We start from the raw sequence: 52775 nt of genomic DNA, 5'->3' as shown, positions 1-52775 counted from the left end.
GAAGCCGAAGCCGAAGCCGAAGCCGAAGCCGAAGCCGAAGCCGAAGCCGAAGCCGAAGCCGAAGCCGAAGCCGAAGCCGAAGCCGAAGCCGAAGCCGAAGCCGAAGCCGAAATGGTTGCGGAATCAACCTATGAAGAACCCGCTGCGGAACAGGAAGAAAAGCGTGGCGGCTTCGTACCCGCCTTGATCGGTGGTGCGATCGCTGCTGCGATCGGTTTTGCCGCAGGTACCGCCGGACTGTTCAATTCAGGCCAGACTGACGCGATTGCCGAGTTAAGGGCGAAGATTCGCGAACAGACCGGCCAGATTGAGGAGTTAACGAAGTCTCTGTCCGACAGTTCGGATGTGGATGGGAAAATTGCAGCGTTGACTGATCAGGTCACACCGCTCAGCGCGGATATGGATGCGCTTAAATCCAGTGTCGCGGGGCTGGAGGGCAAGGTCGACCCACTGGCCAACCGCCTGAGTGAGTTGGAAAGTGGCGCATTGACCCAAGGCGCGTCGCCCGAAGTGTCCGCAGCGTTTGAAGCCGAGTTGAAAAAACTGCAGGATTCGCTTGCCGCTCAACGCACCGAGGTGGAAAAAATGGTCGCGGACGCTCAAGCGCTTGAGACCAAAGCCGCTGCCGATGCGCAAGCTGCAACCAATGCGGTCGTACTGTCGCAAGTCCAGGGTCAGTTGGACTCCGGTCAGCCCTATGCAGATTTGATTGCTGAACTGACGGCGGGCGGCGTCAGCGTGCCCGATGCACTGTCAGCACCGGCCGGCGAAGGCGTTGCAACGATTGCCGCGCTGCGCGACTCGTTCCCGCCCGCAGCCCGCACTGCATTGGCCGATGCGCGCGATGCGGACAAAGGCACGGGGCTGGTCGCCTTTCTGCAACGGCAGACCGGTGCCCGGTCGGTGACCCCGCAGGAGGGTGACGGCCCAGACGCGATCTTATCGCGCGCGCAGGCGGCTTTGTCCAAAGGCGATGTGTCAACAGCGCTGAGCGAACTCAAGTCATTGCCCGAGGCGGCACAGGCTGCTTTGGCCGATTGGGAACAGGCGGCGCAAACGCGGGTGGCTGCCGTGGACGCCGTGAATGCGCTGCAATCCAGCGTAAACTCGAACTGAAGGACCTGCCATGCTGTGGTCATTGTTAAAGATCCTTGTTTTTGTAGCGATTATCGGTCTGCTGGCCATGGGGGCTATCTTCCTGATGGATACCAGTGGTGGCGTGCAAATCACCGCCATGGGGACCGAGGTTACGCTGAGCCCGCTGCAATCGGTAATCGCGCTGGGCGTGTTCGTTGTTGTGATCTGGCTGTTCTTCAAACTGCTGACCCTGCTGATTGCGACGCTTCATTTCCTGAACGGCGACGAAACCGCCTTGTCGCGTTACTTCGACCGCAGCCGCGAGCAGCGCGGCTATCAGGCCTTGTCAGATGGCCTGATGGCTCTGGCCTCGGGCGAAGGGCGCGTGGCGATGAACAAGGCCCATAAGGCCGAAAAGCTGTTGAACAAGCCGGAATTGACCAACCTGTTGGTGGCGCAGGCTGCTGAGATGAATGGGGACACGAAAAAGGCGTCGGAGACCTATAAGAAACTGGTCACCAACAACGCCACCCGCTTTGTCGGCGTGCGTGGCATCATGAAACAGAAACTGGCCGAGGGCGACGACGATACCGCCCGTAAACTGGCTGAAAAGGCGCTGGCGATCAAACCGCGCCATGCCGAGACGCAGGACATTCTGCTGGGTCTGCAAACCAAATCGCAGGACTGGACCGGCGCGCGGTCGACCTTGACCGCTAAGCTGAAGGCCGGCCATCTGCCGCGCGACGTGTACAAACGACGCGATGCGGTGCTGGCCTTGTCCGAAGCCAAGGATATTCTGGATGAAAACGCCACGGTCGAACAGCGGGAACACGCGATTGAAGCGAACCGCTTGTCTCCTGATCTTGTGCCCGCCGCTGCTATGGCTGCCCGTGCCTATATTGAAAAAGGCAAACCGCGCGCTGCGACCAAGATTCTGAAAAAAGCGTGGGAGGTTCAGCCGCACCCCGATCTGGCCCATGCCTTTGCCGAGATTGCGCCGGATGAAACCCCTGCTCAACGGATCACCCGGTTCACGGCTCTGACCCGTATCCATCCGGAAAACCCGGAAACCCGCCTGATTCTGGCCGAGTTGAACATCGTTGCCGAGGATTTCCCCGAAGCCCGCCGCGCGCTGGGTGATGTGGTGGAAAAACAGGCTGATGCACGCGCCTATACTCTGATGGCTGCAATTGAACGCGGTGAGGGTGCCTCGGATGCGGTGGTGCAAGGTTGGCTGGCCAAGGCGCTCAATGCGCCGCGCGGCCCGCAATGGGTTTGTGACAATTGCCACGACATTCAGCCGGAATGGGGTCCGGTCTGTCAGAACTGCGGCAGCTTTGACACGCTCAGCTGGCAGACCCCGCAAACACCTGAGATTGCCACAGCAACCGGTGTGCATATGCTGCCGTTGATCGTTGGCGCGCTTGAGGACAAGGCAGAGCCTGAGCCCGAAGTGGAAGAACCTGAGGAAACGGTTGAACCCGAAGTCATCGAGATGGAGGCGGAGCCCGTCCGCCCTGACGTTGAACCCGTTCAGCCTGATGTTGAGCCGGTAGTGGAAAAACAGACCTAGCGGTTCCCAAGTTTGATTTACTTACCGCCACTGTCCTTATTCTACGAACTAGTTTTGCTTTGCGCCGAGGCGTCCAGGTAGGTCCAGCGATATTTGGGTGGTGTCGGGCCTTTGTTTCGCCCGCCTTGTTGGGTCTGCTCCCAAGCGTGCGCGAGAATACCTACCGATCGGGAAAGGCAAAACAAGCCGCGCGCAAGTGGGGCAGGGAAACCAAGCTCGGCGTATATCACCGCCGTTGCTCCGTCGATATTCATGGGAACCGGTTTACCTTTGCGATTTGCAAGCTCTGTCTCAATGTCTGTTGCGACAGCTTTAAACCGCCCTTCGCAGGCGCTTTGTTCGATCGCTTCGTCGACCAAGCTCATCAAACGCGGCGCGCGCGGGTCGGTTGGCGTGTGAAACCGGTGGCCAAATCCAGGGAGAATTTTTCCGTGCGAGGCGATCCATTCATCCATCGCAGCGCCAACCTCTGAAGGGTGCGAGTGGACAAATTGGTACAGCATCACGGCCTGTTCCCCGGCGCCGCCGTGGATATCACCCAGCATATTCACCGCGCTGGCCATGGCGTTATTCAGTGGCAACCCACAGGTCACGGCCATTCGGGCCGTTGCAATCGAAGGCGCCTGCGGTCCGTGATCCACAGCAGCAACCAACGCGGCCTCGAATAACCTTAGTTGAGAGGGTGAGGGCCGGTCGCCGCGTACCATGAACCAGATCATTTCCGCGAAGCTGAGATTGCCGATGAGGTCTTGAATAGGCTCTCCGCGTAGGTCGATGCGCCCGGGTTCCATGTCGATGATTGCGGTACTCCACCAGTCCGCGACGTCGCTCATATGACACCCTCCTTCTTCAATTCATCAATCTCGGCGCTTGAAAGACCAAGCTCCAACCAGATAGCTGCGTTATCCGCGCCAAGCGGTGGGGGCGAAGTTCGGGGCATCCTGCGTTGTCCATCCATAACGACTGGGCTGCCTGCCAATTTCATCTCTTCGCCGTGTACGGACAGGGATCCAATTAGACCACGGCCTGCAAGTTGTTCGTCCGACAGGGCTTCAGGCACAGTCAAAACCTGCCCGGTCGGAACGCCCAGTGCATTCAGTTCGTTGACCCATTCACTGGACGGACGTGTGCGCAGTGTTGCTTCCAGATCTTCTCGAAGAGAGTGGCGGTTCCTTTTGCGGTCTTCGCGCGTCGCATAATCCGAGTTTTGCAGCAAATCCTCTCGACCGAGATGTTGGACGAGTGCCTGCCATTGCTCGTCGCGATTTGCGGCGATGTTGATCGGGTTGTCTGCGGTGGCAAATGTCCCGGAGGGTGCGGATGTTGTGTTTTCGTTACCATGCGCTCCGGGCAAAACGCCGCCGACCAGATAGTTGGAAACCACCCAACCCATCGTCGAAATCACCGCTTCGGACATGGCAATATCCAAAAAAACGCCGCGCGGGTTGGCGTTCAAGGCCGCGCTGATGGCGAAAGCCGCCGTCAAACCTCCGACGGTATCGGCCAGCGGATAGCCAACGCGGTAGGGGGCTGTATCAGGCGAGCCGGTTATCGACATGACACCGCTGAGACCCTGAACGATCTGGTCATAGGCGGGGTCTTTTCGCCGAGGCCCGTCCTGACCAAAGCCGCTGATCGCGCAGTAGATCAGGTTGGCGTTTTCGGCGCGCAGAACCTCATAGCCCAACCCCAGACGGTCCATGACGCCGGGCCGGAAATTCTCAACCAGAACATCCGCCGTTTGCACCAACCGTTTCAGCAGCGCTTTGCCTTTCGCCGATTTCATATCCAGGGTGACAGACTTCTTGTCCGCGTTCTGGGCGAGAAAGCTGATACCCATACCCGCCTTGTTCCGGTCTGGATCAGCCCCCAGAACGCGAGCAAGGTCGCCGCCTTCTGGGCGCTCGACCTTGATCACTTCGGCCCCCATCAGCGCAAGCTGATAGCAGCAGTACGGGCCCGCCAGAACGTTTGTCAGGTCAAGAACCCGTATGCCTGACAGGGGCTCAGTCGCCATCTGCAACTCCGGCTGCGCGTGCCCGTGCCCGACGCGCGCGGTAGCTGGGCAGCAGTACCAGCAGTGCGGCAATCACCAGCAGTCCCAGCGTCATGGGGCGTTCCCAGATAAAGGCGATACCGTCATAAAGCTGCATGGAGCGGGCGAAGTTGTCCTCCATCATCCCGCCCAGGATGAACCCGATCAGTAGCGGGGCCAGCGGGTAGTCGGCAAACTTCAACGCCGTGGCACAGACGCCGAAACCAACAAGGATCAGCAGTTCGGTGGCATTGTTCTGCCCGATATAAGCTCCCATCAGGGTGAAGAACAAAATGAACGGGATCAGGTAGTTGCGCGGAACGGCCAGCACTTTGGCGATGTAGGGGATCAGCGGCAGGTTCAGGATCAGCAGAACCAGGTTTCCGATGAACATCGACATGATGACGGCCCAGAAGATCTGTGGCTCATCAATCATCAAACGCGGGCCGGGTGTCACGTTCAGGGCAATCAGAGCGCCCAGCAGGATGGCCGTCGTGCCCGATCCGGGAATGCCCAGTGTCAGCAACGGAACAAATGACCCTGTACAAGCCGCGTTATTCGCCGTTTCAGGGGCTGCCAACCCTTTGATCGACCCTTTGCCGAATTCTTCCTGCTCTTCCTTCGGCGCGATGTTACGTTCAACCGCGTAGCCCAGGAAGCTGGCGATTGTGGCACCTGCACCGGGCAGAACCCCGATGAAAAAGCCCTGAACGGATTGCCGTCCCACCACCGGTGCGATGGCTTTGGCCTCTGCCTTGGTGATGCGCAGGTCTTTAATTTTGCCATCGTCGCCTTTCAGGTCCTTTGGCTTCAGAACCAGAAACAAGGCTTCGGGCAGGGCGAACATGGCCATGGCCAGCGTTATGAACCCAAAGCCGGATTGCAGATCCATGATCCCCATGGTGAAGCGAGGCAGGTTGAATAGGGCGCCTTCGCCAACGGTTGCCATGATCAGCCCGAGGACTGTCATGATAACCGCCTTGGCGACCTGCCCGCTGCCCGCAAAGGCTGCAATGGCCGAAAGGCCCACGACCATTAGCGCGAAATATTCGGCCGAGTGGAACAGCAGCGCGACCGAGGACAAAGCAGGGGCGAATACCATCAGCAGCACGGCCCCAAGTGTTCCGCCTGCAAAGCTGGCGATTGCGGCGACTGTCAGCGCCTTACCGGCCTTGCCCTGCCGCGCCATTGGATAGCCGTCAAAGCTTGAGGCGACCGTGCCTGCGACCCCCGGCGCATTCAGCAGGATGGACGAGGTCGAGCCGCCAAAGATCGCGCCGTAATAGACCCCGGCCAACAGGATCAGCGCGGCGGATGGATCACCCATCGAGATAGCGACCGGGATCATGATGGCGATGATCGACATCGGCCCGAGGCCCGGCAGCATCCCGATGAATGTGCCGATCAGACAGCCCGCGATGACCATCAGAAGGTTTTGGATTGAGAATGCCGTTTGCAGGCCGATCAGAAGTCCTTCAAGCATGTCAGCCTCCGAAAATGCCCGGCAGAGGGCGCATGTAGATGCCAAGAACTTCCTGAACCAGATACCAGACGGCGCCAGTGGCGATGAACGCTACGGGCAGCATGATGTGCCACTTGCGCTCACCCAGAATGAAGGATCCGAGGATCAGGAAGGCCGAGGTCGAAATCAGGAAGCCCACGGGGCGCAGGCAGAGGGCGTAGATGACCATCAGCGCCAGCAGAATGAGAGCCTGAGCCAAGTGGTAATCACCCAGCCGCCGATAATCGATATCGGCCTCTTTCGGCTCGGATTTCTCAAAGCCCAGCAGGATGATTGTTGTTGTGACGATACCCAGAATGGACAGCACCTTCGGGAAGGTGCTCGGCCAGATAGGGTTGCGCTGCATGAAGGGGGGCAGGCTACTATCCATCGTGAACCAGGCGGCGTAGCCATACGTTAAACAAACACCCAGCAGAACGAGCGCGATCCAGCGATCCAGCGCCATAGTACCCCCTCCTTTTTTGTTGTCGTTGGGGATGGCAGAGCGGCGCACCGCTCTGCCAAATGTCCGATTAGAGGAAACCCAGCTTTTTCATCAGATCGCCAATCTGCTGTTCCTGCTGCTCAAGGAACGACTGGAAGTCATCGCCCGAGTTGTGGATGTTCACCCAACCGTTGCGGGCGCGAACGTCTTCCCACTCCGGGGTGTCATACATCTTGGCAATCGCGTCCTGATAGGCGGCCAACTTGTCTTCCGGCAGGCCAGGGGCTGCGAAGAAGCCGCGCCAGTTCACGAAGGATGTGTCGATGCCCTGTTCCTTCATGGTCATCGCGTCGGGTGCTGCGTCAACGCGTTCGTCAGCAGTTACACCGATAATCTTGACCTCGCCTGCATTCGCCAGATCGACGGCTTCCGAGAAACCGGTCGACAGGGCTGCGATTTCACCTGACAGCAAGGCTGCCATGGCTTTGCCACCCGCGTCATAAGGGATGTACTTCACAGCCAATGCATCCTTGCCCGCCGCTTCCATCACCATGGCTGCAACCAGATGGTCCATGCCGCCCGGTACCGAACCGCCACCGATGGCCGTTCCCGATGGATCAGCGTCAAAGGCAGCCAGAAGATCGTCCATCGAGTTGATCGGACTGTCCTTGCCTACAACAATCGCGGCGTAGTCGCCGATGGTGCCCGAAACCAGCGTCAGGTCGCGGAAGTTATGCGGGAACACACCGGTCAACGAGCGGATCACGATAGGTGTCGAGTTCACCATCAGCGTGCCGTGGTTGCTATCAGCGTTTTCGATCAGGAAGCCGATGGCCTTACCGCCGCCGCCACCTGACATGTTTTCGTAGGAAGCAGTACCTACGAGGCCCGCTTTGGTCAGCGCCTCGCCGGTGCCACGTGCCGTGCCGTCCCAGCCGCCGCCAGCACCACCGGGGATCAGAAAGTGGATGCTCTCCACGACCTGATCTTCGGCCAAAGCCGGGCCAGTCAGGCCAATTGCGGCCACAGCTGCGATTAGGGCGCGTCGGCCCAGTTTGAATGTCGTCATGTTTTCCTCCCGTTTGACAACCGGCCGCAGGGCGGCTCAGATTGGATGAAAGAAAAACACACCAACCTGACATCAACCTGTCACGCGGCAAAATACTGATTGGGCCCGATGAAATTTCTGCTTGTCGAAGATAATTTGGACCTCGCGAATGCGATCAGTTCTCGCATGCGCCTGGACGGTCATGTCATTGATCATGCAGCGAATTTGGAGGATGCGACCGCCTACGTCGAAACCGAGGAATATGACCTGATCCTGTTGGACATTATGCTGCCAGACGGGGACGGTCGTGACTTTCTGAAACGCCACCGGGCAAGCCGTCTGGACACGCCGGTGATCGTTTTGACCGCTCGAAGTCAGGTTTCAGATCGAATCGGTTCGCTCGATCTGGGGGCAGATGATTACGTGACCAAACCGTTCGACCATGCCGAGCTTGAAGCGCGCTGTCGCGCTGTTCTGCGTCGAAAGTCGGGAATTGCAAAATCCACAATCGAGATTGGTGGCGTGGTGTTTGATCCGGTGGCCGGTCATCTAACGGTCGGGGGTGAAACAGTCTCTCTAAGAAACCGTGAATTGCGCATGATGGAGCTATTCATAAACGCCCCGGGTCACGTGTTTTCGAAGCAGAAACTGGCAGACAGGTTGTTTTCGTATGATGACAACGTGTCGGACAACGCCATCGAGGTCTATGTCGGGCGCTTGCGCAGGCATCTTGAGCCATCGGATCTGAAAATAACCACTTTGCGCGGTTTGGGATACAGGTTGGATCATGACCGCTAATCCGACCGTTTCAGGGTCTTTGCGAAACAGGCTTGTGCTGACACTGATTGGTGGTGCAGCGGTTCTTGCGATCCTTCTGTTCTTCGCAGTTCGAAACTATGCAGCACAGGTGGCTCAGCAAGGTCAGGACAACATTCTAGAGGCGTCGGTTACGTCTATTTTGGACGCCGCTGCGCTGAGGGATGGAACGCTTGAAGTGGATATCCCATATGCTGCGTTCTCGATGTTGAGCACCCCGTCGGATGATCGGGTTTTTTACGCGATTTTTCAGGACGGTGAATTCCTGTCCGGGTATGAAGACCTTCGTCTTGCGAGCGGGCTTGAAGACAGCGATTGGTCGTTCAAATCAGGGGAACTCCGAGGTGAGCGTGTCCGACAAGTCAGCGCCAGTCGAACGCTTGTTGGGCTGGGGCGGCAGACAGAAATCGAAGTTGTTCTCGGTCAGACTCAGGACGCGCTATCGCAAACTCTGGACCAGATTTCACGCAATGCCGCGCTTTTGGGATTAGGCTTCTTTCTTCTTGCCGCGGCGCTTTCTTTTTGGGTTACTTCGACAACCATCGGTCAGCTCAACAAACTAACGACGTCGGTGACACGAAGGGGTCCACAGGATCTCAGCCCGTTCAAGAAACCTGTTCCCCGAGAAATGGCACCATTGGTCATGTCCTTGAATTCACTGATGGGGCGTTTGGATCAGTCACTCAGCCAGTCTGAGGATTTTATCGCCGAGGCGGCCCACCGCGTTCGAACGCCGCTCGCGACTGTCAGGTCTTATGCCGAGGCAACGCTTCACCGGGTAGAAAGAAAAGAAAATCGCGAGGCGCTGCGGGCTATGGTTCGTGCGATTGACGAAAGCTCTCGCGCTGCGGGCCAGTTATTGGATCATGCAATGATCACATCTCGGGCCGATCGCCTTGAACGTGAGGATGTCGATCTCGTTGAGTTGATCCGCGAGCTTGTTCAGCGATTAACGCCAATTGCAGAAATGAAGGAGCTGTCGCTTTCCTTGACGGGTGATCCAACGGTTCCCTATTCCGGTGATCCAATCCTGATCCAGAACGCGGTTCGAAACATGATCGATAACGCGCTGAAATATGCCCCTGCGGACAGCACTGTTGAGATAGAGGTCACAGCGAAACCTGAGGTCAGGGTCAGCGACTCGGGACCGGGATTTCTTCCGGAAGAAATTGATCAACTGACGCGACGGTTTGAGCGCGGAAAAAACGCCGTCGGGACGATTGGATCGGGGCTGGGATTAACCATCGCAGAGGATGTGGCGACCGCACACGGTGGCACACTGGTTCTTACAAACCGGCCAAAGGGGGGCGCATGCGTTATCTTATCGCTCTGACTCTGATTTTGCTGCCTGGCTTGGGGTGGACCGACGACTGGGAAGATCGCCTTATCTTTAACGAAGGCGCAGCGGGTCCTCGTCTGCGGGTTATCTCAAGCACGGACACGGTCTTGTTCGCGCCGTTGATTGAAGGCTTTGTCGCCCAAAATCCTTTAATTAGTGTCGAATACCTTGTATCCGGCACAGCTGATATCAACGAACGCGTCCGTGCCACGCCTGACGCTTTTGACGTTGTTGTCTCCAGCGCGATGGACCTGCAACTGAAACTGGCAAATGACGGCTATGCGCTGCCAATCGACGATATAGAAACGCCGACTTGGGCGCAGTGGCACCACAGCTTGTTCTCGTTCACGACTGAGCCTGCGGCAATTGTGATCAACCGTACAGCGTTCGAGGGTCAGCAACTTCCACAGACGCGCCAGCAATTAATCGAAGCCCTGCGCGAGCGACCGGAAGAATTTCGCGGCAAAGTAGGAACCTATGACGTCCGCGAGTCTGGCCTCGGTTATCTTTTCGCGACACAGGATGCACGTGCTTCGGAAACATATTGGCGCCTGATGGAGGTCATGGGCGGTCTGGATGTTCGATTGTATTGCTGTTCGGGCGAAATGATAAACGATCTCGCTGACGGGACGATCCTGGTCGCTTACAACGTCCTTGGCAGCTATGCCGCTGTCCGCACAGAGGGTAAGGACACGCTAGAGGTGATTTTGCCGACTGATTTTCAGACGATTATGATGCGGACAGCCTTGGTTTCACAGACAACACAAGAACCGGATGCGGCAGAGGCATTCGTCCGCTACCTGGTCACAGAGAAACCGGCCTCGCAGCGTATTCCATCTTCGCTTCCACCGCTCACGTCTCAGGATGGCGCAACGGATCGAGAGACGATTGGCCTGAATCCTGCTTTGCTGACATTTTTGGATGACCTGAAACGTAGGAAATTTCTGTCGGCTTGGGAAAACGCGGTCATCCAGTAGAGAAAGCGCCTGTCAAACCTTCTTAGGCCAGGTCTTCCACGGCTTGCCTGCGTAATGAGAAATGTCCTGGTTGGGCGCATCATTGCATTCAAGTCCGGTAGCCAATTGTCCCAATCAAATCCGTTTGCTAACGTCGCCCTCGCGTCGGGGAGGGCGTGCAAACCCAAATGTTGGACTATTCGCATAACGCCTGGCTTGTGGCGGCCTCATTGGCCGTGGCGCTGATGGCAGGATTTACTGGCCTCTATCTGACCCATGGTGCATCCAAGCTGGAGCCGCAGCGGCGCAAGTTCATCGTCGCCTTGGCCGCGATCATTTTAGGTGGCGGAATTTGGTCTATGCATTTCGTGGCTATGCTGGGCCTGCAGTTGCCGATCCTGTTCTACTATGACGCGTTGATCACGTTGGTCTCGGCGTTGGTGGCAATCCTGATGGTCGGGCTTGCTCTGCTGCTGCTGCATTTCCGGCCACGGACAATGCAGACCATTGTGACGGCGGGCGTCATCGTCGGCCTTGGCATCGTAGTGATGCACTATGTCGGCATGGCGGGGATGGAGTTGTGCCGTCCGGTCTACACCTTCTGGGATGTGGCGATTTCGACCGTGGCATCGGTGGTTCTGTCCGTTCTGGCGATTTGGGTGGCCTATGACAACCGCACACAGCGCAATATCCTGCTTGGAACAGTGTGTTTCGGTCTGGCCGTTTTCACGATGCATTTCGTGGCCGCGGGCCTGACCGATTTTGTCGCCAGCGAAAATGCTGGCGGGGCGGGGCCTGCGCTGAACAATCAGGTGCTGGCAATGGGGGTCACTGTTTCGGTCTTCCTGATCTGCGGAGCCTTTCTGCTGACCGGGATCACCTTCATCGGGCCGGAACCAGAAGCTGCGCCTGCCGAAGCGTCTGCTCCAGAGCCGACCGCCCTGCGCGCTGGCGTGCCGTTCGAACGCGAAGGGCAGACCTTTTTCGCAGAACCTGCGCAGATAGCCGCCATTCGGGCCGAAGGGCATTATACCGTCCTCTACATGGGCTCAGAAAAACTCTTCTGTCCCTGGTCGATTACCGAGGCCGAGACCCGCCTGAAACCCGATGGTTTCCTGCGCGCCCATCGCAGCTATCTGGTGAACCCTAAACATGTCTCTAGCTTTGAGAGGCACAAGGACAATGGCACCTGCTATTTCGACGGGGTTGATGCGTTGAGCAAGGTCCCGGTCAGCCGGTCCCGTCTGACGGACATTCGCGAGGCGCTGGGCCTTTGATCGCAACTCGTGCAGCCTATTCGCAATTCGTGAAACAAGCTGCGCGCTCCGTTTTACGTTACTGGAAGGTATAACGCCCGCACCGCTTTTCTATCCTCAGGTCCCCCAAGGCATACCGCTCGGACCCAGGGAGGAAAAACATGATACCAGCCGGTTTTGAGTATCACCGGCCAGGCGATATAGCCTCGGCCATCGGCATTTTGCAGGAACATGGAGACGAGGCGCGCGTTATTGCAGGCGGGCACAGCCTGATTCCAATGATGAAGCTGCGCATGGCCGAAATGGGCCATCTGGTCGATCTGCAGGCTATTGACGAATTGAAAGGCATTGAGATCGGGACTGACACTGTCTCGCTTGGTGCGATGGTTACGCAGCATGAGTTGATCACGCATGATGGTCTGGCAGCTGCCATTCCGCTGATCCGCGAGGCAGCGTTGCAGATTGCCGACCCTCAGGTGCGCTATATGGGCACCGTCGGCGGCAACGTCGCCAATGGTGATCCGGGCAACGACATGCCGGGGCTGATGCAGTGCCTGAACGCAAAGTTCGAACTGTCCGGCCCCGATGGCAATCGCAGTGTCGCCGCGCGTGGTTTTTACGAAGCGGCCTATTTCACCGCCCGCGAGGATGAGGAAATCCTGACCCGCATCTCGATCCCGGTGCCGGAGGCGGGTGTTGGTCAGGCCTATGAGAAACAAAAGCGCAAGATCGGTGACTATGCCACCGCCGCCGCCGCCGTGATGGTCGGCAATGGAACGGCCTCGGTCGCGATGACCAATCTGTCGGATACGCCCGTCTGGTCCGAAGACGCCAGTTCCGCTCTGGCGGGCGGGGACATCGACGGCTGCGTGGCGGCGATGCTCGATGCCATCGACCCGGTGGCCGACAATCGTGGCCCCGTCGAATTTAAGAAACATGTGGCCACCGTGATGCTGCGCCGTGCCATCGACCGCGTGCAAAGCCGTGCGGGTTGAGGAGGGGAACCAATGTCGAAAATGCACGTCAAACTCACCGTGAACGGCAAGCAGGTCGAAGGTCTGGCCGAACCGCGCACGTTGTTGATCCACTTCCTGCGGGAAGATCTGAAAATCACCGGTCCTCATATTGGATGCGAGACCAGCCATTGCGGGGCCTGCACTGTGGATATCGACGGTAAATCCGTCAAATCCTGCACCACCTTTGTGGCGCAGGTGAACGGAGCCGATATCACCACCGTCGAAGGGCTGACCAATGACGACGGCAGCCTCGGTGTACTGCAAGAGATGTTCCGTGAGCATCACGGGCTGCAGTGTGGCTTCTGTACGCCGGGAATGATCACACGCGCGCACCGCCTGCTGCAGGAGAACCCGAACCCAACCGAGGAAGAAATCCGCTTTGGAATGGCTGGCAATCTATGCCGCTGCACCGGGTATCAGAACATCGTCAAAGCAATCTCTGCCTCTGCCGACATGCTGAACGCTCAGAAGGAGGCCGCGGAATGAACGATCAAACTCTGACCCCCGAAGAACGCGCCGCCAACCTCAAAGGCATGGGCTGCGCCCGTAAACGCGTCGAGGATGTGCGCTTTACCCAAGGCAAGGGCAACTACGTCGACGATATCAAGCTGGACGGGATGTTGTTCGGCGCATTTGTCCGGTCGCCTTACGCCCATGCCCGCGTTGTCAGTGTGAACAAGGACGCCGCACTGGCCATGCCCGGCGTTGTTGCCGTGTTGACAGCCGAAGATCTGGCTCCGCTGGGTCTGCATTGGATGCCGACGCTGGCCGGTGACAAGCAAATGGTGCTGGCCGATGGCAAGGTTCTATTCCAGGGCCAAGAAGTTGCCTATGTCGTCGCTGAAAATCGCTACATAGCGGCAGATGCAGCTGAACTGGTCGAGGTTGAGTACGAAGAACTACCGGTTCTGACTGACCCTTTTGAAGCGCTGAAATCTGACGTTGTCCTACGTGAAGACCTTGAGGGTCAGACCGAGGGCGCGCATGGCCCGCGCAAGCATCATAACCACATCTTCACCTGGGAACAGGGCGACAAGGACGCGACCGAAGCTGTTCTGGGCGAGGCCGATGTCGTGGCCGAAGAGATGGTCTATTACCACAGGACCCACCCTTGTCCGTTGGAGACCTGCGGCTGTGTTGCCTCGATGGATAAGGTCACCGGTAAGCTGACGCTTTATGGTACCTTCCAAGCCCCTCACGCGATCCGCACTGTCGTGTCGCTGATATCTGGCCTCGCCGAGCACAATATCCGGGTGATCAGCCCCGATATCGGTGGCGGCTTTGGTAATAAAGTTGGTGCCTATGCGGGCTATGTCTGCTCGGTTGTCGCCTCGATTGTCACCGGCCAGCCAGTGAAATGGGTCGAGAACCGGATGGAAAACCTTATGTCCACCGCCTTTGCCCGCGATTATTGGATGCAGGGCAAGATCGCTGCGACCAAAGATGGAAAGATCACTGGTCTCTGGTGTCACACCACGGCAGATCATGGCGGGTTCGACGCCTGTGCCGATCCGACCAAATTCCCGGCCGGTTTCATGAACATCTGTACCGGGTCATATGACATCCCCACCGCTTATCTGGCCGTGGACGGAGTCTATACCAACAAGGCACCGGGTGGGGTGGCCTATCGTTGCTCGTTCCGGGTAACCGAAGCTGCCTATTTCATCGAACGGATGATCGAGGTTCTGGCCATCAAGCTGAACATGGACGCGGCCGAGCTGCGCCGGATCAACTTTATCCGCAAAGATCAGTTCCCGTATCAGTCGGCGCTGGGCTGGGAGTATGACTCGGGCGACTATCACACCGCTTGGGATAAGGCGCTGAAGGCTGTCGATTACGAAGGTCTGCGGGCGGAACAGGCGCAGCGGATCGAGGATTTCAAGGCTGGAAAAACTCGCAAACTGCTAGGCATCGGTCTGACGCATTTCACCGAAATCGTTGGCGCTGGCCCTGTGAAAAACTGCGATATCCTCGGGCTGGGCATGTTCGATAGCTGCGAAATCCGCATCCACCCGACCGGCTCCGCCATCGCGCGGCTGGGGACGATCAGTCAGGGTCAGGGCCATGCCACGACCTTTGCCCAGATCATTGCAAGCGAGATCGGCCTACCCGCCGATGATATCACGCTGGAGGAAGGAGACACCGACACTGCGCCCTACGGTCTGGGGACCTATGGGTCTCGGTCGACGCCCGTAGCGGGTGCAGCGACGGCAATGGCTGCACGCAAAATCCGTGCCAAAGCGCAGATGATCGCCGCCTACCTGCTGGAAGTCCATGACGACGACGTTGAATGGGACGTGGACAGGTTCGCCGTCAAAGGCGCGCCTGAACGGTTCAAGACCATGAAAGAAATCGCCTTCGCCGCCTATAATCAGGCGATCCCGGGGTTGGAACCGGGTCTGGAGGCTGTCAGCTACTATGATCCGCCGAACATGACCTATCCGTTCGGGGCTTATATCTGTGTCATGGAGATCGACGTGGATACCGGCGAATGGGACGTCCGGCAGTTCTATGCACTGGACGATTGCGGCACCCGGATCAACCCGATGATCATCGAAGGACAGGTCCATGGTGGCGTGACCGAGGCGCTGGCCATCGCGATGGGTCAGGAAATCGCCTATGATGAGATGGGTAACGTGAAGACCGGTACCTTGATGGACTTCTTCCTGCCCACAGCATGGGAGACCCCCAACTACACCACCGACCACACGGTGACGCCGTCCCCGCATCACCCGATCGGTGCCAAGGGCGTTGGTGAAAGCCCGAATGTCGGCGGTGTGCCTGCGTTCTCGAACGCGGTGCATGATGCCTTCCGCCCATTTGGTCTTGTCCAAAGCCACATGCCGCATGACCACTGGCGCATCTGGAAGATCGCCAACGGTCTGGGAATGCACGGTTAACAGGAAAGGCCGTCGCGCTGAAATACGGTGCGGCGGCAATCCGGGAGAATTGCATGAGTTTGCAGAAGATACAGCACGGCCTGGCCGAGGTGGGCTATGTTGCCGACGACCGTCTGGCGATGGCGCTGCATCTGGCGCAGACGCTTGGGCGTCCGCTGCTGTTGGAAGGCCCGGCTGGGGTTGGTAAAACCGAGGTTGCAAAGGCCTTGGCCGCCCAACGCGCTGCGCGGTTGATCCGGCTGCAATGCTACGAAGGGCTAGATGCCAGCCACGCGATTTATGAGTGGAACTACCAGCGCCAGTTGCTGGCCATCCGTGCAAGCGAGGCACAGGGCGGCACCAGCGAGGCGCAGCTGTTCACCGATGACTACTTGCTGAAGCGACCTTTGTTGGAAGCAATCAGCGAAGAAGAACCGCCTGTTCTGCTGATCGATGAAATCGACCGGGCTGACGAGGAGTTTGAAGCCTATCTTCTTGAGATTCTTTCTGACTTTCAGATTACCATCCCGGAACTCGGCACCATCAAGGCGCGTTCGCGGCCCATCGTGATCCTGACAGCGAATGGGACTCGGGACCTGTCGGACGCACTGCGGCGTCGGTGCCTTTACAGTTTCCTCGACTACCCCTCTCGTGAAACGGAAATGGCGATCCTGAAAGCCCGCATGCCCGCAGTCGAGAGGCTGTTGGCCCGCCAAATTGTTGGTGTCGTGCAGGCGCTACGCAAAGAGGAACTGGAAAAGACTCCCGGTATCGCCGAGATGCTGGACTGGGCGGCGGCCCTTTCAGGGCTGGGTGTCAACGACATGGCACAATCCCGCGAAGAGGTTCAGGCGACCCTTGTCTGCCTTCTGAAAACTGCAGCCGACTATGACGCGGCCCCACCCGAAGTTATGGATCGCCTGATCGGAAAGGTGGCGTGATGCAGGTCACCCGGTTCCCCTCTCGCGCGTCTGGTTTGTCGGACCGAATGTCCGGTTTCATCGCGCATTTGCGTATGAACGGACTGCGCGTCGGGCCGGCTGAGACGGGTGATGCGTTGGCTGCGCTGGCGGCGGTTGAGGCGACGGATGTCAGACAGGCCCATCAGGCGCTTTGTGTCTTGCTGGCAGGCGACGCTGACGATTGGCGACGGTTCGATGACCTGTTCGAGGCTTATTGGTTCAATACAGGGAAGCAACGCACGGGAACCGCTCAAACGTCGCATGTGCGGGTTCAATCCGCCAAGCCGATGATCTGGCAGCAGGAAAGCCAAGATACACAGGAAACAGAAACTGGAACGGATCAGGCCGCCGCACCTGATTCCGGCGATGGGGAGGCCTTGGGGAGAGACGGGAAGCTGATCGCAACCCGTACGGCCAACCTGTCGCGCCGGGATTTGCGCGAATTGATGGATGAAGACGTACTGAGGCAGGCCGAACAAGCCGCAACCACCATCGCGCGCGCTATTCGCGACCGCCGTTCGCGTCGAAGGAAACAATCTCTACGAGGATCGGCACTGGATATGCGCCGGATACAGCGCGCCAGTCTTGCCCGGGGCGGAGAGCCGATGGACCTTTATCGCCGCGCCCGTCCTCCTCGTCCAATGCGTATCGTGGCCCTATGTGACGTCAGCGGATCAATGACAGTTTATTCCCGCGTTTTTCTGGCCTTCCTAAAAGGTCTCGTTGGCAGTGGAACAGAAGCGGACGCTTATCTCTTCCACACCCGCCTGATGCGCGTCACCGATGCGCTGCGCGACCATGACTCGTTGCGCGCGGCAGGACGGCTGTCGCTGATGGCCGAAGGGTTTGGCGGCGGTACGGACATCTCGGGCAGTCTTGAGCACTTCCTGAACGGATACGGTGCGCGGGCTTTGAACGGACGAACCATCGTTCTGATCCTGTCCGACGGGTATTGCAGTTCCAATCCGCAGGCGCTGGGCGATGTGCTGGCGCGGATCCGGCGCAAGGCGCGGCGGATTGTGTGGCTGAACCCGCTGAAAGGCTGGCGCGACTACCAACCTATCGCGGCCGCGATGCAGGCGGCCGAACCTCATTTGGACGCGCACCTGCCCGCCAATACGCTTGAGGCGTTGGCGGCGCTTGAGCCGCAATTTCGTAAGCTGTGAAAGGAACTCTCATGGCCAGTTTCGACATATTCGACACAATTGAGCAGTTGCGCAAAACCGATGAAGCCTTTTGCGTTGCCACAGTATTGCGCACCGCAGATGCAACCTCGGCCAAGGCAGGGGGTAAGGCCGCGATCACAAAAGACGGACAGATCCTGGGCCACTTGGGCGGAGGCTGCGTTCAACGCGCGGTTCGATCCTCGGCCCAGCAGGCGCTGGTCAGTGGCGAACCGCAGATGATCCGGGTCAAACCTTCGGAAAAGGTGGTGAACATGACCGACCCTGACGGTGTTCAGACGTTCAAAAGCGGTTGCCCGTCTGGTGGTACGGTCGATCTGCTCGTGGAACCCTATCAGCATGCGCCGCGTCTGGTGATTTTTGGAGAATCACCGATCGCAACGGCTTTGGCGGCGCACGCGGCCTTGGCCGGGTTCCGTGTCTGTGTAAGCGAAGGTGCAGAGACAGACGGTAATCTCCAACGGTTCACATCTGAAACCATCGGAGATCTGGGGATCGAGGCCCGAGATTTCGTCGTTGTCGCTTCGCAGGGGCAGGGGGATGTCGCTGCTCTGGCTGCTGCTCTGCAAACGGACGCCGCCCGTGTGTCAATGGTTGCCAGTCGCCGCAAAGCGGAGACTCTGACCTCCAAACTGATAACGCAAGGCCTGGACCCGGTGCGGGCGGCACAGCTCAAATCGCCGGCGGGGTTGGATATCCATGCGATCGACCCGCATGAAATCGCTGTGTCGATCCTCGCCGAAGTTGTGCTTTGGCGAAACAGTGACAAATCGAAAAGGGAGTCCCATGATGAGAAACGTGCTTAACCGCCTGCGAGCCCTGTGGCCCGCGCGCCCCGAGCAAACTCCTGAAGAGGCGACAGAGACCGCGCTTCTTGTGTATCCAAGATGCTGTTGAACAAAGGGAAATTGAATGGAACTCAGTGACGAAATTCGCATCACCGCGCCGCGGGATGTGGTGTATCGAGCCCTGAACAACCCGGAAATTTTAAAGGAATGCATTCCGGGTTGCGAGGAGTTGACTCAGAACTCGCCGAATGAGCTCGAAGCTAAAGTGGTCCTGAAAATCGGCCCGGTCAAAGCGAAATTCGCCGGCGAGGTTACACTGGACAAGACCAATGCGCCTGGCGGGTTTTCCCTGTCTGGTGAGGGGAAAGGGGGGGCTGCCGGCTTCGCCAAGGGCGGCGCAGACGTGACGTTGGCCGAGGACGGAGATGAAACGGTTCTGACCTATACAGCCAAAGTCGATGTGGGTGGCAAGATCGCCCAACTCGGCAGCCGCTTGATCGCAGGCACGGCCAAGAAACTGTCTGGCAAGTTCTTCACCCGGTTCGGAGAGATCGTATCGGAACAGTCGGTGTCCTGACCCGGGCCTTTGCAAAGACCAAATGAACTGCGGTGCCTTGGAAGAGAAGCATCGCAGTTTTTTCATCCATGAGCACCGCTGAGTCTTTACGATAACCGGTTTGTGACAAGATACAGCGCAATGGTAATTATAGGTCTATGCGCGCATTTGAAATCCTCTGGATCGTACTTTTCCGGTTTCCGCCAGTGGCGCGGATTTGGGCGGTGTGTCTGATCCTTGTGAATCTTGGATCACTGTTCTTTTTCGACACGATCTACGCCCAGATGAATTTTGCTGCCATTGGTATCGGCGTCGCATTAATGATCTTCATCTATCAACGTCTGGGGTTCGTCAGGCTTCTGGGCATCGGGCATATTCTATGGGTGCCCATGATCGCCTATTTTCTAATGAATCTGCCCGACACTATGTCTCACCCGACGTTGTATACATGGGTTGTTGCGGTAATCGTCTTCAACACAGTTTCACTGGTTATCGATAGTATTGATGTTTTGCGATTTCTGAGAGGTGAGCGTGCTCCCCACTACACTTGGTGAGATCGCGGAAAGTTGGTCATTACGCGTTGAATGGATGGCCGAATTGGCTTGATCCGCCCCAAAGCGCCTGAAGTCATTGTCATATCGGGGGATATGGTGCCCAGGAGAGGACTCGAACCTCCACGTCCATACGGACACTAGCACCTGAAGCTAGCGCGTCTACCAATTCCGCCACCTGGGCAGGTGTCGTGGAGGGGCGTTTAAGCTTACTGGCGAGGGGCGTCAACCAGATTCGAAGAGTTTTTTGAAAGTTTTTTGACCCGCGTCTGAAACACTCTGGAAATTACTGGTTTTTTCCCGGATGCGCGGCGTTATTGCGCCTTGTTTGCGGGGGCTTTGGGCGGTAGATCGGATCAAGACCCATCAGCAGGAGCCCTCGCATGTCCAAACTGGTCACGATTTATGGCGGATCGGGATTTGTCGGTCGGTATATCGCCCGGCGTATGGCAAACGAAGGATGGCGCGTGCGGGTCGCAGTGCGGCGGCCGAATGAGGCTATGTTTGTCAAAACCTACGGTGTGGTTGGTCAGGTCGAACCAATTCTGTGCAACATCCGCGATGATGCCTCGGTCGCAGCCGTCATGCATGGCGCTGACGCTGTGGTAAACTGCGTGGGTGTTTTGAATGAATTGGGCAAAAACGCATTCGACAGTGTACAGGCTGAAGGGGCTGAGCGGGTTGCGCGTATCGCCGCTGAACAGGGCGTTGAGCGGATGGTGCATATCTCGGCCATCGGCGCTGATGTTGAATCGAACAGCGAGTATTCCTGCACCAAAGCCCAGGGTGAGGCCGGTGTGCTAAAGCACATGTCGAATGCGGTGATCCTGCGGCCGTCGGTCATATTCGGCACCGAGGACCAGTTCTTTAATCGTTTTGCCGGGATGACCCGCATGGGGCCGTTTCTGCCTCTGGTTGGTGCTGAAACGAAGTTCCAGCCGGTTTACGTGGATGACGTCGCTAAGGCTGCGGTTCAGGGTGTTCTCGGCCGGGCTGAGGCCGGTGTTTATGAGCTCGGCGGCCCCGAAGTGAAAACCTTCCGTGCACTGATGCAGCAAATGCTAGGAGTGATTCACCGCCGCCGGGTGATCATCGGTATGCCTTTCTGGGCAGCGCGGATCATGGCAGGCGTGCTGGACATTGTTAAGTTCGTCAGCTTTCAGCTATTCCCAAACCACATCCTGACCCGCGACCAGCTAAAGAATCTGCGCCGCGACAATGTTGTGTCCGAAGGGGCCAAGAGCTTTGATGATTTGGGCATCGAACCCGCCACGCTGGAATCCGTATTGCCGGACTATTTGTGGAAGTTCCGTCCCTCGGGTCAGTATGACGAGATTCAGAAGTCGGCCGACAATCTGCGCACCTGATCAGGTATAGGCGATCACCAAAAGGATCGCGCCCAAGATAACGCGATATATGACATAGGGTGTGAAGCTGACGCTGCGCAGCAGGCGCATCATCAAAGTCAGCGCCAGCAAGGCTGAGAGAAAGGCAAAGGCAGCGGCAATTGCGCCGTCTTTGGCCAGTTGCGCATCCGCCTCGCGGATCACTTCCGCGGACAGCAATACGCCCGAGGCCAGGATCGTCGGGATCGACATCAGCATTGCAATCCGTGCGCCGTCTTGCCGGTTGTAGCCCAACTGCCGTGCTCCGGTAATGGTGATGCCTGATCGCGAGGTGCCGGGGATCAGCGCCAGAGCTTGCCAAAGCCCCATGATGATCGCATCGCGCAAGCACCAGTCATCGGCCTTTTTGGTCTGCGGGCCCTTCTGGTCCATCCAATACAGCAGTAGTCCGAAGCCCAGCATCGTCCATCCAATCACCGCCATCGAGCGCACGGATTGGAAGAGACCGGTGTTGAACAGGATGGTACCGCCGATAACTGTGGGAATCGTCGCGATGATCAGACACATCGCTAAGCGCGCCTGTGGAGTGTCGATCCGTCCAGTCAGGGCGCGTGGTACGCCAGCGACGGCCTGCTTCACATCGGACCAGAAATACAAAATCACGGCACCCAACGTGCCGACATGCACGGCGACATCAATGGCCAGACCCTGATCATCCATGCCGGTCAGGCTAGGCAGAAGGATCAAGTGGCCTGAGGAAGAGATTGGCAAAAATTCGGTAATTCCCTGAATAATCGCCGCAAGAATCAACTGGAATAAACTCATCTGCCCCGCCGTTCTGCCGTCGCGTATTCATTGCTCGCAATGGGTATAAGTGTGGTGCCAAAAAGGAAAGCACGTAAATAGGTCCGATTCGGTACTAAAAAACTGAATTATTTTCGAAGAGTTGGCAGAAAGAGTCGAAATTTTTAAAATTAGGTCAGCAGTATTGCCTTTTCATCTGTGATCCTATCCCTTAAAGAGGCTCGACCAAGCCAATTCATGGAGTCTGACCCGTGGCCAAGCAACCGATGCTGAAATTTGTGCAGATCGATCGCGTCATGCCGGAAAAGCGTGCCGCTGATGACCGCAAAGAAGACTTTGACGAAATCTATGCCGAATTCGCGTCGGCCAAGGCGGAAGAGCAAGCCAGCCGCTGCAGTCAGTGCGGTGTGCCATATTGTCAGTCCCACTGCCCGTTGCACAATAATATTCCAGATTGGCTGCGTCTGACCGCGACCGGTCGTCTCGCAGAGGCCTACCAGACCAGCCAAGCCACCAACACTTTCCCGGAAATCTGTGGTCGCATCTGCCCGCAGGACCGCCTGTGCGAAGGTAATTGCGTGATCGAGCAGTCGGGCCACGGCACCGTTACTATTGGCACGATCGAGAAATACATCACGGACACCGCCTGGGACAAAGGCTGGGTGAAGCCGGTCGCGCCTGCAGCCGAGCGCAGTGAAAGCGTTGGCATCATTGGTGGCGGGCCCGGTGGCCTGGCAGCGGCGGACATGCTGCGCCGTGCCGGTATTCAGGTCACCGTCTATGACCGCTATGACCGCGCGGGTGGTCTGCTGATGTACGGTATTCCGGGTTTCAAACTGGAAAAAGATATTGTTCAGCGCCGCAATGACCTGTTGGCCGATGGCGGTGTCGAATTCGTCCTGAACTGTGATGTGGACGCTGCGAAATTCGAAGAGATTCGCGCCAAACATGACGCCGTGATTATCGCGACGGGCGTTTACAAGTCGCGTGACCTGTCCATGCCCGGCAGCGGGCTGAATGGCATCGAAAAAGCCATCGACTTCCTGACCGCTTCCAACCGCAAGAGCTTTGGCGATGCCGTTGAAGATTTCGATAATGGCCGCCTGAACGCCGACGGCAAGAAAGTCGTCGTGATCGGTGGAGGTGACACCGCTATGGACTGCGTGCGGACCTCGATCCGTCAGGGTGCAACCTCAGTTAAATGCCTGTACCGCCGCGACCGCGCCAACATGCCCGGTTCGCAGCGTGAAACCCAGAATGCCGAGGAGGAAGGCGTGGTGTTCGAATGGCTCAGCGCGCCCAAAGGTTTCACCGGCGACGACAAAGTGTCCGGCGTGATGGTGCAAAAGATGCGCCTGGGTCAGCCCGACGCCTCGGGCCGTCAGGCACCCGAAGTGATTGAAGGTGCTGATTACGTGGAAGAGGCCGATCTGGTAATCAAGGCGCTGGGTTTTGAGCCCGAAGACCTGCCCACCCTGTTCGGCCAGCCCGACCTGCCCGTGACCCGCTGGGGCACCGTCAAGGCAGCGTTCCAGACCGGTGAAACAGAGATGGACGGTGTTTACGCCATTGGCGACATCGTGCGCGGTGCCTCGCTGGTGGTTTGGGCAATCCGAGACGGCCGCGACTGCGCCGATGCGATCATCGACCGGTTCAACACCAAGGCTGCCATTGCAGCCGAGTAACCCCAGCCCAGCGACAGGAGGGTTCGAATGCCCGAATTGCAAGGCCAATGCATGTGCGGCGCGGTTACAGTGACCGCCACCCCCGCGAAAGACTCGCTGGGCGCCTGCCATTGCGACCAATGCCGTCGCTGGACCAGTTCGATGCTGGTGACCTTTCAGGCCGAGCCTGGCTATGCGGCACTGGGTCCGGTCAAGACCTTTACCTCGTCCGATTGGGCGGAGCGCGCGTTTTGTTCGGAATGTGGATCGGCACTTTGGTATCGGGTCACCGCACCGGGCGAGATGCACGGACACACCGAGATGGCAGCGGGCCTGTTCGAAGACACAGGCCACGAACTGCAACTAGAACTTTTCATCGACAAAAAGCCCGAAGGGTATGCGTTCGCAGGCGAACGCAAGCAAATGACCAAAGCCGAGGTCGAAGCGATGTTCGCCCCCTCGGAAGAAGGAGACAACCAATGACCAAATATGATGCCGATTGGGTGCGGGCCGAAGAAGCCAAGCGCAAGTGGATGGCGAAAAACGGTCTTTATTCCGAGGAAGAAGAGCATTCTTCCTGTGGTGTGGGTCTTGTTGTTTCCGTTGACGGGAAGCCATCGCGTAAGGTGGTGGATGCCGGGATCGACGCGCTCAAGGCGATCTGGCACCGCGGCGCGGTGGACGCAGACGGCAAGACCGGCGACGGCGCAGGCATCCATGTACAGATCCCGGTGCCCTTCTTCTATGACCAGATCCGCCGCACCGGTCACGAGCCCAACATGGATGAACTGATCGCGGTTGGTCAGGTCTTTCTGCCCCGTACCGACTTCGGTGCGCAGGAAAGCTGCCGGACCATTGTGGAATCCGAAGTTCTGCGCATGGGTTATTACATCTATGGCTGGCGTCATGTGCCGGTCGATGTGACATGCTTGGGTGACAAGGCCAACGCGACCCGGCCAGAGATTGAGCAGATCCTGATCTCGAATTCGAAAGGCGTGGACGAAGAGACCTTTGAGCGTGAGCTGTACGTCATTCGTCGCCGCATTGAAAAGGCTGCTGCCGCTGCTGGTATCTCGGGCCTGTATCTGGCGTCGCTGTCGTGTCGGTCGATCATCTACAAAGGGATGATGCTGGCTGAACAGGTCGCCGTGTTCTACCCCGACCTGATGGATGAGCGTTTTGAGTCTGCCTTCGCGATTTATCACCAGCGTTACTCGACCAACACCTTCCCGCAATGGTGGCTGGCGCAACCGTTCCGCATGCTGGCGCATAACGGTGAGATCAACACGCTGAAGGGCAACATCAACTGGATGAAGAGCCATGAGATCCGCATGGCGTCCTCGACTTTTGGTGACTATGCCGAAGATATCAAGCCGATCATCGCAGGCGGATCGTCGGATTCGGCAGCATTAGACTCTGTTTTTGAGGTTCTGGTCCGCGCGGGTCGTTCGGCTCCGATGGCGAAAACCATGCTGGTGCCGGAAAGCTGGTCCAAGCAGGCGGTGGAGCTGCCGCAGGCTTGGCGTGACATGTATTCCTACTGCAACTCGGTGATGGAGCCGTGGGACGGTCCCGCTGCGCTGGCAATGACCGATGGCCGTTGGGTTTGCGCCGGTCTGGACCGGAACGGGCTGCGCCCGATGCGTTATGTCGTTACTGGTGACGGCTTGGTTATCGCAGGCTCTGAAGCAGGCATGGTGCCGATTGATGAGGCCAGCGTGACCGAGAAAGGCGCGTTGGGGCCGGGTCAGATGCTGGCCGTCGACATGAAGAAGGGCAAGCTGTTCCGCGACAAGCAGATCAAGGACAAACTGGCACGTGCGCTGCCCTTCGGAGAATGGGTCGGGAAGATCAACGATCTGGACGTGACGCTGGCAGGTGTGAACGAAGCCCCGATTTTCGCTGGAGAAGAGCTGCGCAAGCGTCAGATTGCAGCTGGCTACTCGGTGGAAGAACTGGAACAAATCCTCGCGCCGATGGCCGAAGATGGCAAGGAATCGATTGCCTCGATGGGCGACGATACCCCGTCGGCAGTTTTGTCCAAGCAATACCGGCCGCTGAGCCATTTCTTCCGTCAGAACTTCAGCCAGGTGACCAACCCGCCGATCGACTCGCTGCGTGAGTACCGGGTGATGTCGCTGAAAACACGGTTTGGTAACCTTAAGAACGTGCTGGACGAAGACAGCAGCCAGACCGAAATCATCGTGCTGGAGAGCCCCTTCGTCGGCAACGCGCAGTGGGACATCCTGGTTGAGAACTTCAATGCACCACAGGCTGAGATCGACTGTAGCTTTGAACCTGGACGGGGGGCGCTGAGCGCCGCTTTGGCCCGTGTTAGAGCCGAAGCAGAAGAGGCCGTGCGCTCGGGCGCAGGTCATCTGGTGCTGTCCGACATGAACTCGGGCGCAGGTCGTGTGGCGATGCCGATGATTCTGGCGACCAGCGCGGTGCATTCGCACCTGACCCGTCAGGGGCTGCGGACGTTCTGCTCGTTGAACGTGCGTTCTGCGGAATGTGTTGATCCGCATTACTTTGCGGTGCTGATCGGCTGTGGTGCCACCGTCGTGAACGCCTATCTGGCGGAGGATTCGCTGGCAGACCGCATTGATCGCGGTCTGCTGGACGGCACCCTGACTGAAAACGTCGCGCGCTATCGCGAAGCCATCGACCAGGGCCTGCTGAAGATCATGGCTAAGATGGGCATCTCGGTGATTTCTTCGTATCGTGGCGGCCTGAACTTTGAGGCTGTTGGCCTTAGCCGCGCCATGGTGGCTGAGTATTTCCCGGGCATGACCAGCCGAATTTCGGGCATCGGCGTGACCGGTATCCAGACCAAGGTCGAAGAAATCCATGCCAAGGGTTGGGACAGTGGTTTGGACGTGCTGCCCATCGGTGGTTTCTACAAAGCGCGGAAATCGGGTGAGACCCACGCCTGGGAAGCGACCTCGATGCATATGATGCAGATGGCCTGTAACCGCGCCTCGTATGAGCTGTGGAAGCAGTATTCGGCCAAAATGCAGTCGAATCCGCCGATCCATCTGCGCGACCTGATGGACTTCAAGCCCTTGGGCAAGCCGATCCCGATTGAAGAGGTCGAGTCGATCACCTCTATCCGCAAGCGGTTCGTCACCCCGGGCATGTCGCTGGGCGCGCTGTCGCCTGAGGCGCACAAGACGCTGAACGTAGCGATGAACCGGATTGGTGCCAAGTCCGACTCGGGCGAGGGTGGTGAAGACCCGGCACACTTCGTGCCGGAACCCAATGGCGACAACCCGTCGGCCAAGATCAAACAGGTTGCCTCGGGTCGGTTCGGTGTAACCGCCGAGTATCTGAACCAGTGTGAAGAGCTGGAAATCAAGGTGGCCCAGGGTGCAAAGCCAGGTGAGGGCGGTCAGTTGCCGGGCATGAAGGTCACCGACTTGATTGCACGTTTGCGGCACTCGACCAAGGGTGTGACGCTGATCTCGCCACCTCCGCACCACGACATCTACTCGATCGAGGATCTGGCGCAGCTGATCTATGACCTGAAGCAGATCAACCCGCGCTGCAAAGTGACGGTGAAACTGGTGGCGTCGTCCGGTGTTGGCACAATTGCTGCCGGTGTGGCCAAGGCAAAAGCGGATATTATCCTTATTTCGGGTCACAATGGTGGCACGGGCGCATCGCCCGCGACCTCAATCAAATATGCCGGACTGCCGTGGGAGATGGGCCTGACCGAGGCGCATCAGGTTCTTGCGATGAACAACCTGCGCGACCGCGTGACCCTGCGGACCGATGGTGGCTTGCGGACCGGTCGTGACATCGTCATGGCCGCGATGATGGGGGCCGAGGAATACGGCATCGGCACCGCTGCGCTGATTGCGATGGGCTGTATCATGGTGCGTCAGTGCCAGTCGAACACTTGCCCGGTTGGCGTGTGTACGCAGGACGAAAGCCTGCGCGCTAAGTTCACCGGCAACGCGGACAAGGTGGTGAACCTGATTACCTTCTACGCACAGGAAGTGCGTGAGCTTCTGGCCAGCCTTGGTGCGCGTTCGATTGACGAGATCATCGGACGCGCCGATCTGCTGGCTCAGGTCAGCCGTGGGTCTGCACATCTGGATGATCTGGACCTGAACCCGCTGCTGATCACCGTCGATGGTGCGCATGACATCGTCTACAACCGTGACAAGGATCGCAATGCGGTTCCGGACACCCTGGACGCAGAGATTGTCCGCGACGCGGCACGGTTCCTGAAAGACGGCGAAAAGATGCAGCTGTCTTACGCGATCCAGAACACGCACCGGACCGTGGGAACGCGCGTCTCCAGCCATATCGTGCAGAATTTCGGGATGCGGAACACGTTCCAGTCCGACCACCTGCATGTAAAACTGCAGGGTTCGGCTGGTCAGTCGCTGGGGGCATTTGCCGCTCCAGGTCTGAAGCTGGAAGTATCCGGTGATGCCAACGACTATGTTGGCAAGGGTCTGTCGGGCGGCATGATCGTTGTGCGCCCGCCGCAGGTCAGCCCGCTGAAGGCGGATGACAACACCATCATCGGCAACACCGTCCTGTACGGTGCCACCGATGGCTACCTGTTCGCGGCTGGTCGCGCGGGTGAGCGCTTTGCGGTGCGGAACTCGGGCGCCAAGGTGGTGATCGAGGGCTGTGGTTCGAATGGTTGCGAATACATGACCGGCGGCATTGCGGTGATCCTTGGCGACATCGGTGCCAATTTCGGCGCCGGTATGACAGGTGGAATGGCCTATCTGTACGACCCGGAAGGCAAAGCCGAGGCGCTGATGAACAAGGAAACGCTTGTGACCTGCCCGTTGACTGTCGACCATTGGGAAGAGCAGCTGAAATCGCTGATCGAAACCCATCAGGCCGAGACTTTCAGCCGCAAGGCCGCAGACATTCTGCAGCATTGGGATGTTGAAAAAGCCAACTTCCTGCAGGTCTGCCCGAAAGAGATGCTGAACAAGCTCAGCCACCCTCTGACCAACGAAGTCGAGGCGGTTCCCGCCGAATAAACAGCCTTACACAGGCTCAAAGCAAAAGGACCCGCGTGTCACCAGTGACACGCGGGTTTTTCTATTTTTTGGCGAATTCTCCGACTTTATTGCGTATTTGCGCAGATCGCGCCCGGCTATGGCTACAGATTATTCGGGATTTGTAGCCAAACTGAGGCCCAATGAAATGAGTTCAAATATATCCGTCTGCTATTCGCCCGGCATGAAATTATCATTGCCAGCGGTGCAAAGAGCGAAAGCTAGTTTTCGGGCCATGCTGTAACGCGGGCGGATCAGGGCACGCAGGCCTAAGTACTGTGCCTTTTCCCGGAACTGCGTGTACGTAACCCGGTGATGCCGGAAACTGCGCGGCTGGTGGTTCGGCCGGATGAGGCGCGCATCGGCGATTTAAACCGTTCCCAACCCTCGCGCTGCGTCGTATAGCAAGAGCATGGCAAAAAAAGCAGCGCGCAAGTCGAGCAGTAAGAAAAGCAAGGCGTCGAAGGCAAAAAAGCAAACATCCTCGCGGATTCGCCGATGGGTGACACGCGCCGCATTGGGTGTGGTTGCTTTTGTCGTGGGTCTGGTGATTTTGTATTCGGTGGTCAATCCGCCGGTGACCCATACGATCTGGTCTGAATGGCGACGGTTGGGCAAGGTCGAGCGCGATTGGGTGCCGATCGAAGAAATTTCACCGATCATGGCGCGCTCGGTCGTGGCGGCCGAGGACGCCAATTTCTGCTTGCATTGGGGGTTTGACGTCGAAGCCATAAGGGACGCGCTGGAGGATGGCGGTTCGCGTGGAGCATCAACCATAACGCAGCAGGTGGTGAAGAACGTATTCCTGTGGCAGGGCCGCAGTTGGGTGCGCAAGGCACTGGAAACCTCGATCACGCCGGTTGTCGAGATTTTCTGGAGTAAACAGCGCATTCTCGAGGTCTATTTGAACGTGGCTGAAACCGGACAGGGTGTTTTCGGGGTTGAGGCCGCTGCTCAAAGCAATTTCAACGTGCCAGCTGCCCGATTGAGCCCGGTCCAAGCAGCGAGGATCGCGGCGATACTGCCCGCGCCGCGCAACCGGTCAGTTACCGATCCGTCGGTTTATACGCGCAGGCGGGCAGCCGCGATCCTGGACGGGGCGGCCACCATCCGCGCAGATGGTCGCGCGGATTGTTTCGAGGATTGAAACTCATTGCTCCTCAAGGCTAAAGCTGGGGGGTATTCACTGGTCCGATTGGAAGCCCATGGCGCGTCTGTTTCATGTTCCCCTATCCCCTTATTGCCGCAAGGTCCGCCTGTCTCTGGCGGAAAAGAAGATCGAGGTTGAGCTGGTCGAGGAGAAATACTGGGAGAAAGACCCGGATTTCCTGCGCCGAAACCCCGCGGGGAAAGTGCCGGTCTTGCGTCTGGACGGGCAGATCATGTCGGAAAGTGCCGCCATTTGCGAGTATATCGAGGAAACCCGGCCGGAACCCCCGCTGATGCCGAAAAAGGCTGACGCGCGGTACGAGGTGCGGCGCTTGGTGGGCTGGTTTGATGATAAATTCCATCACGAGGTGACGTCGAAGCTGCTGTATGAGCGAGTGAACAAAAAGGTGACCGGTGAGGGTTATCCAGACAGCAAAAACGTCAAGGAAGGTGCCCGCGCGATCAAGTACCATCTGGACTACATGGCTTGGCTACTTGATCATCGCCGCTGGCTGGCTGGGGACCAGATGACGCTGGCGGACTTTGCGGCGGCGGCGCATTTGTCGGCGCTGGACTATATCTCGGACGTGGATTGGAACCGCTCGCAGGCGGTCAAGGATTGGTACGCCAAGATCAAATCCCGGCCGGCGTTCCGGTCGATCCTGGCGGATCAGGTACCTGGGTTTCGGCCACCGCCCCATTACGCCGATTTGGATTTCTGATAGGGTAGTTCAGGGTTCGCCAGCCCCCAGTGGCCCTTTGGGCCAACTCACCCCTTAGGATATTTTTAGCCAGATGAAGAGTGAATCGGGTTTAAAGGAAAGACTGATAGAGCAGGCTTTGAGCGAAGGCTTTGTGTCCTGTCGTGTGTGTCGGCCTTGGGACGTGCCCGAAGTTCCCGCCCGGTTAGAGTCGTTTTTGCAGGCCGGGTATCATGGGCAGATGGGGTGGATGGCCGAGCGAACTCATTGGCGCGGCGACCCAGCGGCGCTTTGGCCCGAGGCGCAGTCGGTGATCATGCTGGCTGAGAGTTACACGCCCGACCATAATCCAATTGAGGTGTTGGATCACCCGGATCGGGCGGCGATTTCCGTTTATGCCCAGAACAAGGACTATCATGATCTGGTCAAGAAGCGGCTCAAGCGGCTGGCGCGCTGGTTGATTGCCGAGGGCGGAGGAGAGGTGAAGGTCTTCGTCGACACAGCGCCGGTGCCAGAGAAGGCTTTGGGTCATGCCGCGGGATTGGGGTGGCAGGGGAAGCACACCAATCTTGTGAGCCGTGATTGGGGAAATTGGGCCTTTATAGGGTCTGTTTTCACAACCCTGGACCTGCCATCGGATATGGCCGAGGTGGATCATTGCGGTTCGTGTCGTGCCTGTCTGGATGCCTGTCCGACGGACGCCTTTCCAGCCCCCTACCAGTTGGATGCGCGGCGGTGCATCTCTTATCTGACCATCGAACATAAAGGGCCTGTGGACGAAGAATTGCGCGCCAAGTTGGGTAACCGGATTTACGGTTGTGACGATTGTCTGGCGGCCTGCCCTTGGAATAAGTTCGCCGTTGCGGCGAGCGATATTCGTTATGCGGCGCGCGAAGAGTTGAAGGCGCCGCCCTTGGCGGATCTCGCCATGCTGGATGACGCGGCTTTTCGAGCCAAATTTTCCGGGTCACCGATCAAGCGGATCGGACGCGACCGCTTCGTGCGCAACGTGCTTTATGCCATCGGAAACTCGGGCATGGCTGAATTGCGACCTGTAGCTCAGGGATTGACCGATGATCCGGACTCAACAGTGGCTGATGCCGCACGCTGGGCGGTGCAACGACTGCAATAAGTGCCGCAAACAGGCTGGACGCGTCGGTCTAAACCGCTACACCCATCTGCAGCGAACAGGAAGGAGAACCCGATGGCGTTGGCTTTGGGGGTGGATACGGGTGGAACATACACGGATGCGGTGCTGATCCGGGATGAGAAAGAGGTGATCGCCTCGGCCAAGTCCCTGACCACACGGGCTGATTTGGCGATTGGTGTGGGCAAGGCGATTCAGGCGGTTCTGGATCAGGCACAGGTGGCGCCGGAACAGATCTCGATGGCCTCTCTGTCGACGACACTGGCGACGAATGCACTGGTTGAGGGGCAGGGTGGTCGTGTGGCGCTGGTCTATATCGGGTTCAAGGAAAGTGATCTGGACAGGCATGGGTTGCGGGACGCTCTGAAAGGAGATCCTGCCCTGGTAATTTCCGGCGGTCACACCCATGCCGGAGGCGAAGCCGCACCATTGGATGTGGCGACGCTCGAGGCATTCTTAGATTCTCATAAAGGCATTTCCGGCTTTGCCGTGGCAGGTCAGTTTGCCACGCGGAACCCGGCTCATGAGCTTGAGGCGGCACGGATTATTGCCGACAGGACTGGCGCACCGGTGACGTGTTCGCATCACTTGTCGGCCAAGCTGAACGGCCCGAAGCGAGCGGTGACTGCGGTGTTGAACGCCCGGCTGATCGGAATGATCGACAGACTTATTGGGCGGGCGCAGGACCGATTGCTGGAACTCGGCATCACCGCGCCGATGATGGTGGTCCGAGGCGATGGCGCGTTGATGAGCGCGGAACAGGCGCGGGAACGACCGATCGAGACGATCCTCAGCGGCCCCGCGGCCTCGATTGTCGGGGCCAGCTGGCTGACTGGGACTGAAAACGCTCTGGTGTCGGATATCGGTGGGACAACCACGGACGTGGCGCTGATCCGAGATGGCAAACCCGCCATTGATCCAGCAGGTGCTCAGGTCGGTGGATTTCGCACCATGGTCGAGGCGGTCGCGATGCGAACCCACGGGCTGGGCGGAGACAGCCAGGTGCATGTAGTGACCGAAGGTTTGGGCGGGGGTGTCTTCCTCGGCCCTCGACGGGTTTTGCCGGTGTCTCTGATCGCGTCGGAAGCCCCGGAGGCTGTGCATGCGGTTCTGGATTCTCAACTGCGGGCCACGACGGTTGGTGAACACGATACTCGGTTTGCCCGTTGTGTCCCCGGTATTCACGCTGAGGGGTTGGGCGCTCGGGAAGACTCGTTGCTGGAGAGGTTGGGTGATAAAGTTCTGCCTCTGAGCGACCTGCTACGCACGCGAATGGAAAACGGTGCGCTGACACGGCTGGTGGATCGCGGGATCGTTCAGGTCTCGGGCGTGACGCCGTCGGATGCCAGCCATGTACTGGGCCGGCTGGACGCCTGGGATGCAGACGCCGCGCGCAAAGCGCTGGAATTGGTGGCGCGCAAACGGGTCGGAACAGGGGACAGATTGGCCTCAGGGCCAGACGAACTGGCGCAGGTCATTGTTGATCAGCTGACAGAACAAACAGCTTTGACCTTGTTAGAGACTGCTTTTGCGGAAGAGGCTGAAGATTTCGGTGTTTCTCCTGCTGACTTGGCCCGGCATGTGTTGACGCAAAAAGGGTTGTCTCGCCATCGCGGATTGCTGGCTTTGGATACGGCTTTGAATGTGGACGTTGTTGGCTTGGGAGCGTCTGCCCCCAGCTATTACCCGGCTGTCGGAGAACGGCTGCACGCCCGTATGGTTCTTCCCGAACATGCGGGTGTGGCCAATGCCATCGGCGCAGTGGTCGGGCGTCTAACCCTGCGCCGTTCGGGTACGGTGACATCTCCGTCCGAAGGGCGTTTTCGTGTGCATCTCGAGGACGGCCCGCAGGATTTCAATGAATCGGACAAAGCCCTGGCGCTGTTGGAGTCTGTTCTGCGAACCGAGGCGGAAGGGGCCGTGCGTCAAGCCGGGGTTGCGGACATCCGGGTCGTGGTTGACCGGGATATCCGCACGGCCCGTATCGAGGCACAGGAAGTGTTTGTCGAGGCGCTGATTACAGTCGAAGCCAGCGGTCGGCCTCGAGTGGCGTTGGAATAGCCCCGAAAGGGGGCTATCCCGTTATTCCGCCGCGTCGCGTTTGGGCAGAACCCAATCGGGGCGCGGGAAGTGGCAGGTATAGCCGTTGGGAATCCGCTCCAGATAATCTTGATGCTCGGGTTCCGCCTGCCAGAAATCACCGACAGGTTCGAGCTCGGTCACGACTTTGCCGGGCCAGAGGCCACTGGCGTTCACGTCTGCGATCGTATCCAGCGCTACCTGCTTCTGTTCGTCATCCACATAGTAGATAGCCGACCGGTAGCTCATCCCGCGATCATTGCCCTGCCGGTTCAGCGTGGTAGGATCGTGGATCTGGAAGAAGAACTCCAACAGGTCGCGATAGGTTATTTTGGCGGGTTCGAAAAAGATCTCGATCCCTTCGGCATGGGTGCCGTGATTGCGATAGGTGGCGTTGGGAACGTCACCGCCAGTGTAACCGACACTGGTGCGGGACACCCCCGGCAGCTTGCGGATCAGATCCTGCATGCCCCAGAAACAACCTCCGGCCAGAACAGCGCGTTGTTCAGTCATTGGATTTCCTCCACATGGATCAGGTATTCGCCATAGCCTTCGGCCTCCATCTCATCGCGATGAATGAACCGCAAGGCGGCAGAGTTGATGCAATAGCGCAGCCCGCCATGTTCGCGCGGACCGTCGGGGAAGACATGCCCCAGATGGCTGTCGCCGTGTTTCGAGCGGACCTCGGTCCGGATCATACCATGAGTGGTATCGTGGAACTCTTCCACATGTTCATGGATAATTGGCTTGGTGAAGCTGGGCCAGCCACAACCGGATTCGTATTTGTGAGTCGAGGCAAACAAAGGCTCGCCCGAAACGATGTCCACATAGATGCCTGGTTCTTTGTTGCTCAGGTACTTTCCGGTGCCAGGACGCTCGGTTCCGCTGCGTTGGGTGACGTGGAACTCTTCGGGGGAAAGGGCGGCGATGGCCTCGGGGGATTTGGTGTATCGGGTCATGGCTCCTCCGGTCGTTTTACTTTTGTGGCATAATCTGGGGGTAAGGACGCAGAAAGCAAACCCCTGTTTCAAAGTGCTCGCGCAGTCGTGCGGAGTGATCTGAGAGCAGTTTTCGTGCGTAATGGAAGCAACAAGGGAGGCTGTACGATGATCAGAATGCTAGTGCTTACGACGCTCATATTGTTGGGCCGCACCGTGCAGGCGGCTCCTGTGAGTGGTGAATTTGCCTCGATCGACGGTGGTACATTGTCGATCGACGATTGGAGGGGTCAGCCTGTTTTGGTGGTGAATACCGCCTCGCATTGTGGTTTCACCGGGCAATATGCGGCTCTACAAAAGGTATATGAGATTTACTCAGATCGCGGGCTGGTTGTCTTGGCGGTGCCATCGGATTCCTTCAATCAGGAACTGGGCTCGGCCGAAGAGGTGAAAGAGTTTTGTGAATTAAACTATGATCTGACCCTTCCGATGACCGATATTACTCCGGTCAAAGGTGCGGAAGCACACCCGTTCTACAAAGCGGTCGAGACGCAGACCGGGTTTGTGCCCCGCTGGAATTTCAACAAGATCCTGCTGGATACCGAAGGGGCGGTTGTTGCCACCTATGGCGCGAACGTAAAACCGGATTCGCCCAAGTTGCTGCGTCAGGTAGAGAGTTTGCTTCGTTGAGCAGGCTGCCGCGATAGCTGCACAGCCAGAATACCCAGTGTTGTGATTCCCACTCCGACCACATCCAGTGGGCCGAGTTTTTCTCCCAGAAGGATCGCGGCGATGGTGACGCCGAAGACCGGGTTCAAGAAATGGAAGGTTGCCGCGCGGGTGGCACCGATCCGGTCCAGTAAAAGAACCCAGATCAGCGTTGCCAGCAGACCGGGGAACAGAGTCGTGTAAGTGAATGCCAATACCAGAGGCGCAGTCAGGTGGATATAAATCGTCTCGAACAGTGGTGCGGTCACGAATAGTACGGCGGAACCTACCAGCATCTGCAATCCCACCACCATCATGAAATTCCCGCCCGAGGTGGCACCGCGTATCGTCAGCGTGGCAAAGGTCAGCGCCAACGCCCCGATACAGCACAAGGTCACACCAAACAGATCGACCCCGCCGGCTAAGCGGGTACTCATGATCAGGGCAACTCCAGCAAATCCCGCAAGCAAGCCCAACACCGCAATCGGGTGTAGTCTCTCGCCCAAAAACAGCCATCCAGCCAAAGCGACCAACAGCGGCATGGTCGAGGCTATGATCGCTGCCAAAGAAGCCTCTACCGTCTGCATCGCATAGAAATTCAGACCCAAATAAAGGGCATTCTGGCAAATTCCGAACAGGATTGTTGCACGCCACTGGGGGCGGGTCAGGTGCCAGCTTTGCCCCATGGCACGCGCGATGGCGACGCCCAGACATCCCGAGATCAGAAACCGCAACGCCAAGGAAAATAGAGGAGACGCATCCGCGACGATGATCCGTGCCGATGTGAAGGCCGAGGACCAGATGAAGGCAAAAACCAGCCCCATGGCAATCGCGCGAAAATCCATTGGGCCTCCCGTCAGATTGTCGGGACTGTTCCCGATTTTCGTCTAGGCCGCAAGCATTCCTAGCCAAAAAAGCCACACCTTCGGGTCAAGAGCGACTCTTGAAATGTTTTTATTGATTGACCAGCCAATTAAAGATAACTGCCGGGAAATCTGAGCAACAAAAATATGGGAGGTGTTAAGTGTTGCTGGAGTACATCCTGTCTTTTGGCGTCCTGCTGGCCCTGGGCCTGGTCGCATTCTTCGTAGTGAAATGGTGGAACTTGCGCTGTGTCGGCGTGACGCCCGTCCATCTGTTTACGTTCATCGCGATCCTGTTCACATCCGGTCTGGATGTTGGCCTGATCATGTTCCCGCTGACCGAGTTTGGCGGCTACGCTGAAGACCCGGCCTATGCCTTCGCCAATCCGCTGGCGATTGAGTTCGGATTCTGGGGTTTCCTGATCTGGGCGTTCTACTTCCTGACAGCCTTCTATTTCTGCGTGATCGAACCGCGGGTGAAATTCTTTGAGATCCCTCTGGTCAAACTGATCAACAACGTGGTCATCATCGGCACCTGCGCCTTCACCGCCAGCCTGTTCCTGATCTACCTGCCCGGCTACCTGCCCGAGATCGGAGACGGCGAGTCCGTTGTTACGACCTTCTACATCATCGTGTTTGTAGCCATTCTGGCAGCGGCCTATTCCTCGACCGATCTGAAATATGTGCGCGTCCTGTCGGTGGGTTCGACCTTCCTATTCCTGGCGCTGATTTTCGGCATGTGGGCCGCGGCGGGGATGGGCCTGACCGATTTCGCTGAAACCGGCAGCAATATCGGTGCCTATTTCGCCAATCTGCACAAATTTGTCCTGCCGCTGACCGACTACCACGCCTTCTACCTGTTCTGGTGGTTCGCATGGTCGATCATGATTGGCCAGTTCACCTCGCGCTTTGTTGGTGGTTTGACTACCTGGCAGCTGCTGGCCGCGCTGTTGATCTTCCCATCGATCCCTCTGGCGATCTGGTTCACCGTTCTCTACTACTACCACCTGAACGGCATCAGCACCGCAGGTATCACCAACATCGCGATGGTGATCGTGGGTGTGACCTTCGTGATCAACTCGCTGGACTCGCTGATCCGTCTGTACACCGACAACCTGAACATGACCGTCGAGCGTTTTGGCAAGGCACCCTACGTTGCGGGTAACGTCGCGTTGCTGTTCGTCCTGACGCTGCTGTTCCAGAGCCAATGGCTGCAGATCCAGTGGATCGGTGCCGTGGTCGTCGGCCTCTATCTGGCTTGCGTGGTCTATATCCTGATCGCCAAGCGAAAAGAGGTTCTGAGCATCGACTCGATGCCTAAAGATCGCGATCTGGACTTCCATAAGGTTGAGACGGTTCACTGACCAACTTTGGTAACGAAACAGAAACGGGCGCTTCTGGCGCCCGTTTTTATTTGACGGGGTTCTTGCCTCGGCGTTGTTCGCTATGCGAAAAAGTTCTTTCCGTGCCGCGATGCACACCGTGTATTCACTTGCACAAGCGCCAACTCAGCCTCAAATAGTCACGACGATACTGTAAGTGTGGTTGGCCTTGGGTTTATTGCACCAACGCCAACGGGCCAAGGCCATTCGGTATAATTGGAAGTTCGAAATACGAATCCAGACCACCACTGCAAGAGGTCCATGTATCCGCACTGCCGTAATCAATCAGATCCGTAACCTCGGCAAAAACCCCCTCAATGCCAGCAACGTCTGACCCTAGTTTTAACTTGCCTTGCCCGCCGATCTGGATGCCTCGAAGGTTGTTGTTGGAGCCGAACTCAATGTCACTCAAAGAGAAAAGGTAAACGTTAAAAAAGCCGCTAGAGCAAAACCCTGGAGCTCCGACATTATTGTTGGACCCGAGCAAGACCTTGTCTGGGCTGGCAAAAACGACGTTTGACAAGTTCACATTGGACCCGACCTTGACTTCCTTTCCAGCAACAATCGCAATATCGGAAATGGTACGGTTCGACCCCAAATCTGCAACCTCGTCGACCACATAGAGTGTGTTCGGGGTCAAAGGCGTTGTATCTGTTATTTCGGATAATTCTACCGACCCATTGGTGATGAATGGCGGCAAGTCCGCGATAGAAGATTCCATGCCATTGATGATCGCTGGTACGAGTAGCGGAAGAGCCAACGTGTAGTCCGCCTCGGTCAGCGCATCAGACACGCCACTATTCGCACCGCCTTGCTCGAAGTCAACTGTGTCGTTCATCGCAATTGTAGAGCCCTCGTCAAATGCATTGTCCGATGAGATTTTCACGCCGTCCGCTCCGTAGAGGCAAAAACCGTTGACATAAGTGTTGTTCGATCCGGACTCGACATTGGCATCTGTGAACAGGCCGCCTCCGGGGCATCCTTCGCCAACACCACGATGCGCCACTGCAGAGCGTGAAAAGTTGAATTCAGTAATACCAGCAACGCGAGCGAAGAAGGCAGCTAGTGGACTAGAATTCGAGCCATCTTTTCGGGTCGTGGTGCGAACTGCATTCCTGGGCGTTCCATTCGGTGTGAACGTGCCAAAATTCCAGTTGCCAATCTCAACGTCGGACGCAACGAGAATCTGGTAGGCGCCTCCGTCTGGGTGGTTTTTCTGTGCGTAAAGAACAGCTTCTGTAACTGCATCACCCTCATCGGGCAGCAGGGCTGTTCCTGCCAACGCAGACGCATCGGCAGCAATCTGCAGGCGGCTTGCCACTAGGCGTGCCAATCCGATGTCGATCACAAGCGCCGTCAGGGCCAAAAAGAACGGTAACGCCAATGCAACAAATATGACGACTCCACCGCATACGTCGCGACGCATGAGCGACCGGAGCCGTGGCATATATCGCATCATGGCTGCTGCTCCTTGCGCATCACGACTTCCGCGCTCAGCGTCGGGACCATTGGAATAAGCGTGTAAATACCAGCAAGCGCATTCGGCGCCGTTATCGTCACGACAACATCGTCTGTTCCGGTCGTCGTATTGTCTTCCGCCACGACGATGAAAGTTTCCGGCCAGACTCCTAGGGCCGCACGCGCATTGTTGGCCGCTTGGGTCTCTTTAGAGGAGTTAACTGCCATTTCCCGCGCCGCCTGTCTGGCTGCGTCAAACTTATGGTTTGTTAGGGATAATGTGTATCCCCAGCCAATAATGCCGAAAAAGACTAACAAAAGAAACGGAAGTACAAGTCCAAATTCAACCAGAATTGCGCCGTTTTCTTCCTTAGCGAAGCGTTCAAGCATTCGCCGACGAACTAGAGCTATTCCCGATACCATTGACTCAACCATTGTACTCACCACAGAAAGCACTGGTATGGTAGCAGGTAAGGTGACGGGTATCCTCCGTCATTCGTGATAAAAAAAACAATCTATAGCTGCAATCACAAAATAGATGCAACCGATGGCCGCAATGCAGGTGATTTCAAAGTCTTTGTGGGTCGGCCTGTGTTCTGCAGTTTGATTAATTTAGAACACGAAAACCAAGACTACCTCTTTTTCCTTCTAATACACAGAGACGGAGACCAATTCCGCTTTGGTTTCAAGGCCTGCATAGATGAAGCCCGGAAACCTAGAAGCACAAAAGAAAAAGGGCCCCCGAATGGCGGCCCTCAATCGCTTGTCCGTAAGGGCTGGGATCAGCCGTTCACGCTGTCCTTCAGCGCCTTCGCGATGGTCATCTTGACCACTTTGTCGGCCTCTTTCTTGAACTGCTCGCCGGTGGCGGGGTTGCGCACCATACGCTCGGGGCGCTCGCGGCAGTAGATTTTGCCAACGCCGGGCAGGGTCACTGCGCCGCCGGCCGAAACTTCGCGGGTGATCAGGCCGGTCATGGCCTCCAGCGCGGCGTTTGCGGCTTTCTTGTCGGTTCCCATTTCCTCAGCGAGAGCAGCAACCAGCTGAGTCTTTGTCATAGGCTTTGCCATTTCTTGGTCTCCTTAACGTGCCCGATAAATAGGGCCTCACCGCGTAACTGTAACGGGATATTGTGGCCGAACACAACGAATAGTAGCGCGGAAAACCCTAAAAATAGGGGGATTTCGTTGCTTTTTTGCTTCAGAGGAAGGCCGTTTCGTCAAACGAACGCAATTTCCGGCTGTGCAGGCGCTCTAACGGCATGCCGCGCAGATGTTCCATCGCGCGTATTCCGATCGCCAGATGGCGGCTGACTTGAGTGGTATAGAACGCCGAAGCCATACCGGGAAGCTTTAATTCGCCATGCAGCGGCTTGTCAGACACGCATAGCAAAGTGCCATAGGGAACCCGGAATCGATAGCCATTGGCGGCGATGGTGGCGCTTTCCATATCCAGCGCAATCGCGCGAGATTGGCTGAGGCGCTGGACCGGGCCGGACTGGTCGCGCAGTTCCCAATTGCGGTTGTCGACCGATGCGACTGTGCCGGTGCGCATGATCCGCTTCAGCTCATAGCCCTCAAGTTCAGTGACCTCGGCCACGGCTTGTTCCAAAGCGACCTGTATCTCGGCCAGAGGCGGGATTGGCACCCAGACGGGCAGGTCATCGTCCAGCACTTTGTCCTCGCGCAGATAGGCATGAGCGAGCACGAAATCCCCCAACGCCTGCGTATTCCGCAACCCGGCGCAATGGCCGACCATCAACCAGGCATGGGGGCGTAGAACCGCGATATGATCCGTTGCGGTTTTGGCGTTCGACGGGCCCACCCCGATATTGACCAGAGTGATCCCCGACCCGTCCGCGCGTTTCAGATGATAGGTCGGCATCTGCGGCAACTTCAGAGGCTCCTGCAATTCACCATCCGGGCTCGTGATCTTGACATTTCCGGTTGAGACAAAGCTGGTATAGCCGCTTTTTGGATTAGCCAGCTGGGCGCGGGCGTAGTTTTCGAATTCCGAAACATAGAACTGGTAGTTGGTGAACAGGACGTGGTTTTGGAAATGGCTGGGATCGGTCGCGGTGTAATGCGACAGCCGCGCCAGCGAGTAATCCACCCGCTGCGCGGTGAACAGGGCCAGCGGGCCGACCTCATCCTCGGGATCGTGTACGCCATTGACGATATCGTCATTTGTGGTGGTCAGGTCCGGCACATCAAATACATCGCGCAGCGTGAACCCGGCGGCCCCCTGATGCGGTACCACCAGATCGGGATTGTTGGACACCGCGAAATGCACAGGGATCGGCGTATTCGATGGACCAATCGTTACCGGCTGATCGTGGTTCTTGATCAGCAGCGCAATCTGCTGCGTTAGGTAGGACCGGAACAGATCGGGTCGCGTAACGGTGGTGACATGGGTGCCGGGTTCGGACACGTGGCCAAAACTCAGGCGGCTATCGACCTGCGCATAGGACGAGGTTTTGATGCGAATTTCCGGGTAATAGGCTCTGAAGCGCTCTGTTGGGGTGCCTTGCTCCATCGCTTTGGCAAAGCTGTCGCACAGGAACTTGGTTGCCTGATCGTAAAGCTGTTCAAGCCGCACGACTGCAGCGGCGGGGTCGGTGAATTTCTCGGGCGCCGGAACGTCGGGTGTTCTTATAATCGTCATGCAAGGGGTTCCAGAAGGTCAATTTTTTCGAAGGTCCGCACGTCCACTAGCCCGAGGTCAGAAATCCGTAGCTCGGGGATCACCACAAGGGCCAGCAAGGAGTGTTGCATATACGCGTTGTTCAACTGACAGCCGCAGGCCTGCATTGCCGCGACCATCTGCTCGGCCTTGGCGGCCACGTCGGTCGCCGGGCTGTCGGACATCAGCCCTGCTATGGGCAATTCGACCAGAGCCAGTTCCTCACCATCGCGGAAAATGGTGATGCCGCCGCCAACTTCCGCCAACCGGTTCGCGGCCAGCGCCATCTGGTCACGGTCGGTGCCCACCACGATCATATGGTGGCTGTCATGAGCCACGGTCGAGGCCATCGCCATTTTGCCGTGATATCCAAAGCCCGAGACAAAGGCGTTTGTCACCCCTCCGGTAGCGCGGTGGCGTTCGACCAGCGCGATCTGGCATACCTCGCCCTCGCCTTCGACCAGCCCGCCGATGATCGGCAGTTCGGCTTTCAGCGCTTTGGTCGGGGCTTGGTTCTCGACCACGCCGATCACATTGGCCTGCACGCGGTTTGCGCCGGCGGGGGCTTTGACCTCGAAATCCGCGCCATTCAGTGCGTGGCCCAGATGCACGGTGTTGCGCGCGCTATCGGGCCAGTTCAGATGAGGGCAATCCACGGTGATCGCACCCTTCTCGGCCACGATCTTCCCGCGTGCAATGACCGTCTCGATAGGCAATTTGGTCAGATCTGAACTGAGGATGACATCCGCTCGCCGCCCAGGAGTGATCGAGCCGATCTCACGCTCCAGCCCGAAATGCGTCGCGGTGTTGATCGTCGCCATTTGCAGTGCGATCAGAGGATCACACCCGCAGGCAATTGCATGACGCACCACGCGGTTCATGTGGCCGTCATTGACCAATGTGCCCGAGTGGCAATCATCCGTGCAAAGGATGAAGTTGCGCGGGTCCAACCCCTTGTCGGTGACGGCGGTAATTTGGCTCTCTACGTCATACCAGGCCGAGCCCAGGCGCATCATTGACCGCATCCCCTGCCGTACGCGGGCGATCGCGTCAGCCTCGCAGGTGCCCTCGTGGTCATCCGCCGGTCCCCCAGCCACATATGCCGCGAAATCCGGCCCTAAGTCAGGCGAAGCATAGTGCCCACCAACGGTTTTACCCGCACGTTGAGTCGCCGCGATTTCAGCTAACATCTTTGGATCGCCGTGGATCACGCCAGGGAAATTCATCATCTCGCCCAGGCCGATGATCCCGGGCCAGTTCATCGCTTCGGTCACATCTTCTGGCGTGATCTCGTACCCCGTGGTCTCGAGCCCCGGTGCCGATGGAGCGCAAGACGGCATCTGGGTGAAGATGTTCACCGGCTGCATCAGCGCCTCGTCATGCATCATGCGCACACCGTCCAGCCCAAGCACATTGGCAATCTCATGCGGGTCGGTGAACATCGAGGTGGTGCCATGTGGGATCACTGCGCGGGCGAACTCGGCTGGGGTCAGCATGCCCGATTCGATGTGCATATGGGCATCGCACAGACCGGGCAGCATGAAACGTCCCTGCGCCTCGATGATCTGTGTTTTCGGGCCAATGCAATGCGATGCATCCGGCCCCACAAATGCGATGCGACCGGCCGCGATGGCAATATCATGGTCAGGCAGGGTCTCGCGGCTGTGCACGTTTATCCAGATGCCGCCCCGGATGACCATATCTGCGGCCTCCCGCCCTGCGGCAACGGCAATCAAACGAGGGGCGACATCGGGCCAGCTTGGGAAGGGTGTGTATTCCATGATTCAACTTTCCCGAATGCTGAGAAAGGTTCAACCCCTGCCGAACAGCTATCATCAAACCGTCATGCAGCGCGCCAGTGCTGCCCGACCTAATCAGAGGAGATGCCGCGCAAGCTGCCTTGACGATGGGCGGGAGCGCGCCGACTCAGCGCAGCCGATCCACCTCCATCTCCTTCCGCAGCCAGTCTGCAAAAGCCAGCGCGCCCGGTGTTTCCTCGGCCTGCGGCGACAGCAGCAGGTAATAGGCCTCAGGCATCACTGCGCGGTGGGCGAAGGGCGCCACCAGTCTGCCCTGTTCGATAAGATCCCGAGCGATGGTGTCATGGGTTAGGCATAGGCCGCCTCCGACCATCGCAACCGACAGGCTGACCAGATAAGTGGTGGAATAGGTGATCGAAGGATTTACCCAGTTTAGAGCCTGATCTTCGGCCCAGTTTGCCCAATTCGATAAAAGATTCGAGCAATCAAACAGCGGCTGTTGCTGCAGCGTCTCTAGCGTTACATCATAGCCCGGTGCGCAGACCGGGTAATAGAGATCGGTCCGCAGCAATTCTGTGCGCACCGTATCCGACGGCCGCAGGGAATACCGGATTTCTACCGCGGCCCCTTCGGCCATTTCACGTGGTTCCCATAGCTCGGTAAAGATGTTCAGTTGCACCTCGGGATGCGCAGCCCGGAACTGCGGCAGGCGTGGGGCCAGCCAGTTCACTGCAAAGGTTATGTTGCTCTGTACCTGCACTGCATTTTGCTGCGCCCCCGTGACCGCCTGCGTGCCGCGTACCAGCGTTCGAAATGCCTCGCGCACTACAGGCAAATAGGTGATCCCCGCCTCGGTCAGCTCCAAAGCGCGGGGGCGGCGCAGGAACAGAGGTTGGCCCAGATAACCCTCAAGCGACTTGATCTGCTGACTCACCGCGCTTTGGGTCATGTTCAGGTCGCGGGCCGCTCCGGTAAAGGACAGATGGCGGGCGGCGGCCTCAAACGTGCGCAGCCAGCCCAGCGGAGGAAGCGGTTTCTGCATGTGCATAACTTTGCCATTAGTTCAACTAATGGAATAGTTGCGTTTTTTTCGTTGGTCAAATTTTCACAGCGCGGGCACGCTTTCGAAAGCTTCAAAAACGCGAATGAGAGCCCGCCATGACCGTCACAAACCTGCGCCTCAATATTGACCACTGGGAGGACCGCGTCGACCTCGCTGCCACCTTCCGCTGGACCGAGCGGCTGAACATGCATGAAGCCGTCGCCAATCACTTCAGCCTGGCTGTGAATGAGGATGGCACGCAGTTTCTGATGAACGCCAACCAGATGCATTTTGCGCGGATCAAGGCGTCAAACCTGTTGCTGTTGGATGCCAATGACCCGAACGTAATGTCTCAGCTCGGTGCGCCTGATCCGACGGCTTGGGGCCTGCACGGCTCGATTCACCGTCACTGCCCGCACGCGCGTTGTGTGATGCATGTGCATTCGATTTTCGCCACCGTTCTGGCGTCGCTGGCCGACAGTTCATTACCGCCGATCGACCAGAATACGGCAACATTCTACAACCGGTACGTGGTGGACAACGAGTTTGGCGGGCTGGCCTTTGAAAACGAAGGCGAACGCTGCGCCTCAATGCTGTCTGACCCGAAAAAGAAGGTGATGATCATGGGCAACCACGGCGTGCTGGTGATTGGCAGTGATCCGGCAGATACCTTCAATCGGCTCTACTATTTCGAGCGCGCGGCTGAGACCTACATCCGCGCCCTGCAAACCGGCCAGCCACTGCGTGTGCTGTCGGATGAGATTGCCGAAAAGACAGCACAAGAACTCGACGACTATCCCAATCAGGCCGAGGCACATCTGCGCGAGATCAAAGCTTTGTTGGATGCCGAAGGCTCCGACTACGCCACATAAAGGGTATTGCCATGACTGACGCCTCTCAGGACCCCGAAGCTGCCCGTTGGCACTATCACCCCGAAGGGCCGGTGGGATTGAACCCCCTTTTCAACTGGCCCCCGCGCCCCGCAGCGGTGCTGAAATGGTATAGCGGCGCGTGGTTGCAGATCACCGCGCTGACCTTGTGCATGGTGCTGGCAGTAACGGCCTATGTGTTCTTTTTCCCTGAGTTAGAGACAATGCAGAGCTTTGCGCCGGGCTGGATGTTCCGTATCTGGTTGCTGAACATGGTGCCTCAAATCCTTATCGCGGGCGGTCTGCATTGGTGGCTGTACATGCGCAAGGGACAGGGCATGTACAAGAAATTCGACCGCCGCGACCTGACCCGTAACAACGGCAACTTTACCTTCCGCGATCAGGTCTGGGACAACATCTGGTGGACGCTCGGCAGCGCCATGACCGTCGCGACCGTGTACCAGTGGATTATCTATTGGGCGATGACCAATGGCTATTTGCCCGCCGTCACCTGGGCCAGCGCGCCTGTCTGGTGCGTGGTGTGGATGGCGCTCATTCCGATGTGGTCCGGTCTGCATTTCTATTGGGTGCACCGGCTGGAGCATCACCCCAAGCTCTATAAACACGTCCATGCCGTGCATCATCGCAACGTCAATATCGGGCCGTGGTCGGGGATTTCGAACCATTGGTATGAGAACCTGCTGTACTTCAGCACCTACTTCATCCACCTGATCGTGCCGTCGCATCCGCTGCATCTGTTGTTCCACACCTATTTCCAGCAGATCAGCCCAGTCCTGTCGCATTCCGGATTCGAAAAGCTGCGCGCCGGGGAAACCGACGCCGCCCGGGCCGGAGATTTCTTCCACCAGCTGCATCACCGGTATTTCGAGTGCAACTACGGCACCTCCGAGATTCCCTTCGACAAGTGGTTCGGAACTTATCATGACGGCTCAGCCGAGGCGACAACCCGGACAAGGGCGTTTAAGAAACAGATGTATACTTAAAGGTCAGGTCCGTTCGAACAACGCAATCAGCGCAGTGTCATTTTTATTAGGACCAATTGCGAGATCGCCGTAGATTCGCACTTCGGGCAGGGTGAGGTTCCGAATCTTACCCTGCGCCAGCTTGTGCAGGGTTTCCGCAAAGCCCAGCTTTTCATAGTGCTGCGCGTTGATAGACAGGGCGAATTGCGCGCCGGGGCGGGCAATGCGCAACAGCGAGGGCAGGGCTTCGGGACCCAGATGACCATGAGTGAAAGTGCCCGAGGACACGATGCCGGCATAGCTGTCGGGCGGGACCGGAATGCCTTGGTTCAAGTCAGCCTCAATCGCGTCGCGGTAGATATCCTTGCGCATGGCCTGGTCCAGCATCTCGGGGCTGATATCGGTGGCGTCGATTGGACCGACGCCCAGCCCGGCCAGAACCGCGCCGCATAATCCGGTGCCCGCGCCCACATCCAGAACCGGGCCTTGCCCACCCGCGGCGACAAAGGCGCGCGCGGTGTGAATGTGCAACTGATAATCCTCGCGCGCGGCGAAGCTGTCATCATAATCTCCGGCCCATTCGGCATAGAGCTGTTTGTGCTCTTCCGGTGATTCCAGCTTATAGGCGGTGTGCAGATTGGGTGTTTTGTTACTCATGCTTAAAAGAAAGGCGCATTGAGGGATTCGAATCAAGTATTCTGGCGCAGATGCTTGCATCCGCCGGGATTGCGGATCATCAAAGGCGACATGACAGGATCTCTTTTTTCGTTTGGCCACGGATATTCGGCGCAAGCCTTGTCCCAGCTGCTGAAACCACAAGGGTGGCGCATTTGCGGCACCACTCGCGACCCGGCCCAATCCCAAACTATTCGCGCATCCGGTGCTGACCCGTTGATCTGGCCGGGGCACACACCCGATCTTGAAGGGGTGACGCATTTGCTGATCTCGACAGCACCCAATAGGGAGGGTGATCCGGTCCTGGCGGCGTTGCAGGACGAAATCGCAGCGCGGGCCGGGCAGTTCAAATGGGTTGGATATTTGTCGACCACTGCGGTCTATGGTGACCATCAGGGCGGTTGGGTCGATGAAACCACCCCGCCCGCGCCGACAGCTGAACGCGGCCGGTGGCGGGTACGGGCCGAGCAGCAATGGCTGAACATTCCCGCGTTGCCTGTGCATATTTTCCGTTTGGCCGGTATCTATGGCCCCGGACGAGGTCCGTTTTCCAAGCTCAAACGGGCGGGGATGCGGCGTATCATCAAGCCCGATCAGGTGTTTTCACGCATTCACGTCGCGGATATCGCGCAGGTTCTGGCTGCGTCGATGGCCGCGCCCAATCCCGGTGCCATCTATAACGTCTGCGATGATGAACCGGTGCCACCGCAGGATGTCATCTCTTATGCTGCCGAGCTTCAGGGCCTGCCCCTGCCGCCCGCAGTCCCATTTGACGAGGCTGACCTGACGCCAATGGCCCGTAGTTTCTATAGTGAGAACAAACGGGTCAGAAATGACCGGATCAAGGATGAGTTGGGCGTGCGTCTGCTGTATCCCGAATATCGCTCTGGGCTAGAAGCCTTAATGAAGGACACCTGAGACTTATCCGGCGGCTTTGATCAAATCGGCGGCCTTCTCGGCAATCATAATGGTTGGTGCATTCGTGTTGCCCGACACCAGTGTCGGCATGACCGAAGCATCGACCACCCTCAGCCCCTCGATTCCACGGACGCGCAGTTGGGGGTCGACCACGGCCATGTCATCCACTCCCATCTTGCAGGTCCCGACCGGGTGATAAATCGTGTCGGCGCGGGCGCGAATGTGGTGTTCCCAATCAGCATCCGTCCGGGCGGTATCGGTTCCGAACATTTCCTTGTGCCGGTATTCCTTTAGCGCTGGGGCCTGCACGATGTCGCGCGTCATTCGTGCGCCTTTGATCAATGTGTCCAGATCCCGGTCATCTGACAAAAAGCCCGGATCAATGGCAGGCACGGCGAAAGGATCGGTGCTGTGCAGCCCGACCGTGCCCCTGCTTTCCGGGCGCAGCTTGCAGACGTGGCAGGTGAATCCATGGCCATAGTGCAGCTTGCGGGCATGATCGTCGACCAGAGCGATAGTGAAATGCAGTTGAATGTCGGGTCGACCCAGATCGGGCGAGGTTTTCAGGAATGCAGCCCCCTCGGCAAACGGTGTGGCCGCCATCGACACGCCATTTTTGCGCCAGCGCTGAAGGTGGCGCAGCAGGTTGACCGAGGCCGCCGCATTGATCCCGAAGTTGTCCCTGTCTTTAGTTTTATAAGACAGAATGAAATCCAGGTGGTCTTGTAGGTTCCTGCCGACCCCGCGCAAGTCATGACGCACGGCAACGCCGTGACGCTTCAACTCATCCGCTGCCCCGATCCCGGACAGTTGCAACAGCTGCGGTGACTTCAGTGCTCCAGCGCAGAGCAACACCTCGCGCCTTGCTGTGACCTTTGTGTCCGGTCCTTTTGCTTTCTTCTTATAGGTGACGCCGGTCGCGCGTTTGCCGTCAAATGTCAGTTCTTTGACGTGGGCGTGCGTGAGGACTGTCAGGTTGGGGCGCCCCAGGACCGGAAGGACATAGGCCGCAGCAGCCGAGCACCGTTCGCCATTGCGGGCCGGGTCATGAAACTGAGTCACCTGATAGAGGCCGACGCCTTCGTTGTCGCCGCGATTGAAATCATGCGTGCGGCGGTGTTGCATCTGCTCTGCCGCCTCGATGAAGGCACGCGTGATCGGCCGAGGCTCCTTCTGGTGCGAGACCTGTAGCGGTCCGCTGTCGCCATGCAGGTCATCGGCGCCGTCTTCGTTGTTTTCGGACAGTTTGAAGTAGGGCAGGACGCTGTCCCATCCCCAGCCCGTACAACCCAGATCGGCCCAACCGTCATAGTCCTGACGCTGCCCGCGTATATAGAGCATTGCGTTGATCGCGCTGGATCCCCCCAACGCCTTGCCGCGCGGCTGATATCCTCGACGTCCGTTCAGCCCCGGTTGGGGCACCGTTTCAAAAGCCCAATTGTTAATCCTGGGTTGCCCGGGCAAGGCGGCCACCACTGCCGCCGGCATTCGGACTAGAATGCTGTCGCCCCGCCCTCCGGCCTCGAGCAGGCAGACATGTGTGTCGGGGTCTTCGCTCAGGCGGTTGGCGAGGACCGAGCCCGCGGACCCTCCGCCAACAATGACGTAGTCGAATTCCATTCTGCTCTCCTCGGCGTTAGGCCGGGCGTAGTGTTGCCGGCCTTCTCCTACAACTCAGAGAGTGGCGGAGCCGAGGAAAAAAACAATCTGTGCTACCGGGTTGTGACCCAAGGTTATTTAGGAACACGGCAGACAAATGAACCGACGTGCTGGCAAGTATGAAGCAATCATAATTTTTCCCTATCACAATCATCATTAAACAAAACTTTTTTGCATGGCTCTGATTTGCTACTTCTTGCTGTGACAAGACAGAAGAGTCGCCGTTACCCCTCAGCGAGAAAGGCGCGCCCCGTGGCGCGCTTTTCGGGCGGGTAAAAGTGTCATCTATAATTGTTCTTGATCGACCAAGTTTGAACCGCGCGAACCTGCCGAAAGTTAGCCAGGATTGGAGATCGATATGGACGGAAGTGATAACCCCAAAACGGGCGGATGCCCTGTAATGCATGGCGCCGGAACGCGGTCGAACCGCGATTGGTGGCCGAACCAGCTGAACCTGTCGATCCTGCACCAGAACACTCCGGTGTCGAACCCGTTGGGAGCGGATTTTGACTACGCCGAAGAATTCAAGAAGCTGGACATGAAAGCGCTGAAAGAAGACCTCCATGCGCTGATGACGGATTCGCAGGACTGGTGGCCTGCGGACTATGGTCACTATGGCGGCTTGTTCATCCGTATGGCGTGGCACAGCGCTGGGACTTATCGGACTGCGGATGGCCGTGGCGGTGCCTCGACCGGTAACCAGCGCTTTGCGCCGCTGAACAGCTGGCCGGACAACGGCAACCTTGATAAAGCGCGCCGCCTGCTGTGGCCGATCAAGCAGAAATACGGCAACCAGATCTCGTGGGCTGACCTGATGATCCTGGCTGGTAACTGCGCCATCGAGTCGATGGGCGGCAAGACCTTCGGCTTCGCCGGTGGCCGCGAAGACATTTGGGCGCCCGAGGAAGACATCTATTGGGGGTCCGAGACCGAATGGCTCGCCCCGACCGACAACCCGCACAGCCGCTATTCGGGCGAGCGCGATCTGGAAAACCCGCTGGCCGCCGTTCAGATGGGCCTGATCTATGTGAACCCGGAAGGCCCGGATGGGGAACCGAACGTTCTGGCCTCGGGCCGTGACATTCGCGACACCTTTGGCCGGATGGCGATGAATGACGAAGAAACCGTCGCCCTCGTTGCCGGTGGTCACACCTTTGGTAAGGCGCATGGTGCAGGCGATCCCGATCTGGTCGGTCCAGATCCCGAAGCCGCGCCGATCGAAGAGATGGGCTTTGGCTGGATCAACAAGTTCGGCTCGGGCAAGGGTGGCGACACCACCACCTCGGGCATCGAGGGCGCTTGGACGGCGAACCCGATCAAATGGGACAACGGCTATTTCGACCTGCTGTTCCGTTATGAGTGGAACCTGACCAAAAGCCCCTCAGGCGCATATATCTGGGAGCCGATCGGCGTTAAGGAAGAAGACATGGCCCCGGCGGCGCATGATCCGACGAAGAAGGTCAAAACCATGATGACCACCGCCGACATGGCGATGCGAATGGATCCGATCTATGGCCCGATCTCGAAACGCTTCCATGAGAACCCGGAAGAGTTCGCCGATGCTTTCGCCCGTGCGTGGTTCAAGCTGACGCACCGCGACATGGGTCCGCGCTCGGCCTATATTGGTCCAGAGGCTCCGACCGAAGAGCTGATCTGGCAGGATAACGTCCCGGCCGTAGATCATGAACTGATCGACAACGCAGATGTGGCCGACCTGAAAGCCAAGATCGCGGCAACCGGTCTGTCGGTGTCCGAACTGGTCTCGACCGCATGGGCCTCGGCCTCGACCTTCCGGGGTTCGGACAAGCGCGGCGGTGCCAACGGTGCTCGTATCCGTCTAGCGCCGCAGAAAGACTGGGACGTCAACGAGCCGATGAAATTGTCCAAAGCGCTGGGCGCGCTTGAAGGCGTTCAGAAAGCGTTCAATGACGCTCAGTCAGGTGGTAAGAAAGTGTCTCTGGCGGACGTGATCGTTTTGGCCGGTGTCGTTGGTATCGAACAGGCCGCCAAGGCTGGCGGTCAGGATGTCGAGGTGCCGTTCACTCCGGGCCGTACTGATGCAACGCAGGAGCAGACCGATGTGGACAGCTTCTCGGTCATGGAGCCCATCGCCGACGGCTTCAGAAACTACCAGAAGGCTGACTACACCGTCTCGCCCGAAGAGTTGCTGGTCGACCGCGCTCAGCTGCTGAACCTGTCCGCACCCGAGATGACCGCGCTTGTCGGTGGTCTGCGTGTGCTCGGCGCGAACTTCGGCGACAGCAAGCATGGTGTGTTCACGGATCGCGTCGGAACGCTCAGCAATGACTTCTTCACCAACATTCTGGACATGAGCATCGAATGGAAACCATCCGGCAAAGGCGTCTACGAAGGCCGCGACCGTGCCAGCGGTGCGGCGAAGTGGACCGGCACGCGCGTCGACCTGGTCTTCGGGTCGAACTCGCAACTGCGGGCGCTGGCTGAGGTCTATGGTCAGGACGGTGCCGAGGGCAAATTCGTCTGTGACTTTGTCTCTGCGTGGAACAAGGTGATGAACGCGGATCGCTTCGACCTGAAGTAATCCCGCGACCTTAGCCGTGATTTACGCCGCCCGAGGAGACTTGGGCGGCGTTTTCTATAGCCCGACTCTTAGGTGGATACCAAGCATTGGGTACGATTCCGCTGAAAGGTCATCCAATCCCTGTCTGTGATCGGTGAGTAAGCGGTCTAGCGACGGGAATCCTAAAGCTAACCTGTTGTTTTCATTAACATGAGAAAGAATCCGCAGAGAAATGTGAAGTTTTTTCAAAATGGGGGTTGCAGGTCCCAGACCTAATCCGTAAATACCCCTTCACCGGCGCTGCTGAGGCGGTGCTGACGGGTCGGAGAGACGGCCAGACGGACTGGAAAGACGGTTGAGACGCTCAGGAGAGACTGGGGGCATCTTAGGGACTGAG

45 protein-coding genes and 1 tRNA gene are annotated in these 52775 nt (G+C 57.9%); 28 read left to right on the top strand and 18 right to left on the bottom strand.

Annotated features, from left to right (window positions below):
- Both ABLN94_RS23350 and ABLN94_RS23345 read left to right on the top strand, forming a co-directional pair.
- Window positions 1-1116 (top strand): COG4223 family protein (locus ABLN94_RS23350; protein ID WP_352996931.1); only part of this gene is annotated, 1116 nt, incomplete at its 5' end.
- A gap of 10 nt (window positions 1117-1126) precedes the next feature.
- Complete coding sequence (locus tag ABLN94_RS23345) at window positions 1127-2650, top strand: heme biosynthesis protein HemY (RefSeq protein WP_352996929.1); 1524 nt, start codon at window positions 1127-1129, stop codon at window positions 2648-2650.
- A gap of 41 nt (window positions 2651-2691) precedes the next feature.
- Here ABLN94_RS23345 and ABLN94_RS23340 read toward each other — a convergent pair whose 3' ends face one another.
- From ABLN94_RS23340 to ABLN94_RS23320, 5 genes are all read right to left on the bottom strand, one after another.
- Window positions 2692-3483 (bottom strand): citryl-CoA lyase, encoded by a 792-nt coding sequence (locus tag ABLN94_RS23340; protein WP_352996927.1) that lies wholly within the window; start codon window positions 3481-3483, stop codon window positions 2692-2694.
- A complete protein-coding gene (locus ABLN94_RS23335; RefSeq protein WP_352996925.1) occupies window positions 3480-4667 on the bottom strand; it encodes a CaiB/BaiF CoA transferase family protein in 1188 nt (395 codons plus the stop codon). The genes ABLN94_RS23340 and ABLN94_RS23335 overlap by 4 nt, the downstream gene beginning before the upstream one ends.
- The gene (locus ABLN94_RS23330) at window positions 4657-6168 is read right to left on the bottom strand and encodes a tripartite tricarboxylate transporter permease (RefSeq protein ID WP_352996923.1); all 1512 of its coding nucleotides are present in this window, start codon (window positions 6166-6168) and stop codon (window positions 4657-4659) included. The genes ABLN94_RS23335 and ABLN94_RS23330 overlap by 11 nt, the downstream gene beginning before the upstream one ends.
- A 1-nt stretch (window position 6169) precedes the next feature.
- Window positions 6170-6652 (bottom strand): tripartite tricarboxylate transporter TctB family protein, encoded by a 483-nt coding sequence (locus ABLN94_RS23325; RefSeq protein WP_352996921.1) that lies wholly within the window; start codon window positions 6650-6652, stop codon window positions 6170-6172.
- A gap of 67 nt (window positions 6653-6719) precedes the next feature.
- Window positions 6720-7700, bottom strand: coding sequence for a Bug family tripartite tricarboxylate transporter substrate binding protein (locus tag ABLN94_RS23320; protein WP_352996919.1), 981 nt, complete (start codon window positions 7698-7700; stop codon window positions 6720-6722).
- A 108-nt stretch (window positions 7701-7808) separates the two neighbouring features.
- Here ABLN94_RS23320 and ABLN94_RS23315 point away from each other — a divergent pair, with 108 nt between their 5' ends.
- The 12 genes from ABLN94_RS23315 (at window position 7809) to ABLN94_RS23260 (ending at window position 19985) form a co-directional block, all read left to right on the top strand.
- Window positions 7809-8477 carry a response regulator transcription factor gene (locus ABLN94_RS23315; RefSeq protein ID WP_352996917.1) on the top strand — a complete coding sequence of 223 codons (669 nt, stop codon included), beginning with the start codon at window positions 7809-7811 and terminating at the stop codon, window positions 8475-8477.
- Window positions 8467-9828, top strand: a complete 1362-nt coding sequence (locus ABLN94_RS23310; protein ID WP_352996915.1) for a sensor histidine kinase — start codon at window positions 8467-8469, stop codon at window positions 9826-9828. Before ABLN94_RS23315 ends, ABLN94_RS23310 begins: the two co-directional genes overlap by 11 nt.
- A complete protein-coding gene (locus tag ABLN94_RS23305; RefSeq protein ID WP_352996913.1) occupies window positions 9807-10811 on the top strand; it encodes an ABC transporter substrate-binding protein in 1005 nt (334 codons plus the stop codon). Before ABLN94_RS23310 ends, ABLN94_RS23305 begins: the two co-directional genes overlap by 22 nt.
- Window positions 10812-10978: 167 nt before the next feature.
- Window positions 10979-12067 (top strand): MHYT domain-containing protein, encoded by a 1089-nt coding sequence (locus tag ABLN94_RS23300; RefSeq protein WP_352996911.1) that lies wholly within the window; start codon window positions 10979-10981, stop codon window positions 12065-12067.
- 140 nt (window positions 12068-12207) lie between these two features.
- Entirely contained in the window at window positions 12208-13041 is an 834-nt protein-coding gene (locus ABLN94_RS23295; RefSeq protein ID WP_352996909.1) for an FAD binding domain-containing protein, read from the top strand.
- A gap of 12 nt (window positions 13042-13053) precedes the next feature.
- On the top strand, window positions 13054-13548 hold the full coding sequence (locus ABLN94_RS23290; protein ID WP_093963851.1) for a (2Fe-2S)-binding protein: 495 nt from the start codon (window positions 13054-13056) through the stop codon (window positions 13546-13548).
- A complete protein-coding gene (locus ABLN94_RS23285) occupies window positions 13545-15962 on the top strand; it encodes an aerobic carbon-monoxide dehydrogenase large subunit (RefSeq protein ID WP_352996907.1) in 2418 nt (805 codons plus the stop codon). Before ABLN94_RS23290 ends, ABLN94_RS23285 begins: the two co-directional genes overlap by 4 nt.
- 53 nt (window positions 15963-16015) lie before the next feature.
- On the top strand, window positions 16016-16882 hold the full coding sequence (locus ABLN94_RS23280; protein ID WP_352996905.1) for an AAA family ATPase: 867 nt from the start codon (window positions 16016-16018) through the stop codon (window positions 16880-16882).
- On the top strand, window positions 16882-18069 hold the full coding sequence (locus tag ABLN94_RS23275; RefSeq protein ID WP_352996936.1) for a vWA domain-containing protein: 1188 nt from the start codon (window positions 16882-16884) through the stop codon (window positions 18067-18069). Before ABLN94_RS23280 ends, ABLN94_RS23275 begins: the two co-directional genes overlap by 1 nt.
- Before the next feature lie 11 nt (window positions 18070-18080).
- A complete protein-coding gene (locus ABLN94_RS23270) occupies window positions 18081-18893 on the top strand; it encodes an XdhC family protein (protein ID WP_352996903.1) in 813 nt (270 codons plus the stop codon).
- A 106-nt stretch (window positions 18894-18999) separates the two neighbouring features.
- Window positions 19000-19452 carry an SRPBCC family protein gene (locus ABLN94_RS23265; protein WP_352996901.1) on the top strand — a complete coding sequence of 151 codons (453 nt, stop codon included), beginning with the start codon at window positions 19000-19002 and terminating at the stop codon, window positions 19450-19452.
- Between the two features lie 137 nt (window positions 19453-19589).
- Window positions 19590-19985 carry a hypothetical protein gene (locus ABLN94_RS23260; protein WP_352996899.1) on the top strand — a complete coding sequence of 132 codons (396 nt, stop codon included), beginning with the start codon at window positions 19590-19592 and terminating at the stop codon, window positions 19983-19985.
- A 94-nt stretch (window positions 19986-20079) separates the two neighbouring features.
- Here the strand turns inward: ABLN94_RS23260 and ABLN94_RS23255 are convergent.
- A tRNA-Leu gene (locus ABLN94_RS23255) sits at window positions 20080-20166 on the bottom strand.
- 199 nt (window positions 20167-20365) lie between these two features.
- Here ABLN94_RS23255 and ABLN94_RS23250 point away from each other — a divergent pair.
- A complete protein-coding gene (locus tag ABLN94_RS23250) occupies window positions 20366-21349 on the top strand; it encodes a complex I NDUFA9 subunit family protein (protein ID WP_352996897.1) in 984 nt (327 codons plus the stop codon).
- Here the strand turns inward: ABLN94_RS23250 and ABLN94_RS23245 are convergent, their stop codons facing one another.
- Window positions 21350-22153 carry an undecaprenyl-diphosphate phosphatase gene (locus ABLN94_RS23245; RefSeq protein ID WP_352996895.1) on the bottom strand — a complete coding sequence of 268 codons (804 nt, stop codon included), beginning with the start codon at window positions 22151-22153 and terminating at the stop codon, window positions 21350-21352.
- A 230-nt stretch (window positions 22154-22383) separates the two neighbouring features.
- On the opposite strand from ABLN94_RS23245, the gene ABLN94_RS23240 reads away from it, so the two are divergent.
- The 7 genes from ABLN94_RS23240 (at window position 22384) to ABLN94_RS23210 (ending at window position 33884) form a co-directional block, all read left to right on the top strand.
- Complete coding sequence (locus ABLN94_RS23240; RefSeq protein ID WP_352996893.1) at window positions 22384-23817, top strand: NAD(P)-dependent oxidoreductase; 1434 nt, start codon at window positions 22384-22386, stop codon at window positions 23815-23817.
- A gap of 27 nt (window positions 23818-23844) precedes the next feature.
- Entirely contained in the window at window positions 23845-24279 is a 435-nt protein-coding gene (locus tag ABLN94_RS23235) for a GFA family protein (RefSeq protein ID WP_352996892.1), read from the top strand.
- On the top strand, window positions 24276-28808 hold the full coding sequence (gene gltB, locus ABLN94_RS23230) for a glutamate synthase large subunit (RefSeq protein ID WP_352996890.1): 4533 nt from the start codon (window positions 24276-24278) through the stop codon (window positions 28806-28808). The genes ABLN94_RS23235 and gltB overlap by 4 nt, the downstream gene beginning before the upstream one ends.
- 430 nt (window positions 28809-29238) lie before the next feature.
- Window positions 29239-29973, top strand: coding sequence for a monofunctional biosynthetic peptidoglycan transglycosylase (mtgA, locus tag ABLN94_RS23225; RefSeq protein WP_352996888.1), 735 nt, complete (start codon window positions 29239-29241; stop codon window positions 29971-29973).
- A 58-nt stretch (window positions 29974-30031) separates the two neighbouring features.
- Window positions 30032-30697 carry a glutathione S-transferase family protein gene (locus ABLN94_RS23220; RefSeq protein WP_352996886.1) on the top strand — a complete coding sequence of 222 codons (666 nt, stop codon included), beginning with the start codon at window positions 30032-30034 and terminating at the stop codon, window positions 30695-30697.
- Between the two features lie 73 nt (window positions 30698-30770).
- A complete protein-coding gene (queG, locus tag ABLN94_RS23215; protein ID WP_352996884.1) occupies window positions 30771-31808 on the top strand; it encodes a tRNA epoxyqueuosine(34) reductase QueG in 1038 nt (345 codons plus the stop codon).
- A 72-nt stretch (window positions 31809-31880) separates the two neighbouring features.
- Window positions 31881-33884 (top strand): hydantoinase/oxoprolinase family protein, encoded by a 2004-nt coding sequence (locus ABLN94_RS23210; RefSeq protein WP_352996882.1) that lies wholly within the window; start codon window positions 31881-31883, stop codon window positions 33882-33884.
- A gap of 21 nt (window positions 33885-33905) precedes the next feature.
- On the opposite strand, the gene msrA is transcribed toward ABLN94_RS23210, so the two are convergent.
- Together msrA and msrB are read right to left on the bottom strand one after the other, a co-directional pair.
- Window positions 33906-34415 carry a peptide-methionine (S)-S-oxide reductase MsrA gene (msrA, locus tag ABLN94_RS23205; RefSeq protein WP_352996880.1) on the bottom strand — a complete coding sequence of 170 codons (510 nt, stop codon included), beginning with the start codon at window positions 34413-34415 and terminating at the stop codon, window positions 33906-33908.
- A complete protein-coding gene (msrB, locus tag ABLN94_RS23200) occupies window positions 34412-34861 on the bottom strand; it encodes a peptide-methionine (R)-S-oxide reductase MsrB (protein ID WP_170487753.1) in 450 nt (149 codons plus the stop codon). The genes msrA and msrB overlap by 4 nt, the downstream gene beginning before the upstream one ends.
- A gap of 147 nt (window positions 34862-35008) precedes the next feature.
- Here msrB and ABLN94_RS23195 point away from each other — a divergent pair, with 147 nt between their 5' ends.
- Window positions 35009-35530 (top strand): glutathione peroxidase, encoded by a 522-nt coding sequence (locus tag ABLN94_RS23195; protein WP_352996878.1) that lies wholly within the window; start codon window positions 35009-35011, stop codon window positions 35528-35530.
- Here ABLN94_RS23195 and ABLN94_RS23190 read toward each other — a convergent pair.
- Window positions 35506-36393, bottom strand: coding sequence for a DMT family transporter (locus tag ABLN94_RS23190; protein WP_352996877.1), 888 nt, complete (start codon window positions 36391-36393; stop codon window positions 35506-35508). The two genes, ABLN94_RS23195 and ABLN94_RS23190, sit on opposite strands and share 25 nt — an antisense overlap.
- A gap of 185 nt (window positions 36394-36578) precedes the next feature.
- Here ABLN94_RS23190 and ABLN94_RS23185 point away from each other — a divergent pair, with 185 nt between their 5' ends.
- On the top strand, window positions 36579-37775 hold the full coding sequence (locus ABLN94_RS23185; RefSeq protein ID WP_352996934.1) for a BCCT family transporter: 1197 nt from the start codon (window positions 36579-36581) through the stop codon (window positions 37773-37775).
- A 193-nt stretch (window positions 37776-37968) separates the two neighbouring features.
- On the opposite strand, the gene ABLN94_RS23180 is transcribed toward ABLN94_RS23185, so the two are convergent.
- The 6 genes from ABLN94_RS23180 to ABLN94_RS23155 all read right to left on the bottom strand — a co-directional run bounded on the left by ABLN94_RS23180 (window position 37969) and on the right by ABLN94_RS23155 (window position 44735).
- Complete coding sequence (locus ABLN94_RS23180; protein WP_352996933.1) at window positions 37969-39219, bottom strand: pilus assembly protein TadG-related protein; 1251 nt, start codon at window positions 39217-39219, stop codon at window positions 37969-37971.
- A gap of 29 nt (window positions 39220-39248) precedes the next feature.
- Entirely contained in the window at window positions 39249-39686 is a 438-nt protein-coding gene (locus ABLN94_RS23175; RefSeq protein WP_352996875.1) for a TadE/TadG family type IV pilus assembly protein, read from the bottom strand.
- Window positions 39687-40033: 347 nt separating this feature from the next.
- Window positions 40034-40321 carry an HU family DNA-binding protein gene (locus ABLN94_RS23170; RefSeq protein ID WP_039533371.1) on the bottom strand — a complete coding sequence of 96 codons (288 nt, stop codon included), beginning with the start codon at window positions 40319-40321 and terminating at the stop codon, window positions 40034-40036.
- A 130-nt stretch (window positions 40322-40451) separates the two neighbouring features.
- Window positions 40452-41915, bottom strand: coding sequence for an AMP nucleosidase (locus tag ABLN94_RS23165; protein WP_352996873.1), 1464 nt, complete (start codon window positions 41913-41915; stop codon window positions 40452-40454).
- On the bottom strand, window positions 41912-43714 hold the full coding sequence (ade, locus tag ABLN94_RS23160) for an adenine deaminase (protein ID WP_352996871.1): 1803 nt from the start codon (window positions 43712-43714) through the stop codon (window positions 41912-41914). Before ade ends, ABLN94_RS23165 begins: the two co-directional genes overlap by 4 nt.
- A gap of 145 nt (window positions 43715-43859) precedes the next feature.
- On the bottom strand, window positions 43860-44735 hold the full coding sequence (locus tag ABLN94_RS23155; RefSeq protein WP_352996869.1) for a LysR family transcriptional regulator: 876 nt from the start codon (window positions 44733-44735) through the stop codon (window positions 43860-43862).
- Window positions 44736-44851: 116 nt separating this feature from the next.
- On the opposite strand from ABLN94_RS23155, the gene ABLN94_RS23150 reads away from it, so the two are divergent.
- Window positions 44852-45607, top strand: a complete 756-nt coding sequence (locus ABLN94_RS23150) for a class II aldolase and adducin N-terminal domain-containing protein (protein WP_352996867.1) — start codon at window positions 44852-44854, stop codon at window positions 45605-45607.
- Between the two features lie 11 nt (window positions 45608-45618).
- A complete protein-coding gene (locus ABLN94_RS23145; protein ID WP_352996865.1) occupies window positions 45619-46608 on the top strand; it encodes a sterol desaturase family protein in 990 nt (329 codons plus the stop codon).
- A gap of 3 nt (window positions 46609-46611) precedes the next feature.
- Here ABLN94_RS23145 and ABLN94_RS23140 read toward each other — a convergent pair whose 3' ends face one another.
- Window positions 46612-47244 (bottom strand): class I SAM-dependent DNA methyltransferase, encoded by a 633-nt coding sequence (locus tag ABLN94_RS23140; protein ID WP_352996863.1) that lies wholly within the window; start codon window positions 47242-47244, stop codon window positions 46612-46614.
- Window positions 47245-47334: 90 nt separating this feature from the next.
- On the opposite strand from ABLN94_RS23140, the gene ABLN94_RS23135 reads away from it, so the two are divergent.
- Window positions 47335-48180 carry an SDR family oxidoreductase gene (locus ABLN94_RS23135; protein WP_352996861.1) on the top strand — a complete coding sequence of 282 codons (846 nt, stop codon included), beginning with the start codon at window positions 47335-47337 and terminating at the stop codon, window positions 48178-48180.
- 3 nt (window positions 48181-48183) lie between these two features.
- Here the strand turns inward: ABLN94_RS23135 and ABLN94_RS23130 are convergent, their stop codons facing one another.
- Window positions 48184-49800, bottom strand: a complete 1617-nt coding sequence (locus ABLN94_RS23130; RefSeq protein WP_352996859.1) for a GMC family oxidoreductase — start codon at window positions 49798-49800, stop codon at window positions 48184-48186.
- Window positions 49801-50197: 397 nt separating this feature from the next.
- On the opposite strand from ABLN94_RS23130, the gene katG reads away from it, so the two are divergent.
- The gene (gene katG / locus ABLN94_RS23125; RefSeq protein WP_352996857.1) at window positions 50198-52399 is read left to right on the top strand and encodes a catalase/peroxidase HPI; all 2202 of its coding nucleotides are present in this window, start codon (window positions 50198-50200) and stop codon (window positions 52397-52399) included.
- The last annotated feature ends 376 nt before the right edge of the window (window positions 52400-52775 follow it).

It is taken from the genome of Ruegeria sp. SCP11, assembly GCF_040329455.1.
Taxonomy (GTDB): domain Bacteria; phylum Pseudomonadota; class Alphaproteobacteria; order Rhodobacterales; family Rhodobacteraceae; genus Ruegeria; species Ruegeria atlantica_E.
This window is presented reverse-complemented; position numbering and strand designations above follow the sequence as displayed.

What these genes read in the sequence shown, in the direction of transcription:
- ABLN94_RS23345 (WP_352996929.1), top strand. Translation starts at nt 1,127, where the DNA reads ATGCTGTGGTCATTGTTAAAGATCCTTGTTTTTGTAGCGATTATCGGT.
- ABLN94_RS23340 (WP_352996927.1), bottom strand. Translation starts at nt 3,483, where the DNA reads ATGAGCGACGTCGCGGACTGGTGGAGTACCGCAATCATCGACATGGAA.
- ABLN94_RS23335 (WP_352996925.1), bottom strand. Translation starts at nt 4,667, where the DNA reads ATGGCGACTGAGCCCCTGTCAGGCATACGGGTTCTTGACCTGACAAAC.
- ABLN94_RS23330 (WP_352996923.1), bottom strand. Translation starts at nt 6,168, where the DNA reads ATGCTTGAAGGACTTCTGATCGGCCTGCAAACGGCATTCTCAATCCAA.
- ABLN94_RS23325 (WP_352996921.1), bottom strand. Translation starts at nt 6,652, where the DNA reads ATGGCGCTGGATCGCTGGATCGCGCTCGTTCTGCTGGGTGTTTGTTTA.
- ABLN94_RS23320 (WP_352996919.1), bottom strand. Translation starts at nt 7,700, where the DNA reads ATGACGACATTCAAACTGGGCCGACGCGCCCTAATCGCAGCTGTGGCC.
- ABLN94_RS23315 (WP_352996917.1), top strand. Translation starts at nt 7,809, where the DNA reads ATGAAATTTCTGCTTGTCGAAGATAATTTGGACCTCGCGAATGCGATC.
- ABLN94_RS23310 (WP_352996915.1), top strand. Translation starts at nt 8,467, where the DNA reads ATGACCGCTAATCCGACCGTTTCAGGGTCTTTGCGAAACAGGCTTGTG.
- ABLN94_RS23305 (WP_352996913.1), top strand. Translation starts at nt 9,807, where the DNA reads ATGCGTTATCTTATCGCTCTGACTCTGATTTTGCTGCCTGGCTTGGGG.
- ABLN94_RS23300 (WP_352996911.1), top strand. Translation starts at nt 10,979, where the DNA reads ATGTTGGACTATTCGCATAACGCCTGGCTTGTGGCGGCCTCATTGGCC.
- ABLN94_RS23295 (WP_352996909.1), top strand. Translation starts at nt 12,208, where the DNA reads ATGATACCAGCCGGTTTTGAGTATCACCGGCCAGGCGATATAGCCTCG.
- ABLN94_RS23290 (WP_093963851.1), top strand. Translation starts at nt 13,054, where the DNA reads ATGTCGAAAATGCACGTCAAACTCACCGTGAACGGCAAGCAGGTCGAA.
- ABLN94_RS23285 (WP_352996907.1), top strand. Translation starts at nt 13,545, where the DNA reads ATGAACGATCAAACTCTGACCCCCGAAGAACGCGCCGCCAACCTCAAA.
- ABLN94_RS23280 (WP_352996905.1), top strand. Translation starts at nt 16,016, where the DNA reads ATGAGTTTGCAGAAGATACAGCACGGCCTGGCCGAGGTGGGCTATGTT.
- ABLN94_RS23275 (WP_352996936.1), top strand. Translation starts at nt 16,882, where the DNA reads ATGCAGGTCACCCGGTTCCCCTCTCGCGCGTCTGGTTTGTCGGACCGA.
- ABLN94_RS23270 (WP_352996903.1), top strand. Translation starts at nt 18,081, where the DNA reads ATGGCCAGTTTCGACATATTCGACACAATTGAGCAGTTGCGCAAAACC.
- ABLN94_RS23265 (WP_352996901.1), top strand. Translation starts at nt 19,000, where the DNA reads ATGGAACTCAGTGACGAAATTCGCATCACCGCGCCGCGGGATGTGGTG.
- ABLN94_RS23260 (WP_352996899.1), top strand. Translation starts at nt 19,590, where the DNA reads ATGCGCGCATTTGAAATCCTCTGGATCGTACTTTTCCGGTTTCCGCCA.
- ABLN94_RS23250 (WP_352996897.1), top strand. Translation starts at nt 20,366, where the DNA reads ATGTCCAAACTGGTCACGATTTATGGCGGATCGGGATTTGTCGGTCGG.
- ABLN94_RS23245 (WP_352996895.1), bottom strand. Translation starts at nt 22,153, where the DNA reads ATGAGTTTATTCCAGTTGATTCTTGCGGCGATTATTCAGGGAATTACC.
- ABLN94_RS23235 (WP_352996892.1), top strand. Translation starts at nt 23,845, where the DNA reads ATGCCCGAATTGCAAGGCCAATGCATGTGCGGCGCGGTTACAGTGACC.
- gltB (WP_352996890.1), top strand. Translation starts at nt 24,276, where the DNA reads ATGACCAAATATGATGCCGATTGGGTGCGGGCCGAAGAAGCCAAGCGC.
- mtgA (WP_352996888.1), top strand. Translation starts at nt 29,239, where the DNA reads ATGGCAAAAAAAGCAGCGCGCAAGTCGAGCAGTAAGAAAAGCAAGGCG.
- ABLN94_RS23220 (WP_352996886.1), top strand. Translation starts at nt 30,032, where the DNA reads ATGGCGCGTCTGTTTCATGTTCCCCTATCCCCTTATTGCCGCAAGGTC.
- queG (WP_352996884.1), top strand. Translation starts at nt 30,771, where the DNA reads ATGAAGAGTGAATCGGGTTTAAAGGAAAGACTGATAGAGCAGGCTTTG.
- ABLN94_RS23210 (WP_352996882.1), top strand. Translation starts at nt 31,881, where the DNA reads ATGGCGTTGGCTTTGGGGGTGGATACGGGTGGAACATACACGGATGCG.
- msrA (WP_352996880.1), bottom strand. Translation starts at nt 34,415, where the DNA reads ATGACTGAACAACGCGCTGTTCTGGCCGGAGGTTGTTTCTGGGGCATG.
- msrB (WP_170487753.1), bottom strand. Translation starts at nt 34,861, where the DNA reads ATGACCCGATACACCAAATCCCCCGAGGCCATCGCCGCCCTTTCCCCC.
- ABLN94_RS23195 (WP_352996878.1), top strand. Translation starts at nt 35,009, where the DNA reads ATGATCAGAATGCTAGTGCTTACGACGCTCATATTGTTGGGCCGCACC.
- ABLN94_RS23190 (WP_352996877.1), bottom strand. Translation starts at nt 36,393, where the DNA reads ATGGATTTTCGCGCGATTGCCATGGGGCTGGTTTTTGCCTTCATCTGG.
- ABLN94_RS23180 (WP_352996933.1), bottom strand. Translation starts at nt 39,219, where the DNA reads ATGCGTCGCGACGTATGCGGTGGAGTCGTCATATTTGTTGCATTGGCG.
- ABLN94_RS23175 (WP_352996875.1), bottom strand. Translation starts at nt 39,686, where the DNA reads ATGGTTGAGTCAATGGTATCGGGAATAGCTCTAGTTCGTCGGCGAATG.
- ABLN94_RS23170 (WP_039533371.1), bottom strand. Translation starts at nt 40,321, where the DNA reads ATGGCAAAGCCTATGACAAAGACTCAGCTGGTTGCTGCTCTCGCTGAG.
- ABLN94_RS23165 (WP_352996873.1), bottom strand. Translation starts at nt 41,915, where the DNA reads ATGACGATTATAAGAACACCCGACGTTCCGGCGCCCGAGAAATTCACC.
- ade (WP_352996871.1), bottom strand. Translation starts at nt 43,714, where the DNA reads ATGGAATACACACCCTTCCCAAGCTGGCCCGATGTCGCCCCTCGTTTG.
- ABLN94_RS23155 (WP_352996869.1), bottom strand. Translation starts at nt 44,735, where the DNA reads ATGCAGAAACCGCTTCCTCCGCTGGGCTGGCTGCGCACGTTTGAGGCC.
- ABLN94_RS23150 (WP_352996867.1), top strand. Translation starts at nt 44,852, where the DNA reads ATGACCGTCACAAACCTGCGCCTCAATATTGACCACTGGGAGGACCGC.
- ABLN94_RS23145 (WP_352996865.1), top strand. Translation starts at nt 45,619, where the DNA reads ATGACTGACGCCTCTCAGGACCCCGAAGCTGCCCGTTGGCACTATCAC.
- ABLN94_RS23140 (WP_352996863.1), bottom strand. Translation starts at nt 47,244, where the DNA reads ATGAGTAACAAAACACCCAATCTGCACACCGCCTATAAGCTGGAATCA.
- ABLN94_RS23135 (WP_352996861.1), top strand. Translation starts at nt 47,335, where the DNA reads ATGACAGGATCTCTTTTTTCGTTTGGCCACGGATATTCGGCGCAAGCC.
- ABLN94_RS23130 (WP_352996859.1), bottom strand. Translation starts at nt 49,800, where the DNA reads ATGGAATTCGACTACGTCATTGTTGGCGGAGGGTCCGCGGGCTCGGTC.
- katG (WP_352996857.1), top strand. Translation starts at nt 50,198, where the DNA reads ATGGACGGAAGTGATAACCCCAAAACGGGCGGATGCCCTGTAATGCAT.